Here is a 57,671-nt window from a genome sequence, read left to right as displayed (position 1 = left end):
GGCTTCCTTGGTGGTAGAGTTACAAGCTGAGTACATCCGTAATTCCATAATCGTATCCATATATACCTTCGTAGTGAGGTTCCGAGAGACGGACCGCATTGCCCTTATTCCCTAATAACAGGCCCATTCCCGAGTGACTTGGGGCGGCGCTGGCTCGTTTACGTTACCGTCGGCACATTGTATTTGTTTTTTCGCATACATTCGGCTCGATTACGTTACCATCAGCACATTATATTTGGTTTTTCGCATACATTTGGCTCGATTACGTTACCATCAGCACATTGTGTATGGTTTTTCGCATACATTTGGCTCGTTTACGTTACCGTCGGCACATTGTATTTGTTTTTTCGCATACATTGGGCTCGTTTACGTTACCATCAGCACATTATATTTGGTTTTCCGCATACATTGGGCTCGTTTACGTTACCGTCGGCACATTGTATTTGGTTTTTCGCATACATTCGGCTCGATTACGTTACCATCAGCACATTGTATTTGGTTTTTCGCATACATTTGGTTCGTTTACGTTACCGTCGGCACATTGTGTTCAGTTTTTCGCATACATTTGGCTCGATTACGTTACCATCAGCCACATTGTGTATGGTTTTTCGCATACATTTGGCTCGTTTACATTACCGTCAGCACATTGTAATTGTTTTTTCGCATACATTCGGCTCAATTACATTACTGGCGGCACATTGTATTCGGTTTTTCGCATACATTGGGCTCGTTTACATTACCGTCGGCACATTGTATTTGTTTTTTCGCATACATTGGGCTCGATTACGTTACCATCAGCACATTATATTTGGTTTTCCGCATACATTGGGCTCGTTTACGTTACCGTCGGCACATTGTATTTGGTTTTTCGCATACATTCGGCTCGATTACGTTACCATCAGCACATTGTATTCAGTTTTCGCATACATTCGGCTCGATTACGTTACCATCAGCACATTGTATATGGTTTTTCGTATACATTTGGCTCGATTACGTTACCGGCGGCACATTGTTTTCGGTTTTTCGCATACATTGGGCTCGTTTACATTACCTCGGCACATTGTATTCGCTTTTTCGCATACATTCGGCTCGATTACGTTACCATCAGCACATTATATTTGGTTTTCCGCATACATTTGTCCGTAAGCTCGACTAAAACATGCATTTCGAAGGATATAAGGTCCGCTCGGCCCGTTATACATCCCAAAGAGGCGTGAGCTTAATTAAAAACATTGCTCTCCATGGCCACCAGTTGAATATAGGCCCATCTCATAAATTCGTTTCACATTTCTCCGCAATCTCGAAATCTTTAATATTTCTATTCCATAAAAAAACCCGCGCTAGGCGCGGATTCTTAAAGAAGCTATTAGACTTTTATTATTTCACACTCTCCGCAATCGCCTTATAAGCCGCTAAATCTGTATACACTTCCACTTTAAGCGGATTCCGTTTATGTTTAATAATTTTATAGAAGTGATAGACAAATACTGCAATGTTAGCAGCCAAGGATAATGCGCTCACTACCCAAAGTGCGGTTTCGCTATGTGAGGATTGAACAGCGAACTTCGACTCACCAACAAACGCCGGGAAAGACATCGTAAACATCATCCAAATCGCCAAGGTTTGAGCGCGATGCTGCAGCCATGCTCCTTTTTTGAAGAAGAACGCTGGAATGGTACAAGAGATCAACAATGCTGCGCCTGCATAGAAGGCATGGTCAGAAACTGCGTTATATACATAAGCAAAGTTCCAAATATCATAGGCGATAATCCAGAACCAAAGCTGGTCAGGCCACAACATATCCTTACTCTTGTCTTTACTGATAACAATACCCATCCAACCCGAAATCGTAATAATGTTCAGAATACCTGCGATCCCGTTCATTATGTTCCAAGGACCACCTACCATCATTACGCCATCCACCATACCCTGCAAACTGTACACTTGGAAATCACGGATAACAGCTTCAAGGATGTTAACTGCAAGGATAATCGCCGGGAACATTAAGATATATTTATTTTTGTCCCAACCTTTAACATAGCGGATCGCCATGAACCCTAAACATCCTGCCAAAGCAGAATATACCTTAACCCAGTGAAACCAAGTTCCAGTACTAGAACCCTCACCCGCCGTATTCGGCCAAACCGCTATGGTAAGCACAATAGGTACAGCTATAAATAGAATGATTGAGAACCACTTGCTCTTTCGAGCTATCTCGTTGAAAATCATTAATCCTGCAAGTACTACTAACCACATAAGAGCAGAGTACCAGGGAATCGATTCGAATAAAAACATAATGAATTCCTCCTTCATATTTTGTATATAAGCTATGTCTTGAGTCCAATATATCCCATCCTCCTTCGAACGATCAAACCACTCAAAACGTTGATTTATCAAGGTTTTCATAGTCTCATTTCGAGTTAAGTTTACACATCAATAGTACTGGAATTTATCAGAGGACCTATCCTAAGCAGGGAATTCAATTGGAAACTATGTCTGTAGAACTACACACTGTAAACCTAACTTGAAAGTAAAATATCCCCGCAAAGCGGAGTTTTGCTTTGATGCTTACTCCAGATACTTTGCGTGGTGCCCCAAATTGATTCTTTCTGTAATGTAAAAAAAACCTTGTCGACAAATTTCTTTGTGGACAAGGCTACTGCTAACACAATTCAAAAAAATCGTTCAACCAGGTATTTCGAATATACAATACAGTTCTCCAGTGTAGGAAAGTTCATGATCTCTCCAGCATAATAGATTTCATCTCTTCCCTGCATCTGATCAAGCCGTTCATAAAACCCTTCCCGGATCGCATTAGAATCCACATGGGGGAACTGCTTCCAGCGCTTCATCATATACAGACGGATATTCTCGCCGCCAAGCTCGCGAAGTTTATTTTCTACCTTTTCCCGCATTTCTAGATCTGTCATTTCATCATTCTCCGCTACATAAACCGTAACTAAATCTGTTGTTCCCATATCTGCCCACCTGTAATACCATGCCATCATATGTCCTTTACGTTCAGGGTTCATATTGCGGGGGATATATCCAGATAGCTCCGGTAGCCCCTTCACTCTGTAAGCATATACCCGAAATCGTTCATAGATAATGCGCTCAAATAATACTCTGTCTTCCGAAGATAAGTGAACCCTATCGCTCAGATGCTCTAAGGAAGATGTATAAATCACCTTATCGAAATAAAAGATATCCTGGCTTGTTTCCACCCGAACTTGACCGTTCACCTCTTGCTCCATATGTAGCACTTCACAAGTCAGACGCAGATCTTCTACTTGGTCGGCCATTCTTCTAATGAGTTCTGTGACTCCCTTAGGCCAGGTTATCATGTGAGTGATTTCAATAAAGGATAATAAATTATCATAAGTAAGGAATTTCAACACATAAGCCGCCGGCACATCTTGAATACTTCCAAAACCAAAAGTATTGAAATAATGCATATACACCTGCCCAATAACAGTTAGATCGTTCTCTGCACACCACTCTGAGAATGGCTGGCATAAATCTGAGGGTAAGTTCAGAAAACCAGGTTCTTGCAGTGACTTATAACGCTTCAAAATATCGGGCAACCTTTTGAATTCTTGAGTAAATGCCTGAATTTGGTCCATAGGAATCTGAGAAGTCTTCCGCCCGTTATTATCAAAAAATCCCCGTTCCAATAGCGGCCCTTTATCCATAAGATCAAACTCTTTCATAAGTTCTATCGTATGTTTATAAGTTGGCAAGCCGATTAGCGTCCCCATTTCATAAGTTTTCCCTTTGTATTCAATGGAGTGACATTTTCCGCCTACTCGGTCTGACTTCTCAAGGAGAGTAATATGGGTGTATCCTTTTTTCGCTAATTGGTAAGCAGCAGTAATCCCGGAAATCCCTGCACCGATGATCCCTATCCTGTCTTCATGCTTCATCTTAGTCATCATCCGTTATCTCCTTGTAAATAACCATAATGGCAAGGTCTCACGCTGGCCTGTATACTCAAGTGCGACATCTGATGGTATTTTACCTTGATTAGGTCCGTCTGTGATCACCCTGCTGAAGTTATAGATCCTCAAGTATTCATGTAAGCGCTTTTCTAAAATCTCAAAGGAATCTATCGAAGCATCCAACCAAGCCTGCTGGTAAAATTCTTTCGTTAACACCGCTACGAATTGCTGTAATGGCTGAAATACTTCTGTCTGATCTGCAGTTATGGCTACTTGATTTATGTTGTTCTTATGTAAAAAATCGCTGTATTTATGTTTCCCTCTATCCCAGTTTGTAGTAAATTCACGACTTTTGTTCGTTACCAAATTGTCAATTTGGAATTCTAAGGTCTTCATCAATGGGATGACCTTCAGATCCATAAAATCGATAAAATGAATGGCAGACTTCCTATTATAAAGCTTAACTAAGCCTAATCTGGAATAGGCATCGTAGACCACATATTGATACACCTTTCCTACCCTTGGGAATACGCCCATATAGCTAATACTTTGTTGGCACATATACCCGGGGTGAGCATTTTCAGGATTTTTCATCTTATAGTCGAGAGATTTCGGTTTCTCTTTACACCCTTTGGTGTTAACTGCTTGCGCACCTTCCCTCTTCTTTGCTTTGACTTCTTTGGCATAAGCCTCACGTTCTATCCTCGTACTAAGTCCATTACGACGCAGCACATTGTAAATACCTGACTCCCCTATGTTCACACCCTCATCCTGCAGTTCATAAAAGATTCGCTTGGGTCCATCTTCAGGAAATTTGGCAACGTATTTTAAGATCAGTCTCTCTGTTCGCTTATCCACTTTATTAGGCATTACCGGTTTTCGTTCCTTCTCAGCCAGTCCATCCATGCCCTGTTGTTGGTAAGCTTTACACCACTGATAATAGATCGTCCGAGATATGCCAAACGCCTTACAGGTTTCGCTCACATTGTTGCTGATCGTCCCTTGCATGAGGATATGATATTTGTTGTTTGCATTCACCTATTACACCCCCTACTCTCTTTATTTTATACATAGTTGAGGTTTAATACAGTGCTATTCTATATTTCTTTAAGTTCATTTCATGACTTATGTAAGAAGATCTATATTAAAAAAGAGAGACAGCTCAAGGCTTCTCCCCATTCCGAACAAAATGTGTGATATATTCCCCTCCAGAAATCTCCAAACAGTTCAGACGTTGACCATATGCGCATCCACCGTCCACACCGATCTTATCGCCCTGCGGGCTAAACCAGATTTCTTCCGAATCATGTAGATCCATCGTCGAGGTATGTCCAAAAATAACCGTTTTATTAGTGCTAACTACCGGATTCGTATAAAATGGTTCTCTGATCCAGATAAAATCATACGGCTCTTGCTGCTTCCAATCTTCTATTAAGGGGTTAATGCCTGCATGCACAAAAATATGCTCTTCGGTCTCGTGATATAGCGGCAATGAACTTAGAAAATCTAAATGATGTTTGTATTTCTGTCTAAGTTCTTCTTTCAGCAACATATAATCGTCCCAGCCAAAATCCGCTTTAAAAAAGTTCGAATCTGCCTCACAGTAGCTCATCAATGTATACAAACCGCCGTTGCTAAGCCAATGCGTATCCAGTTTATCATCTTCGCCGGTGAGCGCATCATAGGCCATTTTATCATGATTGCCTTTTAGAACAATAGCGCCACACTCCCGCTTCAGAGCCATGACCTGATCCACAATCCCTTTACTATTGAGACCTCTATCCACATAATCCCCCATCAGGATGAGCTTGTCCTCGGATGGACGATAGTTTACCTTTTTTAACAATGCGTTGAATTCGGAATAGCTTCCGTGAATGTCACTAATCGCTAATATTCTGATTGTAATTCCTCCTTGCTCTGGATGCTGCAAGCTAAAACGCCTTCGGCGTCCTTTAAAGGACGGTGAGCGTTTATGCGAGAATTATAAGGATAAAGTATATCGTGAAACTTATACTTTCTTATAATTAAAAAAAGACGTTCCGGCTAAAGGCTCCGAAATATCTTTTGGTTATGTTCACTATACAGAATCCAAAACGAGCGGATCTTCATCGGATGAATTAAAAAGCTGACGGCTTCTGACTTCATGTACCGCTTCTTGAAAACGATCACACAGAAAAATCAACTGGTCGATCTCTTTCTTGCCTACCTTTTCCATAACTTCGCTTAGAATACCGGAATAAGTAGCCATCTGCGAATCATAAATCTGTTCTCCTTCATTCGTTAGAGCAATATATACAACTCGCCGATCAGTATCGGACGTTGTTCGCACCACGTACCCTTTTTCCTCCAAGCTGTTTACCATTTGCGTCGCAGTAGGTCTGCTGATTTGGAGCAGGTCGCTTAATCTGGAAATCATTACTCCCCGTTGCTCTTCACCGTCTGAAGGTTTCTTTCGTTTCATCAAATTGTTAATGACATACATCATCACAAATTCTCTATACGAAACACTTTCCTTAAAAGAGGGACGAGCGGTCAAACGTTTAATGTTCTCAAAGGCTATGATTAGCTTTTGCTCTTGACTATTTTGAGTATCCATAGGGCACCTCCAATTTAACTCAATCTAATTAGATTACCTACCTATTTCCAAAAAATCAAGTCTAAATCACATTCTCATTAGATTAAAATTAAATAATTAAACAGTTGTGCTAAATGATGAATTTGTGTATTATACATAAATGATAGTTTGGCTACCTAATTATTAAGACATGAATTCCCCAAACTACAATATATAGAAGTTAAAGGAGAGGAACTGCTCTGGAGCACCTTACGCAAAAGAAAAAAGTTACAATTATGATTGCATTAATGGCGGCCATGTTTTTCGCAGCAATCAACCAGACCATTGTGGGTACTGCAATGCCCCGAATTATCGCGATGTTGGGAGGCATTGAACATTATACTTGGGTAATCACCATCTATATGCTCACCTCAACAATCGCCACCGTACTTGTCGGTAAGTTATCCGATATCTATGGAAGAAAGCCATTCCTCTTAGCGGGGATCGTTATATTTATTATAGGCGCTTTCATGTCCGGATTGTCGACAAATATTTTCCAAATGATCACTTATCGCGGGATTCAAGGTCTTGGCGGCGGGATTCTAATGTCGGCTACCGTAACCGCTGTAGGTGATTTGTTCGCTCCTAGAGAGAGAGCCAAGTGGACCGGAATTATGATGGCCATATTTGGATTCTCCAGCGTAATTGGTCCTACCCTTGGCGGCTTCATGGTGGATCACATGGCTTGGAAATGGATCTTCTGGATCTTCCTGCCTTTCGGTATCGTGGCTTTCTTTATGATTTGGAGAATGTTCCCTAAAACTGCACGCTCCACCTCAGAATCCATTGACTACTTAGGCTCTATATTCCTTTCCCTTACCATTGTTGCACTCTTGCTCGGCTTTTCATGGGCGGGGACAAAATATGACTGGGGTTCTCCAGAAATTCTCGGCCTGTTCGGAGCGTCAATTCTGGGAGTTATCATTTTGATTCTGATTGAACGAAAAGCTAAAAGCCCAGTGCTGCCATTATCCTTATTTAAAAACTCCATTGTAACCATCTCTATGATTGTAGGCTTCCTAATGAATGCTGGTATGATGGGCGCAATGATCTATCTACCGTTCTTTGTCCAAGGTGTAGAAGGTGTCTCCCCAACCAACTCCGGATTTATTAATATGCCGATGTCACTTGCAATGATTGTACTTAGTACACTTGTAGGAAGATGGATCTCCAAATCAGGTAAATACAAGCGTTATGCTCTGATGGGAATGCCGTTTATGGTTGCGGCTATGATCATAATGGCCTTCATGAGCAATATCGCTATGGCCGTAGTCAGCATGATTATTTTCGGTATTGGTTTAGGGCTGTCGATGCCTGTGTTTACCTTAACCGTACAAAATGCTGTAGCTCCTTCCATGCTTGGTGTTGCTACTGCTACAAATACTTTATTCCGTAATTTAGGCGGAACCATTGGTATTGCTATCATGGGTACTATTATGAACTCCACATTAACGAAAAAATTAGAGGCAGCAGTGTCCTCTGGCAAGGGTCCGGATTTAACCAAACTTGATCCTGAATCCGCTAAACAGCTATCCGCATTTATGAACCCGCAAATGCTGCTGGATCAACCTAAGCTGAAGGAACTGCACGCAACACTGCCAGAGCAAATCCAGCCGCTCTTTAATCAATTGATTGAGATGCTGCGGAACGCACTAAGTGATTCCCTGACGGTTGTATTCTTAAGCGGCACTGCACTGTTAGTAATTGCAGCACTGCTTGTCCTGTTCCTTAAAGAGATTCCGTTACGAAGTGGCGAGAAAAAAGTTGAGGTAACTGCAGAGGGAAAAAGCGAAAGCAAAAACCTTGAAAAGTCTGTACCTGCTGCACATTAATCACAAATAAATATACATTAGAGATGTCCGTTAACAGCTTAGGCTGCGCGACATCTCTTTTTTATGTGAAGGATTAGGATTCAGTGGGTTGATTATCATTCAATTCTTCAAAATAATCGTAGACCTCGTTTAACAGCCCCATTAACGAATCTGTCTTTTCTTTGCCCATATAATCAATCATACCTTTAAAGGTGTTTCGGGATTTCGTTACGGCCATTTCGGCCAAATGCTCTCCTTTTTCCGTAAGCGTGATCTCACTGATTCGGCGATCCTGTGTATCGGCAGTACGCACTACATATCCTTGTGCAATCAGGCTATTGACCATCTGTGTAACCGTAGGAGAAGTAACCTTTAGAAATTTGCTAATATCCGAAACCGTCTGGCCCCTCTTTCCTTCCCGTTCATTCCCCAGCTTTAAAGAGACCAACATCCGAACTTCACTTGGCTTCAATCCCCAGACCGTAGTTTTACGCCAATTCATCCTGGCAAATTGCTGGAAAGCTTCCATTAGTCCATCAACATTCTGATATTTATCTTCGTTCATCAGTACACCCCATAAGATCCATTTAATATTTAGTATAGCCTAATCGGGTATAAAAAAGAATTGATAGATATCAGGTATCCATTTCCAAATCATTACTAGCGGGATGTATAATACAATAGAGACAGGCTATTTATTCCTATTCGAAAGAAGGTACCTATTATGTCCTTTTCTTATTCTACATATGATGCCCTAGGACTCGCAGCGCTTATCAAAGCACGTGAAGTCTCCCCTAGGGAGCTGGTTGAAGCCGCCTTCGATCGACTCGATGAAGTCAATCCAGTCCTTAATGCAGTCGTACGCACCCGTAGAGAAGCTGCTCTTAAGGAAGCTGACGAAATGCCTGTACACGATGACTCTCGCCCGTTTGCTGGCGTTCCTTTTCTGCTGAAGGACATCTCTCAAGCCATCGCTGGAGAACCTCTTACTTCAGGTGCCTTACTGATGAAAGACAATATTGCTAGACGCGACTCGAACTACGTAGCACGAATCAGAAACGGCGGTTTTATTCCGCTTGGACATACGAATACACCGGAATTCGGCCTCAAAAATATCACCGAGAATGTCCTTCACGGCCCGGCACGTAATCCGTGGAATCTCGAATATTCCCCTGGTGGTTCTAGCGGCGGTGCAGCAGCGGCGGTAGCTTCTGGTATTGTTCCGGTAGCTGGAGCTAGTGATGGCGGCGGCTCGATCCGTATCCCTGCCTCGTTCACCGGCTTGTTCGGGCTGAAGCCAACCCGTGGACGCACTCCAGTAGGACCAGGTGTAGGCCGTCAATGGCAAGGTGCTTCTATCGACTTCGCGTTAACACGGTCCGTACGTGATAGCGCTGCTATGCTGGATCTGCTGCAGGTCGTGCAGCCAGAGGCTGCTTTTCAAACACCACTATATCCGGGCGTCTATCTGGACGATCTTTTCAAACCAACACAGCGAAAACTGCGCATAGCGTTCACAACAGCATCCCCAGTGGGCACTCCTGTAACGAATGAAGCAGTAATTGCCGTGCTCAAGACTGTAAAATGGCTCGAAGCTGAGGGGTATGAAGTTGAAGAAAAGCTGAGTCCGGTAAATGGTGTAAGGCTAATGGAGAATTACTATACGATGAATACTGGGGAAGTGGCAGCGATGTTCGTATCGCTGGAAAAAATGATGGGACGTTCCATTACTTCCAGTGAAGTTGATATCGTTACTTGGGTCCTTGGGGAAGCCGGAAGAAAAGTCTCTGCGGCAGAATTTGTGCATAGTCTGGATGAATGGGATATTGCAGCCGCTCAAATGGCAGGTCTGCTTAACCGCTACGATCTGTATATCACACCAACAAATGCGGATTCAGCTCCTAAGATTGGCGAGTTAACGCATAGCTCTGCTGAAATCGAAAAACTGCTGCATGTACATGAGTTGCCGAAAGAGGAACAAGAGCGAATGATTTACGCTATGTTTAAACCAAGCCTAACCTATACACCGTTCACCCAGCTTGCCAATTTGACGGGCCAACCCGCCATGAGCGTTCCCGTCCATATGTCGCAAGCGGGTCTGCCGATGGGGGTACAGGTAATGGCTGCTAAAGGGCGGGAAGATTTACTGCTTCAGCTTGCAGCCCGTCTTGAACAATCCGAGCTGTGGGTAGGGATGACAGGGAATCCGCTTTTCCCATGATGAATTAGAGTAAACAGGTTGCAAACCTTACGCTACTCCTGCTCCCGCCCGCAAATGCCATAGAAGAAGAGATGGATGGCTTCCTCCAGGAAGCCATCCATCTCTTCTTGTTTGCTGGCTTCATCTAGCATTTCTCCCGAGCTTCGCATATACATTCCTATAAATGAAAGTATCCCTTTGGTGGATACTTTATTTGAAATTTCTCCTCGTGCTTTGCCATCCTCCACCATCTTGACCATCAATGGTAAAACGTCATTCGTGTAACGTTCTTCAATATAATGAAACATTTCCTGGTCCTCAATCATAAGCTCCTTCACAGTCGTAGGAGACAATGAACTGTAGGTTTCTCTCTCCATCGTCATAATGTATTCAATAATCTCTTTTAGAGAATGCTCTCCATGAATGTAATCTTCAAATTCACGAATGGCCTTCTCTATAAAATCTTTAAAGGTCTCACCAAGCAGTGCTTCCTTGCTGCCAAAATAATTATAAATCGTCACCTGTGAGACGCCTGCTTCTTTCGCAATGTCTGCGATCCGGAGACGTTTGGGCTCACAGCTCTTGAGCATCTCCATAGTAGTCTTCATAATTTTGAGTTTTATTTGAGCGGCTCTTTTCTCAAATCCATTCATGCTATCCACCCTTAACTTCATTATATAGTGCGCTTATTTAAATTTAATGAAATATTGATTATCAATTATTTCATAATTCCATTGACTTCACTATTCACTAGGAATAATATAACATATGAAATATCTAATTAATAATAGTTCATTATTTTGCAGTGGAGGTGGTAGCATGCTTGTAGTTGAAGGCTTAACTAAGCGATTTTCGAATGGCAAGGGAATCGAAGATGTTACGTTTACCGTAAATAAAGGCGAGGTCTTTGGGTTTCTGGGGCCAAATGGCGCGGGTAAATCTACAACCATAAGACATATCATGGGATTCATGATGCCTGATCAAGGTTATGCGAGTATTCATGGACTTGATGTATGGAAAGCACAGGGCACGGTCCAGAAGCATATCGGCTATCTACCTGGTGAAATCAACTTTTTTGACGGGATGACGGGTATTTCCTTCCTTAAGTTCATGTCTGGCATGCAAGGGATGAAGAACACTACCAAACGTGACTGCCTGATTGAACGACTGCAATTTGATGCCGCAACTCCGATCCGCAAAATGTCAAAGGGAATGAAGCAAAAAGTCGGTATTGTCGCAGCTTTCATGCACAATCCTGAAGTTATTATTCTGGATGAACCTACCTCGGGACTCGACCCGCTTATGCAAAAGGTATTTATAGATCTCGTATTAGAGGAAAAAGCAGCCGGAACCACCTTTCTAATGTCCTCTCACAGCTTTCAAGAAATTGAGCGTACCTGTGACCGCGCTGCAATCATTAAAGATGGACGTATCATCACTGTGAAAAATATCCATGAACTGCAATCGATGCAGCGGAAGCTGTTTGAGGTTGTGTTCACGAATCGCGAAGATGCAGAACAATTTGCCGCCTCCGGCCTGCAAGTGGAAGCTCGTGAAGGGAACATGGTCCGCATTGCCGTTCAGGGCAATTACGATCGATTCATTCAGGAGACCGGAAAATACAATATCCGCAGTATAGATGTATTTACGCAGAATCTAGAGGACATTTTCATGGACTATTATGACCGTGAGGGGGCCGTGCAATGAATCTTCCGCTCTATAAAGAAATGATGAGAGTGAACCTGAAAGGAATTATGAATTACGCCTTCGGTTCTGCCTTCTATATTCTGTTTATGATCTGGCTATATCCGGGGATCGCCGGAAGCACACAAGCCATTGATGACCTCATAAAAGCTATGCCGGAAGGTGTGGGAAAAGCTTTTGGATTAAACAGCGGATTTACCAGTGCTGAGGCTTTTATCTCTGGAGAATATTACGGACTTATTCTGGTGCTGATTCTATCTATTGTATGTGTACAAATGTCGACGCAGCTCATGGCCCGGCTTGTGGATCGCGGTTCCATGGCTTATCTACTTATAGCCCCAACAACACGGAGAAAAGTAGCAACCACACAGGCGCTTGTACTCACGACAGCTTTGCTCCTGATTATGGGTGTAACCACACTCGCCGGATTATTAGGTAAAGCATGGTTCCTCGGCAGTGAATATGAATTTAACAGCGGCCGATTTGCTCAGCTGAACAGCGTGGCTTTTTTATTATTTTTTGCCGTGGGGGGCCTTGCATTTCTTGTCTCCTCAATATGTAATGATGAGAAAAAAGCACTTGGAATTTCCGGCGCCATCACCTTCGGATTCTTCACTCTAGACTTGCTGGGTAAAATAAGTGATAAGCTGGAAGGGTTACGTTACCTGACCCTATTCTCCTTCTATCAGCCTGGCAAAATCGTTCAAGGCAACGTGGAGGTCATTCAGGTTTCCAGTTGGTTACTGTTGATCGGTGTGCTCGCTTTTGCCTTAGGGATCGAGCTATTCAGACGACGCGATCTTCCATTATAAGAAAAGGGGACGCTCCAATAGCATATTGCTACTGAAGCGTCCCTTTATTAATAGAAGAGTATTATAAGCTCCTCACACTAAAGAAGCATTATGTTAAAATATGCGAATGTATTGGCTTACGCTATAAATTTAACTTCGTATCCGGTCTAGGGACACCAAAATTTGGCGTTCCATCTTCATTCCACTGGATCACTTGCACACGTGCGTGACGATTAGGATCATATAATGGGTCTCCCACAATTTCCTTATAGCTTCTGGCATGGAACACCAGGATATCCTGTGTGCCATCTTCTGAGACTGTAAAGCTATTATGTCCCGGACCATATTGACCATTTTCTTCAGAAGTCGTAAACACAGGTTCTGGTGTTTTGACCCACGATTTCGGATCCATTAAATCACTATTCTCATCAGCAGTTAACAACCCCATACAGTAGTTATGATCTGTTGCACTTGCCGAGAAAGTCATGAAAATACGTCCATTCCGCTTAAGAACTGCCGCACCCTCATTCACCAAAAATCCGATTTTTTCCCATTCGTATTCAGGTGTGGTGATGCACACTTGTTCTCCTTTTAATGTCCAAGGATTCTCCATTTCAGAGATATACATATTAGAATTACCAGGGATATCAGGATCCTTTTGTGCCCAAACGTAATATCTAACGCCTTTGTGCTCAAAAGTGGTTGCATCCAAGGCAAAGGATTCCCATTTCGTTTTTATTTGACCCTTCTCCACCCATTCACCCTCCAAAGGATTTGCGGATGAATTTTCTATGGCAAACATGCGATGATCAAACAAGCCGTCTTTTGTGTCAGACGTATGTGCTGCTGCGTAATACACGTACCACTTTTCATCAATATAATGAATCTCTGGAGCCCAGATATTGGCACTCATTAAACCTGTTTCATGCTTAACCCAAATTGTCTTTCCCTCAGCCTCCGCTAATCCCTGAATGGATTCGGAACGACGAAGCTCGATTCTATCGTACTCTGGAACAGAGGCTATGAAATAGTAATATCCGTCTGTATGTTTACAAATCCAAGGATCTGCTCTTTGCTCAATCAGCGGATTTTTTGCATTAAATTCTCTCATGATGACAACTCCTATATCTCTCTATTTTTTTATTTTACGGGTCACCAAAACACACCCTTCCTCATAAGAAGGCAAGGTGTATTTAAGTTTTTGTTCATTCGATCTACCCTTTAATACCTGAATTCAAATTAATAGATTGAACGAAGTATTTTTGAGCAAATATAAATAGCAGCAAGGTTGGAATAATTGCCAAGATCGCCGAGCCCATTAATTGCCCGATCATACGATAGTTTCCGTAGATATCTTGAAGTAAGAGCAAACCAGCTGTAACCGGCATTTTATCTACATCTGTGTACACGATAACCGGCCAGAGGAAGTCATTCCAAGATCCCGTAAAGGAGAACAAACCGCAAACAATCAGAATCGGCTTAACCAACGGCAATATAATTTGTGCAAAAATTCTAAAATCACTGGCACCATCCACTTTTGCAGACTCATCCAGCTCTTTCGGGATACCGTTCATAAACTGTCTGACCAAGAAGATATTCCCCATACCCGCAAGACCAGGAATGATCATTGCCCAGGAAGTATTCACCCAACCAAAGGAATCGATAATTTTATAAGAAGGAATCAAGTTAACCACACCGGGGAAGAAGGAAATCCCTAGCAAAGTGAAGAACAACGTGTCTCTTCCTTTAAAGTTAATACGGGTATATCCAAAGCCGGTAATCGAGATCACAATAACTACCAGAATGGTGTGCGATGTCGCGATAAACAATGAATTGCCTAACCAACGTAGAATCGGGGCTGTAGAAGTATTATTCAGAATCGTGACATAGTTCTCAAAGACCCATGTTTCAGGAAATAGTCTAAAACCCGAGGAAACCACTTCCGTTTGTGATCTAAATGACGTAGAAATTCCGAAAATTACAGGAATGATCCAAATTACACAGAGAATAATTAAAAATGTGTAGGATACATATTTCGAAATACTGATATTGGAGGACCCTTTTTCTTTTCCTGTTCTATTTATAACTGGATGATTTTCCAGTCCGTTTACCGCCTGATTTGACATATTAGTACACCTACCTTTTCCATTTCCTTGTTAATCAATTAGTCTCAGAGATCCCTAGGTTGCATTTCGGTTCATTACATAATATTGAAGTGCTGAAATGACCAAGATCACTAATCCCAATAACACTGCCATAGCGGATGCCATCCCTGCGATGGATTCACCGTTACCGAAAGCTAATTGACGAATATACATCATGAGTACGTGTGTACTTTGTCGAGGCCCGCCATCGGTCATCATTAACGGTTGGCCGAATACATTAAAGGCTCCGGCGGTTGTCATAACAAAGGTATAGATTAATGGAAAACGAATAGATGGCAAGGTGATACTAGTGAATCTTTTAATTGAACCCGCACCATCGAGCTCGGCTGATTCATATAATTCTTGCGCAACGCCACTTAAGGAAGCACGATAAATAATCATGTTGCCTCCAATACCACCCCATAATGTGATTACAATGATGATAATCCACGCATACGGCTGGTTTGCAGGCCAAGCAACTTGTGATCCGAACAGATTTCCTGTGATCCCCAGTTGTTTATTAAAGATCAAGAGCCAGATCAGTGCTGCCGCAGAAATCGAAATCAAGCCTGGAATATAGAGAATAGATTGAATTAAGCTCTTCATTTTAACTTTTTTATGTTCCAGTGCAACAGCCACCATTAATGGGATCACAATTAATAATGGAACAGAGAGACCCACAAAGATCAACGTATTTTTCAGACCTCTGAAAAATTGCGTATGAAACGTTGATTTGCCATCAAAAAGAATGGCCTTATAGTTATCAAAACCTACCCAAACCGGATCACTCATTAAATTCCACTTTGTAAATGAAGCATAAATCCCATAAATCGTTGGCAATAAAATGAAGACAGCAAACAAAATGACATGCGGACCTACAAAGAAGGCAGGTGCCCAATTTATTTTCTTTTTCATAGGATTTCATTTCTCCTTTTGCACAAAGTAATGCACCAACGATATGGCACATTACTTCGTACAATCTATTCTATTTCACTTTATTTGGCTGCACTGCTGCTTTCTGCGATCTTATCTTCTACAAATTTCTGCATAGTTGCTAGGGTTTCATCAAGATCAACGTTGCCGCGAACAATATCTGCACAATAAGTATCTACTGCTTCCGCAATGTATGGGTAGTATTCATATGTGTAAATGTAAAGGGATTCAATTTCTTTTTCATTAGAAGTAAAGAAAGATTGCATATAATTTTGGTACTCTGGGCTTTGGTTAACTACGTTACTTGCTACGTTTTGTCCAGCTTTTGCCCATTCCATCGAGTTTGTACGAACATATTCCAAGAAGTTAGCAATACCTGCTTCTTTTTCGTCCGTTCTCTTGTCGTTCTTCAGCATAGCGAACAAGTGAGAAGAAGATCTATTCGTGAACTTATCAGGTGTTGGAGAATAAACATTTGTTACACCAAAGTTCAAGCCTTCAACCCCAGCATGTGCTGTAGAGCTCCAAGTTCCGTCTGTAGAGAATAGTACGTTTTGGGATTGGAACATCAAGTAACCGTCTTCACCAAATGGAGTCATCAGACCCGCATCAGCGATTTTCTTAACATTTTCAAAGGCTTGTTTAAATACAGGGGTGTTAACAGCCGGCTTACCATCAACTTGGATGTCTCCGCCCAAATCTTGGATTTGAGCTAAGATAACCCAGCCCAGCAAAGCATCGTTAACTACATAGTCGCCTTCATCCAATTTACCTTGTAAGGAGAGCATCTCATCAATCGTAACAACATTATCATCTAAGAATGACTCCGCATTATATTTCTTGAGCAAATCTTTATTGTAGTACATTACATTACTGTGGATATCAAGAGGTACTGTGTATTGCGTTCCGTCGATGTTACCAGTGTTCCAAGCTTGAGGTAAGTAATTTTCAGCTTTTAGTTCAGGTTGTGCTGGCAATACGGTATCTTGCATGGCTTCTAAGACACCTTGCTTAACAAACCCAGGAACACGGTCAGCGTGGATAATCGCCAAATCAGGAACACCTTTGTTGGAAGCTAAAACAGTAGAAATTTTTGTGTACATATCAGCCGTGATCACGTGTTTTACTTTAATTTCTGGGTTTGTAGCATTGTAGTCTTTAACAATTTGATCCATATAAGCACCATCATCACCAGTCAGCGGTGTCCAGAATGTAATCGTCTTACTATCATCTTTACCACCACATCCTGCCAACACTGTCGTTAACGTTAGAACTGTTGCCAATAATATACCGAATTTCTTTTTCAATACTCTCTCCCCCTGCAGCTGTATTGTTAAGATAATCATTTGCGTTAACTTTCTTTGGAAACGATTAACTTAAGCTTAGTATACATTCGTCTTGAAAGCGTAGTCAATAACTTTTAAATAAACTTAAGAGATTTTTTTTAAACTTAATTAACCTTTTAGTTCATTACTACGAGATGTAAGCGATACTTTATTTACTTCGGTTATCTTTCGTGTTACTTTATATATAGATTAATAAACTTTACAGTATATGAAATAACTTTGAAAGAAGTGGATGAAATGCAATTGGAAATAGACAAGTCCTCTCTCGTTGTTTACGAAGCCTTGGCAAGTGAAGTACGCATAAAAATCATTCAGTTGCTCTCCAAAAATAAGATGAACATCAAAGATTTGGCAGAAGAACTTAAAATAAGCAGTCCTATCGTAACAAAACACATCAAAAAACTAGAAGACGCAGGACTCATAAAAACCGAAAAGGTTCCTGGTAAATCAGGGATGCAAAAAATCTCGATTCTAAGAGTGGATCATATTGAGATTAACTTCCCAAAGAAGATCTTCCACTCCTTTGCCTCCTACGAGACATCCGTGCCGATTGGTCATTATACGGATTATGATCTGAAACCTACATGCGGACTTGCTACAGAAAAAGAGTTTATCGGCAGAGTTGACGAACCTAAGTATTTCATGGATTCCAAAAGAGTTGACGCTGAGATCCTATGGTTTACTCAAGGCTATGTTCAATACAATATTGCCAACTTTCTAAAAAAAGAGGAAACCTTGCAGCAATTTGAAATTAGCTTGGAGCTATCTTCCGAATTTCCGTTTGCTAATGATGTATGGCCTTCAGACATCACCTTTTCCTTGAATGGCTTGGAATTAGGGACTTGGACGAGCCCTGGGGATTTTGCGGATGCTAGAGGAAAATTCACACCAGATTGGTGGCCGCACAATATTAACCAATATGGATTACTAAAAACGATCAGAATTACCAATCACAATGGAACCTACATTGACGGTGACCCATTGTCTTCCGTTTCAATCGAGGATTTAGATACAACTTGTGACCGATGGACCTTCCGGATCGAAGTGAAGGAAGATGCCAAGCATGTCGGAGGCGCAACCATTTTCGGGAAAAAATTCGGAAATCATGATCAAGACATCATGTTCAAATTGTATTATCTTTAAAATCTCCTAGTGCATACACGTAACAAGGTTGGTTCTTTCATGGGGGCGAACAACTAATTTGTATTATTCTTCATTAGCTCCCCCCTACCTACAATGCAATATTCACCAAGCCTATCACCTATCAATTTCTTATTCACCTTCCCCTCTTATTCACAATTTGTAAAACTCCAACGCTCCTCTAAAGTACTACATCTACTCTCTATATTCGACAACCTTTCGTTAATAAAAATATAAAAAGATTTATCTTTACGTAAATTTCTATTTGACTATATGCTAATATCATGCTTAAAATGAGATCAATATGAAACGTTTTCCACACTATGGTTTGTATAAACGTAAAACAAATCCATTTCTATTTGTGAGAAACGTTTTTTTAGTAGTTGTATTGTAAGCGTTTCACATTTTTTTCTGCACCACCGCAATTTCTAATCACTAGAATCGGAGGATCATGAATTTGAGGAAAACAACTCGTAAACTTACCGCTTCACTTCTTGCACTCACTCTGCTAGTACCTGCACCACTTATTTCAGCGGCTTCTGCAAGCGATTCAAAAGCCACCGTACAATCCACGCAACAACAGACTGTCGATTATATGGGTCACTGGGCACAGAAGGATTTTCAATCCTGGGTAGATAAGGGTTTAATTTCAGGCTATGGCAAAGGAATATACAAACCGAACCAGGAGATCACCCGTGCGGAATGGGTCACATTAATTAACCGGGTCTTTAATTTGCAGGAAAAATCCGAAATCAGCTTCACGGATGTGTTGGAAGCGGGCTCACATTACAAGGATATCCAGAAAGCAGTAGCTGCAGGATATGTATCAGGATATGACGACGGTTCCTTCCGACCCCAACAGGTAGTAAGTCGTCAAGAAGCCGCAGTAATGCTGCACAGACTATTCCAGCTTAATGCTTCCGCGAATACCTCTGCTCCGAAAGATATTGAAGATTTACCTTCTTGGAGCCAAGAAGCTGTATTATCTTTATTTGGTGAAGGTTATTTGAATGGTTATAGTGACGGCAGTTTTAAAGGCGCAAAGGCTGTAACAAGAGCAGAAGCTCTTCGTATGATTGAAAAGTTAGCCGGGGAAATCACTTCAAAGAGCGGGAGCTATACAGGGATTACCACTCAGAATATGGTTATCAGTAGCCCGGGTGTTGAATTGAACAACTCCACTATCTCCGGAAACCTGTACCTTACCGAAGGTATTGCAGAAGGCGACATTACGCTGAATAACATCACTGTAAAAGGAAAAGTATACGTGTTCGGCGGCGGAGAGAATAGTATTGTATTCAACAATTCTAATGTTGCCGACATGGTCGTAGATAAGCGTAACGGCAAACTCCGCATCGTTACTAAAGGATCGAGTGTCATACCGAGTGTACGTGTACATTCCGGTGTAACGCTTGAGGAAGATAGTACTTTAACGGGCGCAGGCTTCGGCCGGGTTATTATCGAGAATACGCTCCCGAACGATTCAATCATCACGTTAAGAGGGAACTTTGATTCCGCCGAGGTACAAGCGTTGGGAGTGCCTACATTACATCTAGCTGCAGGCAGTATTGCTGAAGTTACACTGAAGCAATTAGCTAAGCTGCGTGTAGAGGCAAGTACAGAAATCAAGAATCTCATCCTTGGCATAAACGATAGGATTACTATCCAAGGTACCGGGAAAGTTGGCTTTGACAGTAGATTCAGCCACCTAATCAAATTTGAAACGCCTACTCCGACAGCTACGGCAACCATAGGTACAGGTGGATCAGGTTCTGGCGGATCGGACGGCGGCGCAGTTACTACACCATCTCCGACAGCAACACCTACACCGGGAGCTACGGCACCAACACTCACCAATGTTTCAGTACATGATCCCTCCGTAGTCGTAGACAAAGGTACGTATTATGTGTTCGGGTCTCACATCGATGCAGCCAAATCAAACGATTTGATGAACTGGACTCATTTCACAAACGGCTATACAACACCGGGCAACGTACTCTTTGGTGATCTTTCCGCGAATCTGGCAGAATCCTTTAAATGGGCTGGAGAAAACGATTCTGACAGTAAAGACGGGTTCTCCATATGGGCTCCGGACGTTTTCTATAATGAGGATTATAAGAATGCAGACGGAACAACTGGCGCTTATATGATGTATTACAGTGCTTCTTCCACTTACATCCGCTCAGCGATTGGCTTTGCCACTTCGCAAAATATCGAGGGTCCTTACACCTATGGGAATACCGTAATCTATTCCGGTTTCACCAAGGACGAGGATTACGATACTAACAGCAAAATCAATAAAAAATGGACAAACACTAATATTCAGAAGCTTATTGATAACGGAACATTAGAAGGTTTCAACCCCGATTGGTTTGATGCAGGCGGCTCTTATAAGAATAAAACATATACAAACGCGATTGACCCTACCTTGTTCTACGATAAAGATGGCAAGCTATGGATGACTTATGGATCATGGTCAGGCGGCATATTTATTCTGGAAATCGATCCAGCTACCGGCGAGCCTAAATATCCAGGCAAAGATAGCAAAACTGCTGATGGACGTTTAATTGACCGCTATTTCGGAACCCATATTTCCGGCGGGATGACCAAATCAGGTGAAGGACCTTATATCGCTTATGATAAGAATACCGGTTATTACTATTTGTATGTGACTTATGGAGGACTGGCATCCGACGGTGGTTACAACATGCGTCAGTTCCGATCAACGAATCCGGACGGCCCTTATGTGGATGCTGCCGGACAAAGTGCAGTGCTCACAACGAGCAATGACCATTCAGCGGTCGGCAACAAAGTCCTCGGAAACTTCATGTTCACAAATTTGAATAGCGACCCTGACTTCCAAACCTACGGTTATGTAGCATCAGGTCATAATTCAGTGAATTACGACGAAGAGACCGGTAAAATCTTTAACTTCTTCCATACTCGTTTCCCGCAGCGCGGTGAAACACATGAGCTTCGTGTGCATCAAATGTTCACGAATGAAGACGGCTGGCCAGTCACTTCCGCTCACCGTTACACAGGTGAAACTATCACAGCTGTTAAGCAGGAAGATGTTGTTGGAGCCTATCAGTTCGTGAATCACGGGAAAGACACTTCCGCTAAAATCAAATCTACAACAGATATCGAACTGCGCAGTGATGGCACCATTACAGGATCTGTAACAGGTACTTGGGAGCTAAAAGGCGATTATTACGCTGACCTACTGCTCAATGAAACTGAAAACGGAGCTGCCGTACAAAATCTCTACAAAGGTGTATTTGTGAAGCAATGGGATTCCTCCCGCCAAAGCAATGTTATGACTTTCACAGCAATGTCCAACAAGGGCGTTACTGTCTGGGGCAGCCAAATTGAACTGCTCAGCACTGAACAAATTGTATCCAATATTAAAGATAGTTTAAGCTTGGGCAACACAAGTAAAGTATACAAGGATCTTACACTCCCAACTGAGGCCGTAAGAGGAACAGTTATTACATGGTCATCTTCCAATACAGACGTAGTAGAAAACGATGGTTCAGTTACTCGTCCAGAAAAAGGACTCGGAAATGCAACGGTTGAGCTTACTGCTACGATTACACTGGGTGAATCTACTGCAACGAAGACCTTTACTATCGTTGTAATGGAACTGACCGGCAATATGCTGGAAGACGGTTTGGTGGCCGCGTATGATTTTGAAGGAGATCTTTCAGAGAACGGAGATCGTACTGATAAGGGTACAATTACCGGCAATCGGATTAACAATACGGGTGGTAACATCACCTACGATACGGGTGAAGAAGGCCTTGCAGCCAAATTCGACGGTAACTCCGGTGTTCGTCTACCGAACGGTTTGATTAAAGGCAACACCTATACAATAGGCATGTGGCTTAACCCACAAGAATTGACGCAATTCACCACTGCTTTCTTTGGTGCTACAACAGATACCAATTGGATCAGCCTCTTGCCTTATGGAAACGGCGGAGCTACAACTCGGATGTGGTTTGGTAGCCAAACCTTCCATGATGCAGAAGCAGGCATGCAAATTCCAGTTAACCAATGGTCCCACATAGCTTTCACTTACGATGCTGGAGCTGTGAAACTGTATGTTAACGGAGAATTGAAGTCCACAGGAAAAGGATTTACGGATGTTTTTGATAGCGAGGATGCAGTGTTCTCCCTAGGTGTAAACTATTGGGATATCCCATACAAAGGTTTGATCGATAGCCTGCGGATCTACGAAAGTGCACTTTCCGCAGAAGCTGTAGACTTGCTAGTACACGGTCAGCCCGACAGTAATGTTAAAATAAGTACGATAACCATAACGGAGCCTGAAAAAGCACTGGAATTAGGAAATAGCTTTACACCTCAAGTAAAAGTACTGCCTACCCATGCCGGAAATAAGAAACTAACCTGGAGTTCTAGTGACTCCAACGTAGTTTCAGTTGATGCTGTAAGCGGAACGGTAACAGCGCTTACGGTCGGTGGCGAAGCAGTGATTACGGCCACCGCGACTGATGGAAGTGGTGTTACTGCTGATTATAAGGTAAAAGTTACGGATGGTAGAGTAGCCTATTTTGCTTTTGATGGAAACCTTGATGACTCCCTCCAATTGGTTGGTACTGGGCAGGTTACGGGAATTAAAATCGAAGCTCCCACTATAGGTAACATCACTTACGGTAACGGTATCTCTAATCAAGCAGCGCTATTTGACGGTGTTTCGGGTATCCGGTTGCCTGATGGATTAATTGACAGTGATACTTACACAGTATCTATGTGGCTCAACCCTGAGCAGCTCACAAAAGCAACAACAACCTTCTTCGGTGCTGCTTCGATAAATAGCTGGATCAGTTTTGTACCACAGAACAGTGATGGTATAACACTGTTGTGGTCAGGTCAGGCTTGGTACGATGCTCTTACAGGTATGACTATCCCAGAAAAACAATGGACACATGTAGCGTTTACAGTCAAAAACGGTACAGTTAAGGTTTATATCAACGGAGTTGAGAAATTTTCCGGCGAGGATTTTCCTAATGTATTTAGAAATAAGAATGGTGTATTCGCTCTTGGCGTAAACTATTGGGATGTACCCTATAAGGGAATGATTGATGAACTGAAGATTTACAGCAGAGCACTCAAATCAGACGAAATACTGACAGAGTATAACTCGAATGTAAATTAAGAGAATCATCATCTGAAAAGAGAGCGGAGCCTCAGGCTCCGTTCTTTTTTTCTCGAATCACGCTATCAATTATGAAAGAGCCTTCAGAAATTTTCTCCCTTTCGTATTGTAAAACAAGTATTTAAATAATATAATCATTAACTATACGTCTTGAAAAAAACGATAATTTGACCTTTGTTATTAATAAACTACTTAATTTCTTAATCATCAGCGCGTAACCATAAATTTAAAATAGGAGGCCATCTATGAAACTTGACCTGTCGGAAGAATCTCTTCCCGTCTACGAAGCTTTAGCCAGCTCAGTGCGTCTACATCTGTTGCGTTTGCTTGCCGAGAATCCTATGAATGTCAAGGAATTGGCCGCAGCGGTAAATTTGAGCAGCGCCATTATGACTATGCATGTCCGCAAGCTGGAAGCTGCAGGACTAATCCAGACACATATGGCACCTGGACGAAGTGGTCTGCAAAAGATCTGTACACTAGCTGCTGAAAGTACCGAAATCACCTTTCCGGGCAGACAAATCAATGAGCGCAAAAGCTACCGCAAGGAAATTCCTGTTGGACATTATTCCGACTTCCTGATTGAGCCTACCTGCGGTCTAGCAACTACGGAGCAAGTGATTGGCAGCTTTGATGACCCCCGTTATTTCTGGGATCTCGAGCGTATGAATGCTGGTATTCTTTGGTTCGGCAAAGGATATATCGAATATAAAATTCCTAACTTTCTCCTCTCCAGTCAACAGCCAGAGGAACTAATTATTACGATGGAGATTGCTTCCGAAGCGCCCTCCATTAATAATAATTGGCCCTCCGATATCACTTTCACACTGAACGGAGTGAAGCTCGGATTCTGGACAAGTCCCGGTGATTACGGAGACAGACGCGGCAAATACACACCGGCTTGGTGGCCAGCACTCACGAACCAATACGGCCTACTTAAACAACTGCGCGTAACACCTAAAGGTACATTTATGGATGGTCTGAAACTCTCTGACGTTACACTGGATCAAGTGAACATCCGTAACAAGCAGTGGACCTTCAAGCTTTCTGTCGATGAGGATGCCGAGCATATTGGCGGCATTACCCTTTTTGGCAAAGGCTTTGGCAACTATAATGACGATTTAATCGTTGAGCTGTTCTATACAGATGCCTAAGAAGAAACGCTTATCGTCTCTTAAAGAGGATAACCGTTTCTTGAATAATATAAGACATTAACGATAGCGTGAATTTCTTATATTTCACTAATAAAGCCGCATTCATCTCTCCTTGGAGAGTCGAATGCGGCTATTATTTTACCTTATATCATGTTAAATGAAGGATCCCCATAATCCGCCACCGGGCAGTGGACAGCTGCGTTCCTTAAGCTTAGCTACAACGGGAATAATGCAGCCACAAGCAACACAAGTCACGCCCTCATGCAGCTTAGGACAAGTCCTGCAAAGAGCAACTCGCTCAGCATAAACTTCATCCGGAACACAAAGCTCTGTCTTAAACATGCTTGATGACAAAATACGCTCGATCTGTGCTTCGGTAACCTTATAATCGTCTCGACAACCCTTGCATGCAGATGTTGTTGACATGATAACACCACCTTATGCCTTTGGCGTAATCTCCAGCACAGTTACTGACATTGGAGCCAGCTCTACATTAAGAAGATCACCTTCAAGTGTAAAGGCTGTAAAAGCTTCCGGTACGACTGCATCTGGCTGACTAAATGTATTATGAGCATCTATCTTGTCACCAACGAGCGTAGTGCCGGTCACTTCAACCTTCTGCCCGGAAAGACCTCTTAGCTCTAGGGGTACAGTAGCTGAGGCAGCGTGATTCAAGTTGCAAAGACTGACATGAATGATTCCAGCGTCTGTTACAGAAGCTGAGGCAGACACTTCAGGAATCTCGCGGCCCTCAAAGCTGTAAGTTCCACTATCGATTGCTAAATCCAACAACTCAGCATCCTGATGGACTTTAAACATATTGAATACATGATAGGTAGGCGTTAGCAGCATTTTTTCACCTTCAGTTAAAATCACCGCTTGAAGCACGTTAATGGTCTGCGCAATATTTGCCATCCGTACCCGATCACTGTGTTTATGGAAGATATTCAGTGTCACACCAGCTACTAGGGCATCCCGAATCGAATTCTGCTGATATAGAAATCCTGGGTTCGTACCCGGCTCAACATCATACCAAGTTCCCCATTCGTCAACGATAAGGCCTACTCGTTTATCCGGGTCATATTTATCCATAATAACGCCATGCTTAGTAATCAGCTCATCCATGCGAAGTGCCTTTTCTAAGGTGCTAAACCATTCACTAGTTTCAAAGCCTGTTGCTACCCCTTTATTCTCCCATGCTGGACCAGGAATCGTATAATAATGAAGGGTAATCGAGTCCATAAAGCGTGTAGCTTCACGCATTAAAACTTCCATCCAGTGATAATCATCCACGTTAGGACCACAAGCGATCCGGTGAATACGATTGTCCCCGTAATTACGTACATACGTCTGATATTGGCGATAAAGATCTGCATAATATTCTGGACGCATATTCCCGCCGCAGCCCCAGTTCTCATTACCAACGCCAAAATAAGTCACACTCCAAGGCTCTTGATGTCCATTCTGCTGGCGAAGCTCAGACATTGGTGAAACACCGCCAAAGGTTAAGTACTCCACCCATTCGGACATCTCTTGAACCGTACCACTTCCCACATTACCATTGATATAAGGTTCACATTCCAGCATCTCACATAATTCCATGAATTCATGCGTACCAAAATGGTTGTTCTCAACCGTGCCGCCCCAATGCGTATTGATCATCCGCTTACGGGCTTCGCGATCACCAATACCATCTTTCCAATGATATTCATCCGCGAAACATCCACCCGGCCAGCGAAGCACTGGAATCTGAATTTCTTTAAGCGCTTTCACAACATCATTACGAATACCATTAGTGTTAGGAATCGGTGAATCTTCTCCAACCCAAATACCTTCATAAATACAACGTCCTAGATGCTCAGAGAAATGTCCATAAATATTTTTGTTTATTGTGCCTTTGCGAATGTCTGTGTTAAGTATTGCGCGCTTTGCCATAAATAAGTACCGCCCTTCAACATTTATATTTTTATTAACTAATTAATAATTATACAAACATTATAGAGCGGTCTTCCGCGATCCGTCAATCTCCAATATCAATATTCACTATTCTTTATCAATAGGCTTGTTTATCTTGTCTTCATAATAATCAAATACAAGCTGCTGTTGCGTACCTCTTACCCCGTAAAATACGTCGGAGATCCGTTTCCCCTTCCGTCTTAACTCATTCTCCAGCCATTCTTTGGTCAGACCATTATTCTCAAGATTTTCTTCAATGAGGACGCCATCCATAATTAACTCTACGGGAAAGCTCTGAGAGACCGAAGAAAGCTTCAAATCTTTTCGGGTAACATATTGATACTCTTGTTTCTTTAAGACGGATACCATTCCGTTATCTTCTAATACGGCGTACTCTACTACCTCTAAATTAAAAATTTCTTTTTCCCTCAGCGCCTGTGCCAAGGAATCCAGTGAATACCTTACCTTTTTCATATTTTTTTCAAGAATTTTCCCATTTTCGATAAGTACCGTGGGTGAACCCGATATCCAGCTTCGCATTCTACGACTCTTTATAGCGATGACTGATAGCAGAAAAGATGTAGCTGTAATAACAACAAGCGCCACGATCATATATGATGATTGTAGATCTTTATTAAAAGCCAAGTTCGCCGCAAGCGATCCCAATATAATACCTGTTACGAAATCATGAAACGTCAAATTAGAAATCGTTTGTTTACCCAATATTTTAGCTATCAATAACAGCATGATCATTGCTACCACTGTACGAAGTACAATATCCAGATGTGCTTGCATCACTCAACCCCCTACCTCTCCTTTCCCATTATTTACAGACGCAGTAGAAATGAAACATCACTACAATTGAAGTAATCATTGTACAGAAAGATTCATACCGGTAGGCTTTCGGAGATTTCTATAACTGTCAAAAGGGCTCTGAAATGGTTCTACTGAACCGTCCCAAAGCCCTGGCTTCGAACTCTTACTTTTCATTCTTGATTTCAAGCAGATTATGCAGAACCATTGCGCCTTCAGCTCGGGTTGCTGAACCTCCCGGATCGAAGTTCCGGTCACTCCGGCCCTGGATGAGTCCAAGGACTTGGGCGGTAATGATTGATTCACGGGCCCATGAGGCAGCCGTACTCAAATCACCGAATTGGATTACAGGCTTTGATTCCACCTTTTTCCCGTTGACATATTCGTAGGCCCGCATCACCATGACCGCCATCTCTTGGCGGGAAATAAGGGCTTCTGGAGCGAAGCGAGTCTCGCTCACCCCATGGACGATCCCCGCCTCTACAGCCTGCGCCACTTCCTCCGCATACCACTGATCCGCAGATACATCCGTAAATACTGTAGATGATTTTACTTCAAGGCCCAGCAAACGGGTCAGCATGGCTGTAAATTCCGCACGGGTCACTGACCGATTCGGATCGAATTTCCGAAGCCCAACGCCTTGAATCAGATGTTTAGCGGACACCTTTTCCAGTCTCCAAAAAAGGCTCGATGACAAGCTTCGTCGCGTTAGCCGGCATGGTTAGAAGTACTTGCTGCAAACTCCAGTCCTGTGTGCCTGTTATTTTAGGAGAGGAAGGTCCATCTCCCACTTTGGCAGTATTGTAATATTGTGTTCTAAAGTAAGCTCCCTGCCCAGTGACATTGTCCGTCTTCAGCCAGACTTTAAGTCTGTAGGATTTACCAGGGATAACCGAAGTTAACCCCTGATTGATGGAAATCCTGCTTGTCGCAAAGGCATCGAATAGCATGGACCGGGTTCCTTCATGCGCAATGCCAGCGTCTATCTTGATATTTGCAGTTTTATTCGTCCCTTTTCCGCTACCAGTAGGTACCCATAAGCTCCAGCCCACCGGAGCAGAGTCTGTAACCCCTGTCCAGGTGGAGTCCATGGTTGTCTTTGAATTCTCAAAACTTCCGTTAAGCATAAGATTTGATGCAGCCGCAGATGCCCTGCTGTCCGAGTGATAAAAAACTCCCGCACAGGAAGAAAAAAGATCAACAATGAGAACTAATACTAAAAACAGACTTGGTTTTCGCATTTGTTCACCCCAATCTTAGAATAGGTTAAAGCTAAAAATATCTACAATATATCTTCCTGTACAAAATTCAGCACGGCATCGTCGACAGCTGAAGTTTTTCCCAGATCCGGAAGATTCACAAGTTCAATTTCGCAAGTCTCCGCACAGCCGTGCAGCTCCAAAAGAACAAGTTCATTACGCCCTTTGCGCAGCAATGGACCGGGAATATATAGGGCCCTTTGTGGTCCTGCGTTCCAGTAGCGGCCCAGATTAAAGCCGTTGATCCAGGCAACCCCTTTATTCCATCCATCGAACCGTAGAAAAGTATCGCCAATTTCCTCCACATCAAAGCAGCCCCTGTAGAATCCGGGCAAACCCGAAAGTGCCGCAGCTTCTTGCTTCTCCACCGTCTGCTCCTTGTACTCAAGTGAAGCCAGCGTTCCAGGTTCTAACGGAAGTGTACGGATCGTCCAGTTATATTGCAGTTGGTTATCGATTCGAACCCCGTCCAGAATTCCTTTCGGATCACGAATGAGCGGTCCATAGTTGATCCGACCCATATTCTCGACGAGAATATCCAGCTTCGCTCCCCCTGCAGGAATAGAAATTTCCAGTGGCTGCGGATTCCAGCGTTCAATTACCCCAAGCAGCTGCCCATCTAGGAAGACCTGCGCCCGATCCCGCACGCCTTCGATGTGAAGCTTCTGCCTGGACCGCGGTCCCTTTACAAAAGTACTGTACACTATAAAGCCATAGGATTGTCCGAGCTTCTCCATCGGCTGAACAAATACACTGTTCACCGGTTCGGATAACTTATCCAGATTGGAAGCTGTGAACAGTTCCGCTCTTTCCGTCAAGGCAACTTTTCCATAGGAGATCTTCGGAATCGGCTCAGGGAGTGAACAAGTCGGGGCAAATCCATGCTTGCCAAGTACCGACCGGACAGCTTCAAATTTTGCCGTCGTATCTCCCCATTCCGTGAGTGGAGCATCATAGTCATAGCTTGTAGTCGTCGGCTCGTAGCCGACGATATGATTCGCCCCATTATAGAAGCCAAAATTGGTTCCGCCATGGAACATGTACATATTTAGTGAGGAGCCATGCGTTAGGATATCATCCAGAACGCCAGCTACATCTTCGGCATCACGTACATGATGGTCCTCCATCCAGTGATCGAACCAGCCGTTCCAATATTCCATCACCATCAGAGGTTCATCAGAGCGGTACTCCCTATATTTGCGGAAAGACTCCTCTGTACTAGAACCAAAATTGACTGTTGCATGCACATCCTCCAACGTTCCGCCGAGCAACATCTCATCCGTTGGCCCGTCGGAAGTAAAGAGCAGCACATCTACCCCTCTGCTGACCAATCCATTACGCATATATCTCAAGTAGTTACTGTAATTTCCATAACTTCCATATTCATTCTCTACCTGGACGGCCAGAATCGGCCCACCATATGTGGAGAGCAGCGGAACCAGCCGAGGAATTAGCTCATCGTAATACCGATCCACTTTACTTAAATAAAGAGGGTCACAGCAGCGAAGCTGAATTTCCCCGTAAGCCAGCAGCCAGCCCGGCAGGCCTCCGAACTCCCATTCCGCACAAATGAATGGACTCGGTCTGACAATCACATGAAGCCCAACCTCTTCAGCCAGTTCGATAAAAGAGACAACATCGGCCATGCCATCAAATACGAACTCCCCTTCCTTAGGTTCATGCATATTCCAGGCGATGTAGGTCTCTACGGTATTAAATCCGCAGGCTTTCAATTTCAGCAGCCGGTCTTTCCAGTATTCAGGCACAACTCGAAAGTAATGAATCGCTCCCGATACAATCCGGTAAGGCTGTCCGTCCAGCAAATATTGTCCGTTGTTCCAGGTGAGCAGGCTCATAATCGACAACCTCCTTTTTTAACATTCATTTATTCTAACGTTTCTCCACAGTGGTAAACGGCAATCCGTCTGATCTCGGGATTTGCGGAAGCTTCCGTCACCCGAAGTCGTAATTTCTCTGCACATACTGAAGGAAAAGCGTCGATTTTCTTATGGCCAATCGCACTGCCGTGCTTCAGCTCCAACCACTCCCCGTTACTGTAAGCTTCCAGCACATATCCTCCCACCCGCTCGCCGTAAGCGATGTCCTCCATAATCTCGGCGTGGTCAATCACAGCAGCCCTTGGCAGCTCCAGCTCAATAAGATCTCCAGTGCCAGCTGTTACCGCCAGAGCCTCGCCGAATCTACGCTGGATCTCCTTACCGAATTCCAGCAGACGCTGCACATCGGCCTCCGGAAACAGCCCGCGGTTATCAGGGGCTACATTGAGCAGCAAAGTCGCCCCATGTCCGACCGAACGATAATAAATGTCCATTAGCTGTTCTAGGGACAGCAGCAAATGCTCTTCCTCAGGATGCCAGAACCAGCGGTCTTTACGGATGGGAACATCACATTCCGCAGGCACCCAGCTTGGCGTTCCGGGAAGCCAATTTAGCGAAGCTTCACTGAACATGCTCCCCCGTGCGGAATTTGCAGTGTTCCAGCATGGATAAGGAGCAAGGCCATCCTCATTGCCAACCCAGCGAATGGTTGGCGCTCCCATATTAAACACCATAGCCCCTGGCTGATGGAGCTTAATCAGATCCATAATCCGCCGCCAATCATAATTGCGGCCCTCAGATCCTGCACCGTCAAACCAAATCTCCGTAAGCGGACCATATCCCGTAAGCAATTCCTGCAATTGCAGGGCATAGAAATCATCGTACGCTTGCGGATCCGCATAACACGGCTCATGTCTGTCCCATGGAGACAAATAAATGCCAAAGCCGACCCCAAGGTCCCGGCAAGCTTCTGCGCACTCTTTGACGACATCGCCGCGTCCTTCTTTCCACGGACTGGAAGCCACAGAATAGGTGCTTGTCGCAGTCGGCCACAGGCAGAATCCGTCATGATGCTTAGCTGTCAGTATAAAATAACGGAAACCGGCTTCTTTAGCTGTACTAACCCATTGGCGGGCATCTAGTTGAAGCGGATTGAAAACCGCAGGTGAATCACTGCCCTCTCCCCATTCCTGATCGCAAAACGTATTGATGCCAAAATGGCAGAACATCCCCAGCTCCTGGTCTTGCCAGGCCATCTGCTCTCTGGAAGGCAGCGCTGCCAGCTCTTCCGGCTTGTTCTGTGAAGATATGCTTTCCATCATTTCTGAACTCTCCCGTGTGTTTGTGTAGGCTCCCTTGTAAAAAAGGGCTTTGGAAAGCCGGTTGATGACCTTCCAAAGCCCCGTCCACAACTTGGGATACCTCGCTTATTGCCTATTTATTTGATGACGCCTTTTTCGTTGATAATTTTCGTTGCTTCATCAACCATCCATTGCTGAACTTTATCAATCGATTCATTGCCGAGCATAAATCTGCTGAAGCCGTCATCGATAATTTTGGTCAACTCGGAAGTTGCTGTAGTCATCACCTGTGCACCGTCGAGGAACTGAATTTCGCTATCGAAGAGTGTATATTTGAGTGAATCCATATCATACATATCTTCTTTTCCAGCAACCAATTTAGTCAGTAGAGCCTCATTGTCAGCTTTTTTATAGCCGGAGAATTCCAGTCTGTTATCACTAACAGCCGTTGACATAAATCTCATCAGTTTAAAGGAAGCTTCTTTGTTCTTCGAAGTTGCCCCCATCGCCAGCATGTTGCCGCTTGTGAAGTATTTGCCTTCGTATTCTTTCGGTTCCGATCCTGCCGGAGGCACCGGCACTGGGGCAAAGGCTGTCTTGAATTTATGCGGATACTGCTCGGTGTTACCCGGATCAGCAATCGTCCAGTTACCAGCCAGGATCATAGCGGCTTCTTCATTGAAGAATTCCGTGCGGTAATTGAGCTTAGCAGCTAAAGCGTCCGCATAGGATTTCGCGGATTTATCAGCAGACTCCATATCTTTGCGCAGCTGGAAGAAATATTTGTAGGTTGGATCCGCGAAAATGGTTGTTCCGTCATCATACACGAACGGATCTTTCATCATCGTTTGGGCCGGAGCGTTCATGTACAGCTCCCAAGTGTGGAAGTATGTGCCGTAACGTTTGTCCACGCCTTCACCTTTGGTCAGTTTTTTAGCATAGTCGCGGTAGTCATCCCATGTCCAGCCAAAAGTAGGAACAGGCAACCCAGCTTCATCCAGCGCGTCCTTGTTTAGCATCACATAGTTGCTGCTCTTCGTGTATTGCATCCCATAATATTTGCTATCGACCTTAGCGTTCACATAATATTCATCCTCGGGAACGAGGTTATCCTTGTCATAGAATTCATTCAGCGGGGCAAGTGCTCCACGGGTTGCCCGTTCAAGCACGCCGCCAAGACTAGGCACCTGAACAACGTCAATCGCTTCACCGGAAGAAATCAGGAAGTCGAGTTTTTTCAACATTTCTACGGAATCCCCTGGAACGAGTGTCACATGCTCTACCTTGATGTCCGGGTTCTGATCCATAAATTCCTGCAGCATGGCATCGGTGCCTACCGATTGAGCTTCATTGTCCCAGTTGTAATACTTGATGGCGACCTGCTTGTCCGCCTTAACATTTCCTGCATTTGCACTTGTGTCAGCACTGCCATTCTCCGCCGTATTGCCGGAATTACCACAAGCGCTTAGCGTTAAGGAAACCGCCAGCATGGAGCCTAATACAACGGATAATCTCTTTTTGCTCTTTGTTTTCATTTTTACTTCCCCCCGCACTGAATTTTAAGTATAGTGCCTTGTTCATTTCTTATTATAGGCATCCGCTTTACTGGCCAAGTGCACAATTTTGCTGTTGTAGGATCACATTTTTGACTTTTACTATCTATCACACATCCGCAGGTCAGCCCTTAACTCCGCCAAGCGAGATTCCATTAATGACTTGCTTCTGCAAGGCAATGAACACAATGACGAGCGGTATGATCGCCGAAACAGCCGCCGTCATCATAATCGCATAGTTGTTCGAATAATCGTCCCGGAACAGTGTCATACCGAGTGGGATAGTGTACAAATTCTTATTTAGTAAGAAGATCAACGGATTCTGGTAATCATTCCAGGTCCAGATAAATTTGATGATTGCCACCGTAGCGAGCACCGGTTTACAAAGCGGAATAATGATAGACCAGAATATCCGCAAATGGCCTGCACCGTCAATTCGTGCCGCTTCAATATATTCGTCGCTGACACCTATCATAAATTGCCGCAGCAGGAACGTGAAGTAGATGGAGAACATACTCATTAATATGATTGCCGCATGGGTATCGTAGAGGCCGAACCAGCGAATCAGCAGAAAACGCGGAATCAGTGTGGCCTGATCAGGAATAATCATGAACGACAGCAGCGCCAGAAACACCATATTCCGTCCTTTGAACTTGATTTTGGTCAAGGCGTACGCCGACATAGATGAAATGATAAGTGTAATTAAGGTTGTTATAATCGCAACTTTAAAGGAATTTAAATAAAAATGAGAAAAAGGTACTCGTCCCATCCAAACCATCTTGAAATTATACGCTACATTGATTTTCTCGGGAATCCATTGGATCGGGAAGCGCATTACATCTTTCTCATATTTAAAGGCTGCGGAAATCATCCAGATCAGCGGAATAAGAAATACAATGGACAAAGCCCCCATGATACCGGTAGTGATCACTCTGGACATATTTTTTCTAATCAGTTGCATGTTAATCTCCCCCCTTTATTCTTCATTTCTCATTTTCCAAGTAGCTGCGGTGATCAAGCCTATGACGGCGAATAGCAGCCAGGAAATTGCAGAAGCGTAACCCATGTTGTAATATTTGAACCCTTCCTCATAGATCCTGAACACAAGCACGGTAGAAGAATTATTCGGGCCACCTTCGGTCAAAAAGGCGATGATGTCGAACACCTTAAACGAGCCAATCAGCATAGTGATAAGCAAGAAGAACGTGGTTGGACGCAACATCGGAACCGTGATGGCAAAGAATTTTTTCAGTGCGCTGGCTCCGTCTATTTCGGCGGCTTCGTAGATTTCATCTGAAATATTCGTCAAACCGGCCATATAGATAATAATGGTATAGCCCAGACTCGCCCAGGAACTGATAATAGCAATCGATAACAGCGAGGTCTTTGGATCCACCAGCCATTTCGGAGGACTGGAAATTCCAAGCTCCATCAAGAACTGATTGATCGGTCCTAGGGACGGATGGAACAATGCGCTCCATACAGCAGCAATCGCAATGATTGAAGAAATATAAGGGATAAAAAAGGCCACTTTGAAATAATTTTTGAGAAATACACTGTTTTGAATCAATGCCGCCAGCACCAAAGCAATCGCAATCGGTATCGGCACGGTCATAATCATATAAATGGCATTGTTCTTCAAAGCTTGAATGATGCTCGGATCATGGAACATTTTGATATAGTTATCCAATCCGATAAACTCGATCCCTTGAACCCCCGACAATAGATCCCATTTCGAGAAGCTTAAATAAAGTGAGAATCCAAGTGCAAATACATTAAGAAAAAGCATTCCGACAATTTCCGGAGCTAGAAACAGCCACCCGGTCAAAGCCTCTTTCCGCTGCGGAGTCCAGAACTTCCGCTTCTCCTGCAGAATTTTTGGCACAGGTTGTTTTGCAGCCTCCACGTTGTATCACCTCGACAATTTGATTTGTCATTATAGTAATATATCCGCCTTCCGCATGAAGGAGTGATTATGACCCGAGATGTGCAAGATTTTGACCTTTGTCCGTAGGCAAGCTAAAGTGCCTTCGGCGTCCTTTTAAGGACGCTAAGCATTTATGCAAGAATTATAAGGATAATGTATAGCGTGAAACTTATACATTATCCTTATAATTCAACAAAAAAAACCCGCCCTAGATGGGCGGGATCTAATCGGCAGGTTAAAAATTACGCTCTCAGCGTACCGAGTGTTTGGATTTATACTCGCTCGGCGTTGTTCCCACATATTTTTTAAACACTTTTGAAAAATAGGTTCTGTCCGAATATCCCAGACCGACGGCTAGCGATTCCAGGTTCTGGCTGGATATTTTCAGCATTTTGGTCGCAACCTTCATCTTGTGCTGATGTACATAGTCCGTAAAGGTCAGACCTGTCATGCGCTTGAAATAACGCGAGAAATAGCTCGGGTCCAGAAAGAGATAACGTGCCATATCGATTGAAGTGATATTATCGCCAAGATGCTGATCGATAAATTGCTGAATAAGCTGCAGCTTCGGCTCCTGCGGGGGAGCTCCTGCCACCTGCTGCTTGCTGCCTGTAATCTGCACCAGCTTTCTTTCCACCAGTTCCATCGTATCCTCCAGTGTGCGGGTTTGCACGAGATAGACGAACAGATCCTCATCGAACGTTAGGCTAGTGAACATCAGCTCGATACCACGGAGCATAAAGGATAAATCCCGGACGAAATCGCCCGGATGGATAGCCATTACTTTTGCAGTCTTAGCGATTTCCTGAAGAGTGCCACGGATGGCTTCAAGATCATTTTTAATCACGGCCCGTTCCATCTGCGGGATATAACTATCCAGAAATCCTTGAGGAGCAGGCTGGAAGCGAGGGGTAGCGATTTGCAGAGTATCCAGAACTGTGTATTCCGCACTCGCATAGAACTCGCACTTGTCCTGGACAATTTGCCGATGAATCTGTCCAATCGCCTGCAGCTCTATTTTCTCAGTGACTGCGATGATGCCCGGTTGAATCTTAAGGAGATGGGAGCACTCGGAACACAATCGCTGTAAATAATCATGAAAATAAAGACTGGCATTCTGCGCCAGATTCACACGGTAATTATACAGAATTACAATATTCTTCTGTTCCAAAAAAGGCGTAATCCCCTCACACGCTTCAGACAGCTCTAGGGCTATATTGTAGATGGCATATAAAATAAGTGGATACTCGCTCTGCTTGTACCGCTTCTCGAAACTGGAAAAGTGAATGCTGACCGTGCCCAGCATGAACCACGGGTACGTCCAGGATATGCCGATTTGCGCCGCATATGCTAGCGTGGTTTCGGGCGGGGCGCCGCCAATCACCCTTTGCAGCAGATTCTGCCGGAATAACTGGCTGTTGTAACCCGTCTCCCCATGTTTGATTAACCCGATCTTCGATTTAAGCAAGCGTACGGACTTGGCAAGGCTTTTCTCCAGTTGTTCATCCGTTAGCTGGTCCTTGATTAAATAGTCATCCACCTTCAGCTTTACCGCTTGCTGAGCGTAATGGAAATCCTCATGACAGGTCAGGAAAATAATTCTGACCTCTGGCTTCATCCGGGTAAAGTAATCAGCCAGCTCAATCCCGTTTTTTTGCGGCAAGCCAATATCCGTGATCACGATGTCGGGCTGTACTTCCTCGAACATTAATAACGCCTTGGCACTGGAATAGGTGCTGCCGACAATCTGCAAGCTATGTGCTTCCCAGTCAATCATCTGCTGAAGCACCTTGAGCATAGGAACATCATCATCTATGAGCATCACTTTATACATCAATATCCCTCTCTCTCCGACAGATTAACCTGATGATTGCCTTGCGGCAAATACAGAGAAACGGACACCCCACCCTGCGGCAAATTATGCAGCGACAAGCGGGTATCCTGACCATAGGTCAGCCTCAGCCTTTGAACCACGTTAATTAAACCGACCCTTTGATAAGTTCCATCCTGTTCATCGCCCTTGTACATTAACCTGCGGTTCAATCCCGCCAAAACTTCTGCCCCCGCACCGCAGCCATTATCTTCAACTTCAATCAGAATCCCATCAGGGATCGTTCGTGAACGAACGACAATACGCGGTGCCGGGTGGTCAACTAGACCGTGAACGATGGCATTCTCTACGAGTGGCTGCAGAATCAGCTTAGGGACGATGAGCTTCTCTGTATCCGCTTCCAGATCGACCTCCAGTTCAAGAGGGATTTCGTTGCGGATCTTCATGATGTCAATATAATGGCCGAGCAGTTTACATTCTTCCCGCAAGGTAGCCGGTTCATTGACCTTTAGATACGCCCGGAGCAGACTCATTAGCGAATCAATGATTCCGCTGTGGAGCTTATCTTTAGCCAAAATAAGGCTACATTTGATTGAATTCAGGGTGTTGATCAAAAAGTGGGGACGAATCTGCATAAACAGCGCTTCCAGCTCCATCACTCGCTTCTGTTCCTGCTCCAGCTCGATGTCGTGAATCAATCCTTGCAGTTGGTCCAGCATAGTATTCAACGTCTGCCCAAGCTCAGCGATTTCATCCTTGCCCTTGACCTCCAGCCTGACATCAAGATTCCCCATCCCGAACTGGCGAACAACGCGCTGCAGCTTCATGATCGGACTATGCAATCTTTTGGCAATCAACATAGAGGTGGCCGAAAAGACAATGAACAAAAGAAGCACCAAGCCAATACCACTATAAAAAGTTCGCGAAATCTGGCCCGACCATTCTTTTTCCGAAGCTTCATAGACCAGCTGCCAATTAGATTTGTCGATGGCTCTGGCCGTTCGTACGCTTCCTCTCGCTTCCTTACCTTCTGGAGCTAGTTCTGTGTTCCCAGCAATCAGGCCGCCTCCGGAATCAAACAACGCAACCTTTCCAAATTCAACCGGTCCAAGCAGCTTGTTGAAATAGGCCTCGGGAATGGAGATGAGAAGCACGGATACCTGGCGTTTCTCCCGGCTGTCATAGATTACTCTGGCAATATAGTAGCTGCTGCTTTTGCCTGAACCGCTGTCAGCCATCCCTAGCCATTGCAAGGTCTCCGGTTCGTGAATATTGACACGGCCCATCAGTTTGTCCATGTTGGCATTAATCACGGATAAATTCTCAGTCCCAGAGGAGATCACAAAGTGCTTCCGGTTAACCAAATACATGCGAATGTTATTATTTAGCGGCTTAGAGTTGATGAGCGAAAATACATCCTGAATTTGCGTAAAATGTACGTAATCCTGATAGGTGTTCAGCCGCTCGGTATCTGCAAAGACCTTCAGATTGGCGCGAAAATTGGTATCGTTTACAATAAAATGCGATGCAAATGTCACATCATCAATGGTCTTGTTTAGTTCGTCAATCATAACGTTCAGGAAGTTATCGTTGCTGAGCTGTAGCTTTTCTACCATCGTATCCCGAATTAGCACAAAGGAGATGATCGATACTGCAATCAGCGGGATAAAAATCAGCAAAAGAAATGATGCCTGGATACGTCTATAGTAAGTGAATTTGAACATGTTTTCTCCGCGCCTCTCTCATGCTCTTTTCTTGTATTCTATCAGCCCGTTATCCAGTATACATGCATTATCTGATTACCGTGACTTTCTTTTGACCGTTTGCGAAAACAATAAGGACCACTTCACCAAATATTTGTATACCTTCTACTACATAGGAATCCAAGTGACTGGATGGAACCTCATGGCTGATCACGATAATATGCTCCTCACTCTTTTCAGGGAAGCTGATGCGGCAGGCCTCGGCCTGTGCAGCATCCACTGCTTCACCCGTATGACGGTAAATCGTCACCTGTTCAACCAGAGGACAAAACTGCTCGCCGGGAGGCTGCGGATACAGCACTTGCATGATCGAAACCTTCCCTTTCCCCGTTCGGGAGTACACAGCATGCTGATTGGGTTCCAGCAGATTGTATTCGCGGGAGATTACCCCGTCATCAACCTTGCCCTGAAGTCCTTCAACATTAACAGGAATGATGCAAAGATTGGCTTCCCGCTCATTTTTAGTACGGCAAATAAATGTTTCGTCTTCCATCTGAACCGCTCCGGGCGCAAAATGTAAATGCTGGGAAAACGTATGCTCCTGCCGGCAGCTGAAGCTGTCGACCAGAAGCCAGTAATAAGGCTTGATGAATATAATCCTCCTAAGCGGGTATACCGGATCATTCAAATGACGATAACCGTCATGGCTGCCTTCTACATAATCAAATTCCGGCTTGCTAATCCATTGGGTGCCTGTCGGCTTCGCAATTTGGGAGAAGGACCATGTATCCGTGATTTCGGTAAATCCAATTCCGTCAACAGTGGTCGTATTATGGGCAGCGCTTTCTTTTAGCGCTTTTCTGAGTGGTGTATGATCACTATAGTTGTATCTGCCAAGATCGGTAAGCATATCCCGCCCATAAGCATACAGATCGAAATGTAGCAGATCCGCGTGCCCATGTCCACCCCCAAGTGGTCCGCAGTGGAAATATAAGTACAAAGCCTGCTCGTCCCAACCCGTCCGCATCACATAATGACCGGAATGTACAAAAGAATGTGACAAGTAAGACGGTTCTTCTGCCAACAGCCGCGCGTAGCCCTCAACGCCAGTCAACCCGAACAACCAGGCATTATCATAATCCATTTGATCGTATCCGCCAAAGCGGAGCACAGAATCCTGGAACAACCAACCCGCATAAGTCAAAATCGAACGGACATCGCTATCATCGCTATCGCCGAGCATCGGCTGCCGATGATTCGGCTTGGCCCAATATAATGAAGCTACGGCCATTTGACGTACCTTTTGCAAAAATTCATCCTCAAGCTCCAGTCCGTTCATACGGGCCAAGCGGATGCAGTCGAGAAAACATACCAGAACTTCATGGTGATAAGTGGGGGATTGCTCCCAGTGGATACCGTCCGCCATGATCTGGATTCGAGCTGTCTCCCCCAATCTCTCCTCACCGAGACGTTGCCAGTTTCTGGCCCTTGTGAACTCAGGGAAGTAGAGCGCGGTTTGGAACAAGCCACAAGTCTCCAGAACCCCCCAGTTGCTGATATTCTTCCAGCCCGTAAACGATGAAGCTAAATATTCACCGTGTTCATGCAGAGATATCATCACTTTTGCCAGAAGCGTCGGTGTGAGCAGCGAACTTTCCTGTATATAGGATAACGCTTTGATCCAGTTAGCACAGCGAAGGCCCGCTTCAATGGTACGCCAAGTCAGCGTATCATTCGTAGGCATGTCTGGAACAGGATTACGGTCCAGCCAATCTTCAAGCTGACAGCAAAATGCCCTCGCATATTTTTCATTACCAGTTATCGCATACGCTTGTCCTAATGCCACCCAGTAGCGGTGGCGATTCAGCATATAAGCCCATTCTACATCTTTGTCTGGAACATAACGCCAGTCAATTTTTTCCTCAAAGGTAACCGGAATGCGGCTTCGTTCCATGTCCCAGGGAAAGCGGAAGAGAAATGTCTGCTCGACGACTTCGTCCGCCGTCTTTATTACAAGTTCCAGATCATCTGTGCAATAGTGCTGTATATAGTCGATAAGCTGCTGCTTCCGGTTATCTGTTCTCCAGCCCGGCGTACTCCGGCTGGTCAAGTACCGATGCAACGCAGTCAGCGCATCGTCCTGCCGCGCTTGGTCGAGCGCATCCTTCACCGGAGCTAGAGCAGGTAACGCAAGGTCGAGTAGCGTAAAGACGGCATACGGAGAGGTTTGTTGGTTATCAGCGTTCATACCAGTACCCCCTGCTGCCTTTTTGCAGCCGCAGCAACGCTTCGAGATAAAAATAATCCCCCCAGATCATGAAATCATCCGGAGAAAGATCGCCGCGCACATGGTAAGAACCATGCTTCAGCAGCCCCTCCGCGTCTTCACCGATCGTGGAATAGTTCTGCACAAGTGAAGTCATCGACTGTATTAATCCCTGCTGAAAATAAGCTCGTTCGGGATCTTCCTCATCCATTAGCTCTAGCAGCTCCTGAAGTCCGGCCGCAACAATTGCAGATGCCGAACTATCCCGATAAGTATCCGCGGATACCGGTGCATTGAAGTCCCAATAAGCGACATGATCCTGTGGCAAATGCTCCAGGAAATAACGGGCCATCCGCTTGGACGTTTCCAAATACAATGGATCCTTAGTATAACGGTAAGATAATGCAAAACCGTAGACGCCCCAGGCCTGACCGCGCGTCCAAGTCGATCCGTTAGTATAGCCTTGGTGCGTAGCGCCCCCAATCGGCTCTCCGGTCTTCTGATCGAAGAAAAACGTATGGTAGGAGCTGTCATCTCCCCGCACCAGATAACGTTTCGTTTTATCCGCCTGCATGATCGCCACTTGCCGGTATATGGAATCCCCGGTCTGTTGTTCCGCCCAGTACAGAAGAGGTAGATTCAACAGGCAATCAATAATGATGCGCCCGCCTTCTTGGGCATCTCCGATAGGTCCCCAAGCCTGAATATATCCACCGTCTGTGCGCCAGCGCTTCAGTAGTAAGTCTGCCGCTTGCAATGTCAACTGACGTGCGGATTCGTCTTTTTCTATCATCCACTGGGCTTTGGAGGATAACGAATACAAGAATCCGATATCGTGATGATCAAGCACCGTCTTTGCCGCGAAACGGCGCCGGAAATCCTCTACGGTATGAGATGCCGCAATACGGAAGCTGTCATCCTGCGTATATTCATAGCACAACCACAACATGCCACTCCAGAATCCGTTAGTCCAGTCGTCGTTGTTATTGATCTGGTAAGCTCCATTCTTGCTGACATGAGGGAAACTGCCCCCGAACCGATCTATGTTCTTACGTACCTTCTCTATCGCATCTTCAATCGCACTGCTCCACATAAGTTTCTTGCTCCCTTCAGACTCTTCGTTCTTACGTCTCATGATAAGGAGAGTGAACAGGATCTAATAGGGGTGATTTTTGCTTTGATGTGCATTATTTTGACTTTTGAACGAAGTAACAAAATATATAACTATTTATGGAAAAATACGTTAAAATCATGAAGTGAGTGAATTACAGCTTACATTATCTTAGAAACGGAGTGTCCTACTAATGAAAAAGCTAGGTGCATTATTTTTATCCATTTTCATGGTTATGTCTGTCTTTACCACTGCCCATGCGGCTGAAAAACCTGTCGGCGTATGGATTGACGGAACCGAAGTGAAGTTAGGCAATGCTAACCCTGTTGTAGAAAAAGGAACTACCTTGGTTCCTATGCGTCCACTTCTAGAGAAGCTTAATGTAAATTTGAATTGGAATAAAAAGACGCAAACCGTAACGGGGACCAAAAATGGACTGGCCCTCTCACTGACTATCGGCAGCACCACAGCAACGGTGAACGGGGAGAAGAAAAAACTAGAGGTGGCTCCTAAAACCATCAATAATGTCACCTATGTACCTGTCCGCTTTATAGGAGAAACGATCGGCTATAAAGTAGAATGGAGTCCGGCGCAGCGCACCATCACCTTTGTAGCCAATAATCAGGCTGCAGGCAGCACCGGTTTCTTATGGAAGGTGGAGCACAACGGTAACACCGTTTATCTGCTTGGTTCTATCCATGTGGCTAACGACAAAATGTACCCGCTGCGCCCGGAAATTGAAGCTGCCTTTGAGGCTTCTCAATATCTTGGGGTCGAAGTTGACTTAACCAAGGTTGATCAAACAGAGATTCAAAAGTTCCTTACGGAGAAAGGCTCCTATACAGATGGATCCAAGCTCAAGGATCACGTATCTGCTGATACCTATAACAAAGTTGTTGCGCTTCTGAAAGCGAATGGTCTTGCTGGAGATGCATTCGATTCCTATAAGCCATGGGTCGTTACTCAAGGCATTTCAAGCCTGCAAATGCAAACAACAGATTATACACCTGATACGGGAATCGACCTATATTTCACACAGAAAGCAGCCAAATTGAATAAACCGGTCATTGAATTGGAAAATATGCAATTGCAGCTGAACATGTTTGATCAATTCTCAGATGGATTACAAGAAAAGCTTCTCCTCGATACACTCGATAGCCTCAAACAAACAGACAATGCTGCAGCAACAGCTTCGTTGGATGCATTATCCCAAATGTGGATGCAGGGGGATGAACAATCACTCGTAGCTATGACACAAGCGGTCGCTAAGGAGCCAGAATACTATAAGGGTCTCGTTTCAGATCGGAATGCCAACATGGTGAAGCATGTAAAAGAGTATTTGAATAGTGATAAAAAAGCGACTTACCTTGTCGTTGTTGGTGCACTACATATGCTAGGTGATGATGGCATTGTGACTCAATTGCAAAAAGACGGCTTTAACGTCGTCAAACAATAATTGCTAATAACAAAATAAATAAGGCTGTCTCTTAGTCATCACAATGACTTTGGAGGCAGCCTTTTATCTTTACTTTTTTAGCTCAATCTAAAATAGTAGTAAATTGACGTGAAGACAGAGCGGAGGGGTGGAGGGATTCTGGAGAAACGCCAGTGTTCGCCTTTAAAGACCAATTTCAACTGCTAATCTTTCTACTATCCAGAAATTGGGCTTTAACAGCGATCGTAAGAACCCTCCACTCCGCAGCGGTTTGTTCACAAACAGGCTATTACTAATTTTGGTTTTGAGCTTTTTCCTTCTACCATTTGATTAACTGATCCACCTTCACTGGAAGTCCGGTAGCTATCGAACGATTAGCCGCAATCCCGGTCATAATAGACAACGCCCCATCCACATGGGAAGCTGCTCGATTAAACCGATCCTCCACAGGTCGTTCAAAAATATCCCGCAGCATGACCGGATCTCCGCCGCCATGTCCCCCAACACCTTCTTCAATCTCCACTTCATAGGGAGGCGCAAAATGTGGGAATACAGTGATCTGCTTGTCCTTTAGGGCCCCTTCATCCTCTTTGTTCCCTCCGGCATTTACATAAGACTGTTCAACTACTTTCACTTCCATCCGTCCCTTTGTTCCATTAAATACTACAGTGAAGCCTTCCCAAGGCAAATAAGCATTAAGTGAATAGTTCATAATCGTCTTGTTTTTGTATTTGACCATGACTGCCATCGTATCCTCAATGCTGATATTATCACCGAATACGCTTTGATCACGCAGGTACCCATCTTCATGCTCGGCATCCAAATACATCTGCTTCAGCTGTTCATTATCTTTAAGATGAAGGGCAAAGGGATCATTTTCGGCTGCTGCACTACCATGAGCACGCTGATAAAACTCGGTCACGCCGCGCTTCTCTGCGTTTTCTCTGCCATAAAACCTTAAATCCCCCATGGCATAGACCGTGTCCGGACGTGAGCCCAACCAGAAATTCATCAAATCGAAATGATGTGTTGATTTATGGACCAATAGACCTCCACTATTACGCTTATCCCGATGCCATCTGCGGAAGTAATCTGCTCCATGCTGTGTATTTAGCAGCCATTCAAAGTTAACAGAAAGTACTTCGCCAATGGCTCCATCCATGATCAATTCACGGATTTTGGTGTTATGCGGGGCATAGCGGTAATTGAACGTAACGCGCAGCTTTTTCCCTGTTCGATCAATCGCCTCAAGAATCTCCCGGCATTTTTCTTCATCCACCGTCATCGGTTTCTCTGAGATAACATCACAGCCAAGCTCCATCGCCCGGATAATGTAACGATGATGTGTGCGGTCAATACTCGTAACGATAACCACATCCGGCTTAGTCTCTTCAATCATACGATCGAACTCATGAGCTTTATAAGTAGGAACCGCATGATACTGATATTTCCCTTCCAGTAATCGGTTCGCATAATCCATTCTTACCCCATTCACATCGCAAAAGCCTACGATTTCCGAAGTCTCACGATAATTTGTAGTAATCTCTCCATAAAAGAATTCCGCTCGGCCGCCGGTACCTACGAATACATATTTCTTCTTCGACACAAGAATCACTCCATCGCTATTGATTTAGATGCCGTTTCTTTCTATAGTTTATAGCATAAAATACATCGAAATCTAAGCGGTTATTAGCAAATATGACGGAAACTTTGCATATATTAGCTTCATTATCTGAAAGGGGCAAATCTGCAATGGAACAGGAGCTAGAGCCTCCATTTATCATTGAACAAATCAAAAGAGCCGGCCCATTCAGCATGGATTCCGACCATTATCACGATACATATGAAATTTATTATTTACTCGCAGGTGAGCGCAGCTATTATATCAACAATCTGATTTATACCTTACGCAAAGGTGATTTGATATTTATTAACAAAAATGAACTCCATCGCACCACTTCTAAGGGCTCAGCACGCCATGAGCGAATATTGATTAACTTTGAGGAGGACTTTCTGCAAAAAACATTGGCGAACTACGACCTAAGTATTCCTTTTTTAACTACACAAAGCTTACTTCTGCGTCCAGGAGTACATGAACAAGGAGCCATCGAATCTATCCTTTTCTCTATGCTAAAAGAACAAGAAGAACATCGATCACAGCAAATCCCCTATCTTCAGACACTGCTCATCCAGTTATTTATTGAAATGAACAGAGTACAAGAAATAAGCCGCGAGCCCATCGCTCCTGAGAGCAGTGAGAAGCAGCTTAAAGTCTACGAAATGATCGATTATTTACAGGCACATTATGTTGAAAAGCTTACATTAGAGCGGCTATCCGAAACTTTTTTCATCAGCAGTACTTATCTTTGTCGTTTATTCAAACAGACCACTGGCTTCACCATTGTTGAATATCTAAACTACATTCGGATCAAGGAAGCCCAACGACTCTTGCAGAGCACTAACACTAAAGTCACTGCCATTGCAGAGAATACAGGCTTTGACAGCATCGCCCACTTTGGGCGGGTGTTTAAGCAAATCGCGAAATGCTCACCGCTGCAATACCGCAAGCAGAATCGCTGATCATCAAGCCTTGATTACACCTTTTTTGATAATAATATTTCCATAAAGTGCTTCTTCACCTGTGACTACAACAGCATAACTTTGTTTAGAACGATTGTAGAAATCAAACCGTTCTTCATATTTAATCGTCGCTTCAGCGTCATGTTTGGCGATTATCGACTCGTACGTGGACCAGATCACCGGCACCGTAGGATCTCCCTCAACCACAGCCATAAACGCCACCTGATGTTCCACATAATGATCAAGGGGCAGCAGTTCCAATATTGCATCCAAAAGATCAGGTATCCCAATACCATCATATCTTAGTACTTTTGAGTTTAAGGAGTGTCCTGGATAATTAGCATCTGCCAGTACAAGCTCATCACCATGACCCATTTCCATCATCACACGTACCAGTTCCGGAGATAGTAGCTTAGGAATTTTTTTCAACATCCAAGCACCTCATTACTTCCCATAAAAAGATCTCAAAGCAACCAGCTCATCAATCCGATGCTGTGGTAGTTCTCTCTCCCCGCCAATCATACGGGTAATGAATGTAATTTTAGCCGTATATTCGAGTCTCTCCATGTTCAAATAGGCTTCCATAACATCTGTTCCCCAAGTAAGTGCGCCGTGATTTTCAAGCAGGACTGCTGTTTTTTTGCCAAGGTAAGGCATCAGTGAGTCTGGAATTTCTTCTGTCGAAGGGGTACCATATTCCGCTAATGGGATATCCCCGATCATGATAACCGATTCCGGCATCATCATTTTATCGAGTGCCTCACCTTTAATGGCAAAAGCAGTGGCATACGGGGGATGTGCATGAACCACACCATTCATCTCAGGTAGCTCATTATAAATTCTCAAATGCATTTTAGTTTCTGTTGAAGGTCTGTACCCTTCTGCCGCTTCAAGCACTTCACCTTGCAGATTTACTTTTACAATCATATGAGGCTCTAAATATCCTTTGCTCACCGCTCTGGGAGTAGTAAGAATTTCATTCTCTGATAACCGTGCTGAAATATTTCCATCATTGGCGGCGATGAAATCTTTATTAAACAGATTTCTGCCGATATCACAAATCTGCAAACGTAATTTTTGTTCCAAAATATCCATAAGTACTCTCCTCGTATCCTATTTTTTAGAGTTCTTTCCCACAGAAGGCTGGTATGTCTTAAAGGTAAAGGATTGTGCCACGAACTCTTTCCCCTCGGAAACATCCAATTTTCCCAGCGCAGCCAGTTGGACAATGATATTGCCAATTCCACTGGCCTCCACAGGTCCCGCAACGACTTCTCTACCCGTAGCATCAGCGGTGAGCTGGCATAATAGCTCATTTTGAATCCCACCGCCAACCATATGAATGATAGTGATTGTCTTGCCGGTGATCTCTTCCATTTCTTCAATCGTTCTACAGTATGATTGCGCAAGGCTCTCAAGGATAACGCGTATAATTTCAGCTTTCGTATTAGGGGGCTGTTGCCCCGTCCGCTCACAATATTCCTTAATCCGCTGTATCATCACACCTGGTGTACTGAAGAGCGGGTCATTCGGATCAATGATCGCTGGCGCCCTATTAATCGTTTTGGCTAGTTCAACCATTTCACTTTGACTAAGATTCTCTCCTGCTTTCGCCCAATTCCTTTGGAGCTCCTGCAAAATCCATAGTCCCGTTGTGTTTTTTAGCAAACGGTTAGAATTACCGAAGCAACGTTCATTTGTGAAACCATATTCATAGCTTTTCTCTGAAATGACCGGTTCAGGCGTCTCCATACCCACCAACGACCACGTACCACAGCTTAAAAATGCTGCTTCATCCTTACGAGTATAAGGAATCGAAGCCACGGCTGAAGCCGTGTCATGTGAAGCGCCGGCGATCACTTTTATCGGTCCTACACTAAGCTCCTCTTGAATAACCGGTAGGATAGATCCAATAACCGTTCCCGCTTGGACTTGATGTGGAACTAGACTACTCGGAATTCCAAGCCTGCTCAATAATTCAGAGGAGGGTTCTCCAGAGACAGCATCCACTAAGCCGCTTGTGCTCCAGATGGTGCTCTCTGCTGCTTTAATACCAGAAAACAGATAATGAAATAGATCCGGCATCATCAAAATCGTATCCGCGTTCTCCATAAGAGAATCATTATCCTGAAAATCAGAGAACAGCTGATAGACTGTATTAATCACGCTTGGCTGAAGACCGGTCATACGGAATTGCTCTGCTGAAGAGATTAGCGCTTCCAATTGGAGACGGTGAGTCTCCATCCTCCGATCCCTGTAATGATGTGGGGAATAGAGCATCATTCCTCTTTTGTCGATAAAACCGTAGTCAACTCCCCATGTATCCACACTTAAAGACGTCAATTCTCCGTGTTGCCTAAAGGCTTTTTGCACGCCTTGCTTCATTTCGTGGAAAAGCCTCAGAGTATCCCAATATAAGTGCCCATTGATCTGTACCGGCGTATTCTCAAACCGATGAATTTCTTCCATTTGCAGTCTATCTCCATCATATATCCCCAGCATAACTCTTCCGGAACTGGCGCCGAGATCTATGGCTAGAAGCTTAATCGTATCAACCATTGTTCATCACACCTGCTTCACGGGAAGATTTTAGTAGAGGGGTCCAAAGTTCTGACATGCTCTATAATCTGCTCCCTCCAGATCTTCGGTACCAAATAGCGACCACACCCGAGGTCTAAAAATACGTGATTCCTCAACGTTATGCATACTGACTGGAATACGCAGAATAGACGCCAGTGTAATCAAATCCGCTCCAATATGCCCATAGCTGATCGCCCCATGATTTGCGCCCCAATTATTCATGACATCATACACCGATTGGAAAGAACCACTATTGGTTAACTTAGGCGCAAACCAGGTCGTTGGCCATGTCGGGTCTGTTCTTTGATCCAAGGTATGGTGAACATCTTCAGGCAGCTCAACCGTGTGACCTTCTACAAGCTGAAGAACAGGTCCAAGCCCTTTAACCAAGTTCAGACGAGCCATGGTCACCGGCATCCCGCCTTTAGTTAAATAATCTGTAGAGAAGCCGCCCCCACGGAAATATTCTTGAGAAGCCGGGCGGAATTGGGTATGGCTCAAACAAGCTTCCACCTCAGCCTCCGAAATTTCCCAAAAAGGTTTAATCGCAGGTTTACCGTCGATCGTCTGCTCACCCGTCCCATCAAGAGCAGCCGAACCAGAGTTGATCAAATGCAGTATTCCGTGAGCTGCCTCACCTTCTAATTGGTGACCCGTTACACGCTTAACTGCATCTGGACTCCAAAAGGTTCGAACATCCGCAAAGATTTGTGCAGTATTCGTAAGCAAATAATTGAATAGCATCGTTACTCCGTTCAGGCTATCATTCTCTGTCGCTACGATATAAGGTGAACGTTTGCCATTCCAGTCAAAGGAGGAATTCAGTATTGTCTCCATGAAATCCCCGTTAGGAAAATGATCTGTCCATTGGCGCTGACCTTGGAACCCACCTACAATCGCATTGTGGCCGTTAGCCTCTTCCTCAAAGCCTAGCTCAGCGAGAACAGGATTTCCGATCATCAGATCACGGGCGATCAATGTCATTTTCACACAAGTCTCCCACTGCTTCTCTTTCTCATCATCACTTATTTGCAGATGCTGTGGATTATTATCGGCACCAACTTGGCAGTTTTCTTTGGTCCACGTGAGTGCTCGCTTATATTCCTCTTTATCATAAATTTCCTCTTCAAAACGGCGCACATATTCTGACATATCTATATATTCATTACGCATTCCCAGATACTCTTGGAAGAACTGTTCATTCACAATCGATCCAGCAATCCCCATCGAAACAGAACCCATTGATAAATAGGATTTCCCTCTCATTTGAGCGACAGCCAACCCAGCTTTGGCGAACTGCAGCAATTTAGTCTGCACATCCGCTGGAATCTCCTCACTGCTAGACTCCTGAACATCCTCACCGTAGATACCAAACGCCGGAATTCCTTTTTGTGCATAAGCAGAGAGAACAGCAGCTAGATAGACCGCACCAGGGCGTTCCGTTCCGTTAAAGCCCCAAACCGCATGCGGGATCGAGGCGTCCATATCCATCGTTTCAGAACCATAACACCAGCAAGGAGTCACGGTAATCGATACGCCAACATTAGCCCCGGCAAATTTCTGAGCCGCAGCAGCAGCTTCTTTAACACCACCAATCGTAGAATCGGCAATGATGCATTCCACGGGGCGGCCATCCGGATAAAATAAGTTCTCTTCAATAAACTTAGCTACCCGCTGTGCCATACCCATGGTTTGAGCTTCTAGCGATTCGCGGACACCTCTTCTTCTGCCATCAATGGTCGGGCGGATGCCAATTTTCGGATAGTTTTCTATCACTGCTGTTCCTCCTCAAGATCATCATAGTATCATCGGTAATGGACCTATTTCTCCTTCATCATAAAATATGGAAACGCTTTAGTCAACATAAAACAACATATTTATAGATAAATTATGTGGTTTTATGTGGTATTAATATTATTATACTGTGGTATTATGTGAATATGAGGTTATTTCTTTGATTTATACAACAATGTAGTAAACTAGAAAGTAGATGATGATAGAGGTGAGTGAACGGATGAAAGCATTTGAACGGCGAGATTTAATCATTAATGAGCTGTATAGACAAAAGAAAGTCCATGTTGCTCAGCTGGCGCAAAAATTCAATGTCTCGGAAGAGACCATTCGGCGGGATCTGGATAAACTGGACAAGGAAGGACTTGCCAAGAAGAATTATGGCGGGGCGATCCTCAATGCCCACACGAATGAGGACCCTCCCTATGTTAGTAGACATCAGGTAAATATAGAGGCTAAACGTACGATAGCTGATCATGTTCTCCAATTAATTAATGATGGGGACAGCTTGGTGACGGATACGAGTTCAACCGTTTTTGAGGCCTTACGGAGAATTATAGAGGAGAAAAACAATCTTACGATTATTACGAACTCACTGGTTGTATTATCTGAATTTCAACACTCCGGGCAAAAGCTAATTTCCACCGGTGGAATACTAGGCCCCGAGACTAGCTCCTTCGTTGGACATACCGCCTCGCAGACTATTCAAAAATATAATGTGGACGTAGCTATATTCAGCTGTAAAGCGTTGTCTATGACTGGTGGGCTCAGCGATTCGAATGAAGAAGAAAGTGAATTGAAGATTCTTATGCAACAGCAGGCGAATAAAGTAATTCTGCTCGCAGATCACTCTAAGTTCGACAGGACTGCGTTCATTAAATTATTTAGTTTCGATAGAGTGGATTATATCGTTACAGACGAGAAGCCTTCTGAGGAATGGATCGAGTTTCTGAATAACTATCATATCTCTCTTATCTATGCACCCGCTGAGTAATCAGTAGGTGCATAAATTAAGATAAGGGGAAACCTTTATTTCACTAGTCGTTTAAAAGACCACTTTTCCCTACGATCTTCAGCCACTCCCCGGCAATCAGATCATGCCCGGCCGCTGTCGGGTGAACGCCGTCCCACAGCCAGTAGGCTGCATCTGTTCTACGAGCAGCTGCATCGAATGCTTCCTGTAAAGGAACAAACACCGCATTAAATTCTTCTGCAAGCTGCTTAACAACGCTCTGGTAATGCGTAATTTTAGCTTCCCATTCTTCCCATTGTTCTGCCGGAGCTCCGGTATTTAGAATAAAAGGCTCACACAAGACTAGCTTCGTTTGCGGAAGTACTTCCCCAGTTTCTTCAAGCACGTGACGGTACGCACGTTCAAAACGGTCCGTTACACCGCTTGGTTCCCCTTTCATTGTTCTCCAAAGATCATTAACACCAATCAAAATACTAATGATATTCGGCTGAAGGTAAATCGCATCCTCATTCCAGCGTGCATACAAATCGGAGATTCGATCCCCACTTATCCCACGGTTATAGAATACTAGATTCTGCTCAGCCTGTTCATTACCTAACTTGCCACCAATGATATATGCATAGCTATGTCCCAGAATATGATTGGGATCTTCATCACGACCACGGTTCCCGTCAGTGATAGAATCACCCTGAAATAAAATCACTTTTTTTGCTTTAGAAGTTGGACTAGTCATTACTATGATTCATCTCCTTGAAATCTTCTTTTACATGAAACATTCAAGTTGAATGTTCCATAAGATACAAGTAAAGTTAACATATACAACTCAAGGAGGGAAGAGAAATATGAAATACAGAAGACTTGGCAATTCAGGACTAAAAATCAGTGAAATCGGCTTAGGTAGCTGGCTTACATATGGAACAGCAGCAGAGCAAAAGGCTGCAGACGCCTGCATCAGCACAGCTTTTGAATGCGGTATCAATTTCTTTGATACAGCTAATGCCTATAACCGAGGTGAAGGTGAAAAAGCAATGGGTGCTGCTCTTCGCGCTTATGAAAGATCATCTTATGTGCTTAGTACCAAGGTGTTCTTCCCCATGGGAGACGATGTAAATAATCGCGGTTTATCTCGCAAGCACATTATGGAGCAGTGTGAAGCTAGCCTTCGCCGCTTAGGAACCGACTATATTGATGTTTATTTTTGTCATCGCTTCGACAGAGAGACGCCTGTAGAGGAAACCTTGCGCGCGCTTGACGACTTAACTGCACAAGGAAAAATTCTGTATTCTGCAGTAAGCGAATGGAGCGCAGCCCAGATTTCTGATGCCGCTGGTATTTCACGCAGACTAAATCTGCGTCCACTTATTTCTAATCAGCCCATCTACAACATGTTTGAGCGGTACATTGAAAATGAGGTGCTTGAGGTATCTCAGCGCGAGGGTCTTGGCCAAGTAGTCTTTTCCCCACTCGCTCAAGGAATTCTGACCGGTAAATACAAACCTGGTCAACAGCCTCCAGAAGGAACCCGCGCAGCGGATGATTCGGTAAATGGAGTCATTCGCAGCTACTTCCGCGATGATGTACTGACTGTTGTCGGACAGTTGGATGAACTAGCCAACAGCCTTGATTTGAAGCTGTCGCAACTAGCGTTAGCTTGGACCCTGCGGCAACCTGGTGTAAGTTCTGCAATTATTGGAGCCAGTAAGCCAGCGCAGGTGGAAGAGAACGCCAAAGCTGTTGATGCCGTTTTATCTCTAGATACTTTGGAGAGAATTGAAGAGATTCTAAAGCCAGTAGCCGACTTCGCTCCAGCAAGATGATCCAAAAGAGGTTGTACCAAAAGCCATAGCAATTGGCTTAGGTACAACTTTTTTTCCTTAGGAGATCAATTTCGATTCTTCGGCTTTCTCAGCTGCCTTATCGATATAACGCTCCAGCGGCTTCTTGAGTGTTAGCGCCAGTAAGAGTGCTATTACACCGAATAAGATCAAATAAAGACAATCGCGAATCGCCACTTCCGGCAGAATCCCCCCTACCGCTTCCCGCATTAGACTAATCGCATAAGTAAAAGGCATAAACGGATTCAACATCTGAAAGAAATGCCCTGTTGTACTGATTGGAAACGTACCGCCAGAGCTTGAGAATTGAAGTACCATAAATACGATCGCTATCCCCTTCCCTACATTGCCGAATACGGAGACCAGCGTAAATACAATCGTCACGAATACGATACTAATCAATACTGCAAAAAGGACAAACCACACCTTATCCACCACATAACATTTCAGAATAAAAATATTGCCAAGTACAGCCACCAGCGCTTGAAGAATCCCAACCGTAAGAAACGTCAGCAGTCGTCCAAAATACAACTGATATCGCTTGTACACAATCCCCTCCGTATCCACCCCCGTACGAAGAAGTGAGATAAGAAGTGTACTGCCCACCCATAAAGAAAGTACAACATAAAAAGGAGTCATAGCCGACCCATAGTTCGGAATAGGATATAACTTATTCTCTTTTAACACTACCGGATTGGCCAAAAAATCACTCTTGCTCTTAATATCCCCTCCGAGCAGCTCAGCAATTTCTCCCAGATCCACTTCATCTTTGATCTGACGAATGGTAGCTGCTGCTTTACGAATCGAATCTTCCAGGATTGGAAGATCATTTCGCACCAAGTCCGCTGCGACCGCCACCCCCTTATCCGCACGGGGGAGGCCTGTACGAATCAGATCAGAAATCTGATGCACGCGTTCCTCTACAGTCGGCAGATCCTGACGGACGAAATTTGCGGCTTGTTGTATCTTTTCCCCTGCGGCAGGCAAGCTGCTCTGAATAAGTGGAAGTGTATCGCGAATAAAAGCACCAAAGTTCTGTGTCTTATCTGCGACACCACTGGCTGCTGTATGTACCGCTTCACGAATCGCTGGTAAGTCCTGCTGTAGACTAGCCAAGCTCGATTGTCCGAATTCAATCGCCGACACGGTTTCTTCAAGTAGGGTACCCAGCGCAGATAGACGATCTGGAACCTGCTCCAGTGCTGTAGCTGTAGTCTCAGCAGCCGTAGTTAATTGCTCTAATGTATTTTTTATAGCAGGAATAGTTGCCGTTTCATATCTGGAAATAAGCTTAGCAACGGCTGCGTTCCCTTCATCAGATTTAAGGCCCAATTGCTCAACAATACTCGGATCAGGCTGACCATCCTTTTGAAGATCCGTTGCCAAGGAATTTACCAATGTAGTCTGTCTGCTCAAGACATTGTTTACATCCTTTAAAATGCTGATCTCCGCATTAGGCACTGTTCCTGGGGAGAATGTATCCAGTGCCGATAACAAAGAAAGCGTATGATCAATTACGCTACTTCCCGATGCTAAGTGAGCGGATACTAACTCAAGTTGCTCGCTCACCGCTTGCGGGTCTATATCCTTTCCCTGCAACTGTTCAAAAAGTTGAACTACTGTATTCTCTGTTTTTTGCAGGAAGTATATATTTTGTTTGAGGGCGGCAGGTACTGCTTCAAATGCAGCATTACTCTTCTCTAAAAATTGCTGAAGCTCCAGAACAAAATCATTTCCAGCGGCTGTAATCTTGTCGGCCTTAGGTAACGCAGTTAGGGCAGTATTAACAATCTTGTTAGCTCCAGCAAGACCTTCAGCCGCCTTATCCATGATTTGTTCAACTTCGCCAAAATGATTATCGAGTTGAACGATTAGCTGTGCGGCTTGTTCAATTTTGGGCAGCTTATCCTGCAGTGCATCTAAATGATCTGCAGCATCGGCTATTTGCGGCCAATGTTCAGCTATTTTTTCTAAAGCCAAGCCCGCCTTCTCTACCTCAGGCAGTTTGTTCTCCAATTTAGAGATACGCTCTGCTGATGCATGAATTTGTGGCCAATTCTCCTCAATTTTCAATACACTTTGGCCTGCCGTTTCGATCTCAGGAAGACTTGCCTCTAGCTTAAACAAACCTTTTTCTACCTTGCGTATAATAGGCAGTTCAGATTGGAACTTTGCATCAATTTCCTTTAAAGCAGTAAATACCGTTTCGCTAATCGTTTCCGTAAAATTCTCACTAATTTGCGTAGTGATTGAAGAGGCGCCTTTATCCGTGATTTTTGGAGCAATCGCATTTATCTTCTCATTGACGGTGTATTCGATTTCTGGTTTCACGATCCTGCCTTCAAGGATTCCCGTCATTCGCTTTGAGAAATCAGCAGGGATAACAATACTGGCATAATAGTCTCCACGTTTCACGCCGTTATGCGCAGCTTCTGCATCTACGAAGGTCCAGCCTAAGTTTTTATTATTCCGAAGACTGTCCATCACATCATTGCCGATATTGAAGCTCTTATCCTTCACAGTGGTTCCTTCATCCAGACTGGTTACAGCAATTTTAATGCCAGAGGTGTTACTGTAGGGATCCCATACTGCTGCAACATTAAACCAATCATATACAGAAGGTAATACTACCAAAGCAGCGATCAGGAACACGGCCACAGGAACCTTAAATACGTTGCGCCAGTCGTTCCTATAAATCCGCAATATTCCACCCATTCGTTGCTCCCCCTCATCTGTATGTTTTGACATTTTAATATGCCCGAGGAGACAAACATTTACTATCATTTTAGTGGATTCATGACCGCAATTGCTTTTCAGAAATATTTTTAAAAAAATGCAACAAAACCTGCTCCTCAAACGTAATAGAAGTAGATAGCCCGTTTAGGAAAAAACGTAGCGGGTAATAAGATATATACAACCTTTTTACATATCTCAAGGGGGAGATTTCTAATGTTTAAGAAAAAGTCAGCGTATGTGTTACCGGTTGTTGTTCTATTGTTTCTTTCCCTAATTACTACTGCTAGTACCGTTGGAACACGAGTGGATGCGCAAGATAGTGACAAGACTCAGCAACAGACGGTATATATCCATACTATTCAATCCGAAAATGGCAAGCTTTCCATTACAGCCGATGAAATAAACTGGTATCAGGGTGCTGATGCTGACCGAGTCTTTGCTGAAAGAGACCCAGAAGGTGCAGCAGAAATTGGCGGAGCTCCAGACGGCTACTATGTTGTTAATGATGTTGATACACTGACAACCTATCCGATAGCGGATAACGCAACAGTCACCATGCAGATCTATGATCACACTGGCAATATTGACGACCTAGACATTCAATGGAACGAAGCCATTACCTTACAGCAATTTATCGATCAATTTAATAACACGGATATCTTAGATTTAAGCCAGTTCCCTTATCACCTTACGATTCAGGACGGCGTAATCACTTCCATCGTACAACAATATATACCTTAAACAGCATCTCATAAAAAGAGGGTTTACCTAGCGGCCATTTACGTGGCTTATAGGTAACCCTCTTTTTAATAACGAATTATTTATTTGCGGCATCCTTAACAGGAACTCCAAAATTCGGTGTGCCATCTTCATTCCAATGGAAAACTTGTGCACGAGTATGACGGTTTGGATCATATAGAGGATCGCCAGTAATTTCTTTATAATTGCGGCAGTGGTAAATGAGCACATCTTCCCCATTTTCATTAACCGTAAAGCTATTATGGCCTGGACCGAATTGTCCATTTTCTTCATTCGTTTGGAAGACAGGATTCGGTAGTTTAGTCCATGAAGCTGCATCAAGAAGCTCGCTGTCTTCATCCGCTACCAATAATCCCATACAGTAGTTAAAGTCGGTAGCACTCGCCGAGAAACTGATAAAGATACGTCCGTTGCGTTTCAATACTGCTGCCCCTTCGTTTACTTTGTACCCAATAATTTCCCAGTCATGCTCA

The 57,671-nt window shown here is 44.1% G+C and carries 45 protein-coding genes (1 of these 45 cut by a window edge); 12 read left to right on the top strand and 33 right to left on the bottom strand.

Annotated elements, in window-relative coordinates:
• Positions 1–1,377: 1,377 nt before the first annotated feature.
• The 5 genes from ACDZ28_RS16855 to ACDZ28_RS16835 form a co-directional block, all read right to left on the bottom strand.
• A complete protein-coding gene (locus ACDZ28_RS16855; RefSeq protein WP_042125466.1) occupies positions 1,378–2,295 on the bottom strand; it encodes a DUF5692 family protein in 918 nt (305 codons plus the stop codon).
• A 377-nt stretch (positions 2,296–2,672) separates the two neighbouring features.
• Positions 2,673–3,935 carry an FAD-dependent oxidoreductase gene (locus ACDZ28_RS16850; RefSeq protein WP_339289851.1) on the bottom strand — a complete coding sequence of 421 codons (1,263 nt, stop codon included), beginning with the start codon at positions 3,933–3,935 and terminating at the stop codon, positions 2,673–2,675.
• Positions 3,936–3,938: 3 nt separating this feature from the next.
• On the bottom strand, positions 3,939–4,976 hold the full coding sequence (locus ACDZ28_RS16845; protein ID WP_339289850.1) for a helix-turn-helix domain-containing protein: 1,038 nt from the start codon (positions 4,974–4,976) through the stop codon (positions 3,939–3,941).
• 124 nt (positions 4,977–5,100) lie between these two features.
• Positions 5,101–5,868, bottom strand: coding sequence for a metallophosphoesterase family protein (locus ACDZ28_RS16840; protein WP_375105266.1), 768 nt, complete (start codon positions 5,866–5,868; stop codon positions 5,101–5,103).
• A 147-nt stretch (positions 5,869–6,015) separates the two neighbouring features.
• Positions 6,016–6,534, bottom strand: coding sequence for a MarR family winged helix-turn-helix transcriptional regulator (locus ACDZ28_RS16835; protein WP_042125459.1), 519 nt, complete (start codon positions 6,532–6,534; stop codon positions 6,016–6,018).
• Positions 6,535–6,752: 218 nt separating this feature from the next.
• On the opposite strand from ACDZ28_RS16835, the gene ACDZ28_RS16830 reads away from it, so the two are divergent.
• Positions 6,753–8,384, top strand: a complete 1,632-nt coding sequence (locus tag ACDZ28_RS16830) for an MDR family MFS transporter (RefSeq protein ID WP_339291281.1) — start codon at positions 6,753–6,755, stop codon at positions 8,382–8,384.
• A 73-nt stretch (positions 8,385–8,457) separates the two neighbouring features.
• Here ACDZ28_RS16830 and ACDZ28_RS16825 read toward each other — a convergent pair whose 3' ends face one another.
• On the bottom strand, positions 8,458–8,928 hold the full coding sequence (locus ACDZ28_RS16825; RefSeq protein ID WP_042125455.1) for a MarR family winged helix-turn-helix transcriptional regulator: 471 nt from the start codon (positions 8,926–8,928) through the stop codon (positions 8,458–8,460).
• A 159-nt stretch (positions 8,929–9,087) separates the two neighbouring features.
• Here ACDZ28_RS16825 and ACDZ28_RS16820 point away from each other — a divergent pair, with 159 nt between their 5' ends.
• Positions 9,088–10,584 (top strand): amidase, encoded by a 1,497-nt coding sequence (locus ACDZ28_RS16820; RefSeq protein ID WP_375105265.1) that lies wholly within the window; start codon positions 9,088–9,090, stop codon positions 10,582–10,584.
• A 32-nt stretch (positions 10,585–10,616) separates the two neighbouring features.
• On the opposite strand, the gene ACDZ28_RS16815 is transcribed toward ACDZ28_RS16820, so the two are convergent.
• Entirely contained in the window at positions 10,617–11,216 is a 600-nt protein-coding gene (locus ACDZ28_RS16815; RefSeq protein WP_375105264.1) for a TetR/AcrR family transcriptional regulator, read from the bottom strand.
• Between the two features lie 166 nt (positions 11,217–11,382).
• Between ACDZ28_RS16815 and ACDZ28_RS16810 the strand changes: the two genes are divergently transcribed.
• The gene (locus ACDZ28_RS16810; protein ID WP_375105263.1) at positions 11,383–12,270 is read left to right on the top strand and encodes an ABC transporter ATP-binding protein; all 888 of its coding nucleotides are present in this window, start codon (positions 11,383–11,385) and stop codon (positions 12,268–12,270) included.
• Positions 12,267–13,079 carry an ABC transporter permease subunit gene (locus ACDZ28_RS16805; RefSeq protein WP_076121010.1) on the top strand — a complete coding sequence of 271 codons (813 nt, stop codon included), beginning with the start codon at positions 12,267–12,269 and terminating at the stop codon, positions 13,077–13,079. Before ACDZ28_RS16810 ends, ACDZ28_RS16805 begins: the two co-directional genes overlap by 4 nt.
• Before the next feature lie 121 nt (positions 13,080–13,200).
• On the opposite strand, the gene ACDZ28_RS16800 is transcribed toward ACDZ28_RS16805, so the two are convergent.
• The 4 genes from ACDZ28_RS16800 to ACDZ28_RS16785 form a co-directional block, all read right to left on the bottom strand.
• Entirely contained in the window at positions 13,201–14,169 is a 969-nt protein-coding gene (locus ACDZ28_RS16800) for a family 43 glycosylhydrolase (RefSeq protein WP_375105262.1), read from the bottom strand.
• Positions 14,170–14,272: 103 nt separating this feature from the next.
• Positions 14,273–15,184 carry a carbohydrate ABC transporter permease gene (locus ACDZ28_RS16795; protein ID WP_375105261.1) on the bottom strand — a complete coding sequence of 304 codons (912 nt, stop codon included), beginning with the start codon at positions 15,182–15,184 and terminating at the stop codon, positions 14,273–14,275.
• 54 nt (positions 15,185–15,238) lie between these two features.
• Entirely contained in the window at positions 15,239–16,117 is an 879-nt protein-coding gene (locus ACDZ28_RS16790; RefSeq protein WP_042125440.1) for a carbohydrate ABC transporter permease, read from the bottom strand.
• A gap of 80 nt (positions 16,118–16,197) precedes the next feature.
• Positions 16,198–17,442, bottom strand: coding sequence for an extracellular solute-binding protein (locus tag ACDZ28_RS16785; RefSeq protein ID WP_231574072.1), 1,245 nt, complete (start codon positions 17,440–17,442; stop codon positions 16,198–16,200).
• Between the two features lie 276 nt (positions 17,443–17,718).
• On the opposite strand from ACDZ28_RS16785, the gene ACDZ28_RS16780 reads away from it, so the two are divergent.
• From ACDZ28_RS16780 to ACDZ28_RS16770, 3 genes are all read left to right on the top strand, one after another.
• A complete protein-coding gene (locus ACDZ28_RS16780; protein ID WP_042125437.1) occupies positions 17,719–18,624 on the top strand; it encodes a transcriptional regulator in 906 nt (301 codons plus the stop codon).
• Between the two features lie 454 nt (positions 18,625–19,078).
• A complete protein-coding gene (locus ACDZ28_RS16775) occupies positions 19,079–23,797 on the top strand; it encodes a LamG-like jellyroll fold domain-containing protein (protein WP_375105260.1) in 4,719 nt (1,572 codons plus the stop codon).
• 245 nt (positions 23,798–24,042) lie between these two features.
• The gene (locus tag ACDZ28_RS16770; protein WP_042125436.1) at positions 24,043–24,951 is read left to right on the top strand and encodes a transcriptional regulator; all 909 of its coding nucleotides are present in this window, start codon (positions 24,043–24,045) and stop codon (positions 24,949–24,951) included.
• A gap of 153 nt (positions 24,952–25,104) precedes the next feature.
• Here ACDZ28_RS16770 and ACDZ28_RS16765 read toward each other — a convergent pair whose 3' ends face one another.
• The 14 genes from ACDZ28_RS16765 to ACDZ28_RS16700 all read right to left on the bottom strand — a co-directional run bounded on the left by ACDZ28_RS16765 (position 25,105) and on the right by ACDZ28_RS16700 (position 42,491).
• Entirely contained in the window at positions 25,105–25,377 is a 273-nt protein-coding gene (locus ACDZ28_RS16765) for a DUF6171 family protein (RefSeq protein WP_076121014.1), read from the bottom strand.
• Positions 25,378–25,389: 12 nt separating this feature from the next.
• On the bottom strand, positions 25,390–26,886 hold the full coding sequence (locus ACDZ28_RS16760; protein WP_375105259.1) for an alpha-N-arabinofuranosidase: 1,497 nt from the start codon (positions 26,884–26,886) through the stop codon (positions 25,390–25,392).
• A gap of 108 nt (positions 26,887–26,994) precedes the next feature.
• Complete coding sequence (locus ACDZ28_RS16755; protein WP_042125430.1) at positions 26,995–27,702, bottom strand: DUF421 domain-containing protein; 708 nt, start codon at positions 27,700–27,702, stop codon at positions 26,995–26,997.
• A gap of 184 nt (positions 27,703–27,886) precedes the next feature.
• Complete coding sequence (locus tag ACDZ28_RS16750; RefSeq protein ID WP_375105258.1) at positions 27,887–28,384, bottom strand: S-layer homology domain-containing protein; 498 nt, start codon at positions 28,382–28,384, stop codon at positions 27,887–27,889.
• On the bottom strand, positions 28,374–28,961 hold the full coding sequence (locus tag ACDZ28_RS16745; RefSeq protein WP_375105257.1) for a carbohydrate binding domain-containing protein: 588 nt from the start codon (positions 28,959–28,961) through the stop codon (positions 28,374–28,376). Before ACDZ28_RS16745 ends, ACDZ28_RS16750 begins: the two co-directional genes overlap by 11 nt.
• A 41-nt stretch (positions 28,962–29,002) precedes the next feature.
• Positions 29,003–30,835 (bottom strand): beta-galactosidase family protein, encoded by a 1,833-nt coding sequence (locus ACDZ28_RS16740; RefSeq protein WP_375105256.1) that lies wholly within the window; start codon positions 30,833–30,835, stop codon positions 29,003–29,005.
• 29 nt (positions 30,836–30,864) lie between these two features.
• Complete coding sequence (locus ACDZ28_RS16735; RefSeq protein WP_339289840.1) at positions 30,865–32,139, bottom strand: alpha-L-fucosidase; 1,275 nt, start codon at positions 32,137–32,139, stop codon at positions 30,865–30,867.
• Positions 32,140–32,255: 116 nt separating this feature from the next.
• Positions 32,256–33,653 carry an ABC transporter substrate-binding protein gene (locus tag ACDZ28_RS16730; RefSeq protein WP_375105255.1) on the bottom strand — a complete coding sequence of 466 codons (1,398 nt, stop codon included), beginning with the start codon at positions 33,651–33,653 and terminating at the stop codon, positions 32,256–32,258.
• Between the two features lie 142 nt (positions 33,654–33,795).
• Positions 33,796–34,632 carry a carbohydrate ABC transporter permease gene (locus tag ACDZ28_RS16725; RefSeq protein WP_042125421.1) on the bottom strand — a complete coding sequence of 279 codons (837 nt, stop codon included), beginning with the start codon at positions 34,630–34,632 and terminating at the stop codon, positions 33,796–33,798.
• A 15-nt stretch (positions 34,633–34,647) separates the two neighbouring features.
• A complete protein-coding gene (locus ACDZ28_RS16720; RefSeq protein ID WP_042125419.1) occupies positions 34,648–35,577 on the bottom strand; it encodes a carbohydrate ABC transporter permease in 930 nt (309 codons plus the stop codon).
• Between the two features lie 271 nt (positions 35,578–35,848).
• On the bottom strand, positions 35,849–37,432 hold the full coding sequence (locus tag ACDZ28_RS16715) for a response regulator (protein WP_042125417.1): 1,584 nt from the start codon (positions 37,430–37,432) through the stop codon (positions 35,849–35,851).
• Complete coding sequence (locus ACDZ28_RS16710; RefSeq protein WP_042125415.1) at positions 37,432–39,153, bottom strand: sensor histidine kinase; 1,722 nt, start codon at positions 39,151–39,153, stop codon at positions 37,432–37,434. Before ACDZ28_RS16710 ends, ACDZ28_RS16715 begins: the two co-directional genes overlap by 1 nt.
• 67 nt (positions 39,154–39,220) lie before the next feature.
• Positions 39,221–41,380, bottom strand: coding sequence for an alginate lyase family protein (locus ACDZ28_RS16705; protein WP_375105254.1), 2,160 nt, complete (start codon positions 41,378–41,380; stop codon positions 39,221–39,223).
• On the bottom strand, positions 41,370–42,491 hold the full coding sequence (locus tag ACDZ28_RS16700; RefSeq protein WP_375105369.1) for a glycoside hydrolase family 88 protein: 1,122 nt from the start codon (positions 42,489–42,491) through the stop codon (positions 41,370–41,372). The genes ACDZ28_RS16705 and ACDZ28_RS16700 overlap by 11 nt, the downstream gene beginning before the upstream one ends.
• A gap of 211 nt (positions 42,492–42,702) precedes the next feature.
• On the opposite strand from ACDZ28_RS16700, the gene ACDZ28_RS16695 reads away from it, so the two are divergent.
• A complete protein-coding gene (locus tag ACDZ28_RS16695) occupies positions 42,703–43,965 on the top strand; it encodes a TraB/GumN family protein (protein WP_375105253.1) in 1,263 nt (420 codons plus the stop codon).
• A 298-nt stretch (positions 43,966–44,263) separates the two neighbouring features.
• On the opposite strand, the gene ACDZ28_RS16690 is transcribed toward ACDZ28_RS16695, so the two are convergent.
• The gene (locus ACDZ28_RS16690; protein WP_375105252.1) at positions 44,264–45,550 is read right to left on the bottom strand and encodes a Gfo/Idh/MocA family protein; all 1,287 of its coding nucleotides are present in this window, start codon (positions 45,548–45,550) and stop codon (positions 44,264–44,266) included.
• A 146-nt stretch (positions 45,551–45,696) separates the two neighbouring features.
• On the opposite strand from ACDZ28_RS16690, the gene ACDZ28_RS16685 reads away from it, so the two are divergent.
• Positions 45,697–46,524, top strand: a complete 828-nt coding sequence (locus tag ACDZ28_RS16685) for an AraC family transcriptional regulator (protein WP_375105251.1) — start codon at positions 45,697–45,699, stop codon at positions 46,522–46,524.
• A gap of 3 nt (positions 46,525–46,527) precedes the next feature.
• Here the strand turns inward: ACDZ28_RS16685 and fucU are convergent, their stop codons facing one another.
• Genes fucU through ACDZ28_RS16665 form a run of 4 tightly spaced genes read right to left on the bottom strand, consistent with a single transcriptional unit; the run spans position 46,528 to position 50,880 of the window.
• The gene (gene fucU / locus ACDZ28_RS16680; protein ID WP_076284304.1) at positions 46,528–46,956 is read right to left on the bottom strand and encodes an L-fucose mutarotase; all 429 of its coding nucleotides are present in this window, start codon (positions 46,954–46,956) and stop codon (positions 46,528–46,530) included.
• 12 nt (positions 46,957–46,968) lie between these two features.
• Positions 46,969–47,619 carry a class II aldolase/adducin family protein gene (locus ACDZ28_RS16675; RefSeq protein WP_339289832.1) on the bottom strand — a complete coding sequence of 217 codons (651 nt, stop codon included), beginning with the start codon at positions 47,617–47,619 and terminating at the stop codon, positions 46,969–46,971.
• A gap of 18 nt (positions 47,620–47,637) precedes the next feature.
• Positions 47,638–49,083 carry a rhamnulokinase family protein gene (locus ACDZ28_RS16670; protein WP_375105250.1) on the bottom strand — a complete coding sequence of 482 codons (1,446 nt, stop codon included), beginning with the start codon at positions 49,081–49,083 and terminating at the stop codon, positions 47,638–47,640.
• Between the two features lie 30 nt (positions 49,084–49,113).
• Positions 49,114–50,880: an L-fucose isomerase gene (locus ACDZ28_RS16665; RefSeq protein ID WP_076121029.1), complete on the bottom strand. Its 1,767-nt coding sequence runs from the start codon at positions 50,878–50,880 to the stop codon at positions 49,114–49,116.
• 238 nt (positions 50,881–51,118) lie between these two features.
• On the opposite strand from ACDZ28_RS16665, the gene ACDZ28_RS16660 reads away from it, so the two are divergent.
• Complete coding sequence (locus ACDZ28_RS16660) at positions 51,119–51,889, top strand: DeoR/GlpR family DNA-binding transcription regulator (protein ID WP_042125399.1); 771 nt, start codon at positions 51,119–51,121, stop codon at positions 51,887–51,889.
• A gap of 43 nt (positions 51,890–51,932) precedes the next feature.
• Here the strand turns inward: ACDZ28_RS16660 and ACDZ28_RS16655 are convergent, their stop codons facing one another.
• Positions 51,933–52,601 carry an SGNH/GDSL hydrolase family protein gene (locus tag ACDZ28_RS16655; protein ID WP_042125397.1) on the bottom strand — a complete coding sequence of 223 codons (669 nt, stop codon included), beginning with the start codon at positions 52,599–52,601 and terminating at the stop codon, positions 51,933–51,935.
• Between the two features lie 109 nt (positions 52,602–52,710).
• Between ACDZ28_RS16655 and ACDZ28_RS16650 the strand changes: the two genes are divergently transcribed.
• Positions 52,711–53,685 (top strand): aldo/keto reductase family protein, encoded by a 975-nt coding sequence (locus ACDZ28_RS16650; RefSeq protein WP_042125396.1) that lies wholly within the window; start codon positions 52,711–52,713, stop codon positions 53,683–53,685.
• A 57-nt stretch (positions 53,686–53,742) separates the two neighbouring features.
• Here the strand turns inward: ACDZ28_RS16650 and ACDZ28_RS16645 are convergent, their stop codons facing one another.
• Entirely contained in the window at positions 53,743–56,418 is a 2,676-nt protein-coding gene (locus tag ACDZ28_RS16645; protein ID WP_375105249.1) for a YhgE/Pip family protein, read from the bottom strand.
• Between the two features lie 234 nt (positions 56,419–56,652).
• On the opposite strand from ACDZ28_RS16645, the gene ACDZ28_RS16640 reads away from it, so the two are divergent.
• The gene (locus ACDZ28_RS16640) at positions 56,653–57,180 is read left to right on the top strand and encodes a hypothetical protein (protein ID WP_042125392.1); all 528 of its coding nucleotides are present in this window, start codon (positions 56,653–56,655) and stop codon (positions 57,178–57,180) included.
• A 76-nt stretch (positions 57,181–57,256) separates the two neighbouring features.
• On the opposite strand, the gene ACDZ28_RS16635 is transcribed toward ACDZ28_RS16640, so the two are convergent.
• Positions 57,257–57,671, bottom strand: the 3' portion of a protein-coding gene (locus ACDZ28_RS16635; protein ID WP_042125391.1) for a family 43 glycosylhydrolase. 551 nt of this gene lie beyond the right edge of the window; 415 of the gene's 966 nt are visible here — the last part of the coding sequence; its start codon lies beyond the right edge, outside the window; the stop codon is at positions 57,257–57,259.

This window comes from Paenibacillus sp. RS8, assembly GCF_041956825.1.
Classification (GTDB): domain Bacteria; phylum Bacillota; class Bacilli; order Paenibacillales; family Paenibacillaceae; genus Paenibacillus_AQ.
This window is presented reverse-complemented; position numbering and strand designations above follow the sequence as displayed.

Coding starts and splice junctions, on each gene's coding strand:
- ACDZ28_RS16855 (WP_042125466.1), bottom strand. CDS start 2,295: ATGTTTTTATTCGAATCGATTCCCTGGTACTCTGCTCTTATGTGGTTA.
- ACDZ28_RS16850 (WP_339289851.1), bottom strand. CDS start 3,935: ATGATGACTAAGATGAAGCATGAAGACAGGATAGGGATCATCGGTGCA.
- ACDZ28_RS16835 (WP_042125459.1), bottom strand. CDS start 6,534: ATGGATACTCAAAATAGTCAAGAGCAAAAGCTAATCATAGCCTTTGAG.
- ACDZ28_RS16825 (WP_042125455.1), bottom strand. CDS start 8,928: ATGAACGAAGATAAATATCAGAATGTTGATGGACTAATGGAAGCTTTC.
- ACDZ28_RS16820 (WP_375105265.1), top strand. CDS start 9,088: ATGTCCTTTTCTTATTCTACATATGATGCCCTAGGACTCGCAGCGCTT.
- ACDZ28_RS16815 (WP_375105264.1), bottom strand. CDS start 11,216: ATGAATGGATTTGAGAAAAGAGCCGCTCAAATAAAACTCAAAATTATG.
- ACDZ28_RS16810 (WP_375105263.1), top strand. CDS start 11,383: ATGCTTGTAGTTGAAGGCTTAACTAAGCGATTTTCGAATGGCAAGGGA.
- ACDZ28_RS16805 (WP_076121010.1), top strand. CDS start 12,267: ATGAATCTTCCGCTCTATAAAGAAATGATGAGAGTGAACCTGAAAGGA.
- ACDZ28_RS16800 (WP_375105262.1), bottom strand. CDS start 14,169: ATGAGAGAATTTAATGCAAAAAATCCGCTGATTGAGCAAAGAGCAGAT.
- ACDZ28_RS16795 (WP_375105261.1), bottom strand. CDS start 15,184: ATGTCAAATCAGGCGGTAAACGGACTGGAAAATCATCCAGTTATAAAT.
- ACDZ28_RS16790 (WP_042125440.1), bottom strand. CDS start 16,117: ATGAAAAAGAAAATAAATTGGGCACCTGCCTTCTTTGTAGGTCCGCAT.
- ACDZ28_RS16780 (WP_042125437.1), top strand. CDS start 17,719: ATGCAATTGGAAATAGACAAGTCCTCTCTCGTTGTTTACGAAGCCTTG.
- ACDZ28_RS16770 (WP_042125436.1), top strand. CDS start 24,043: ATGAAACTTGACCTGTCGGAAGAATCTCTTCCCGTCTACGAAGCTTTA.
- ACDZ28_RS16765 (WP_076121014.1), bottom strand. CDS start 25,377: ATGTCAACAACATCTGCATGCAAGGGTTGTCGAGACGATTATAAGGTT.
- ACDZ28_RS16760 (WP_375105259.1), bottom strand. CDS start 26,886: ATGGCAAAGCGCGCAATACTTAACACAGACATTCGCAAAGGCACAATA.
- ACDZ28_RS16755 (WP_042125430.1), bottom strand. CDS start 27,702: ATGCAAGCACATCTGGATATTGTACTTCGTACAGTGGTAGCAATGATC.
- ACDZ28_RS16745 (WP_375105257.1), bottom strand. CDS start 28,961: ATGCGAAAACCAAGTCTGTTTTTAGTATTAGTTCTCATTGTTGATCTT.
- ACDZ28_RS16740 (WP_375105256.1), bottom strand. CDS start 30,835: ATGAGCCTGCTCACCTGGAACAACGGACAATATTTGCTGGACGGACAG.
- ACDZ28_RS16735 (WP_339289840.1), bottom strand. CDS start 32,139: ATGATGGAAAGCATATCTTCACAGAACAAGCCGGAAGAGCTGGCAGCG.
- ACDZ28_RS16730 (WP_375105255.1), bottom strand. CDS start 33,653: ATGAAAACAAAGAGCAAAAAGAGATTATCCGTTGTATTAGGCTCCATG.
- ACDZ28_RS16725 (WP_042125421.1), bottom strand. CDS start 34,632: ATGCAACTGATTAGAAAAAATATGTCCAGAGTGATCACTACCGGTATC.
- ACDZ28_RS16715 (WP_042125417.1), bottom strand. CDS start 37,432: ATGTATAAAGTGATGCTCATAGATGATGATGTTCCTATGCTCAAGGTG.
- ACDZ28_RS16710 (WP_042125415.1), bottom strand. CDS start 39,153: ATGTTCAAATTCACTTACTATAGACGTATCCAGGCATCATTTCTTTTG.
- ACDZ28_RS16705 (WP_375105254.1), bottom strand. CDS start 41,380: ATGAACGCTGATAACCAACAAACCTCTCCGTATGCCGTCTTTACGCTA.
- ACDZ28_RS16700 (WP_375105369.1), bottom strand. CDS start 42,491: ATGTGGAGCAGTGCGATTGAAGATGCGATAGAGAAGGTACGTAAGAAC.
- ACDZ28_RS16695 (WP_375105253.1), top strand. CDS start 42,703: ATGAAAAAGCTAGGTGCATTATTTTTATCCATTTTCATGGTTATGTCT.
- ACDZ28_RS16685 (WP_375105251.1), top strand. CDS start 45,697: ATGGAACAGGAGCTAGAGCCTCCATTTATCATTGAACAAATCAAAAGA.
- fucU (WP_076284304.1), bottom strand. CDS start 46,956: ATGTTGAAAAAAATTCCTAAGCTACTATCTCCGGAACTGGTACGTGTG.
- ACDZ28_RS16675 (WP_339289832.1), bottom strand. CDS start 47,619: ATGGATATTTTGGAACAAAAATTACGTTTGCAGATTTGTGATATCGGC.
- ACDZ28_RS16670 (WP_375105250.1), bottom strand. CDS start 49,083: ATGGTTGATACGATTAAGCTTCTAGCCATAGATCTCGGCGCCAGTTCC.
- ACDZ28_RS16660 (WP_042125399.1), top strand. CDS start 51,119: ATGAAAGCATTTGAACGGCGAGATTTAATCATTAATGAGCTGTATAGA.
- ACDZ28_RS16655 (WP_042125397.1), bottom strand. CDS start 52,601: ATGACTAGTCCAACTTCTAAAGCAAAAAAAGTGATTTTATTTCAGGGT.
- ACDZ28_RS16650 (WP_042125396.1), top strand. CDS start 52,711: ATGAAATACAGAAGACTTGGCAATTCAGGACTAAAAATCAGTGAAATC.
- ACDZ28_RS16645 (WP_375105249.1), bottom strand. CDS start 56,418: ATGGGTGGAATATTGCGGATTTATAGGAACGACTGGCGCAACGTATTT.
- ACDZ28_RS16640 (WP_042125392.1), top strand. CDS start 56,653: ATGTTTAAGAAAAAGTCAGCGTATGTGTTACCGGTTGTTGTTCTATTG.